The following is a 57,671-nucleotide window of genomic DNA, read 5'->3' on the forward strand; positions in this document are numbered from 1 at the left end:
TGGTCATTATTGTGTCCTTAATGTGTCAGGGTTGCCGTAGTGTCCGCGGTGTGTTTGGCCGGGGCGGCGACAGGGAGATAGTGAAGTTCGGCGCTTTTTGCCCATTGCTGATAGCGCTGATAAAGCTGTTCAAAACGCTGCGCCTGCTGAGCACGCGGCTGGAGGGTATTTTCGACAGCGCTCGCCATGTGCTGCTGCGCGGTCGGGATATCGGCATGAACGCCTGCCGCAACGGCCGCGAAGATCGCTGCCCCGAGGGCACAGCACTGATCGGAGGCGACAATCTGCAGCGGACGGTTCAGCACGTCACAACAGGCCTGCATGATTACCGGGTTTTTACGGGCGATGCCGCCCAGTGCCATCACGTTGTTGACGTCGATGCCCTGCTCGGTGAAGCACTCCATAATGGCGCGCGCCCCAAAGGCAGTTGCGGCAATCAGGCCGCCAAACAGCGCTGGCGCGTCGGTGGCGAGGTTAAGATCGGTGATCACCCCTTTCAGGCGCTGGTTGGCAAATGGCGTACGGCGACCGTTGAACCAGTCGAGCACTACCGGCAGGTGATCGAGAGAAGGATTCTTTGCCCACGCGGCGGTGAGCTGCGGCAAAAGCTGTTTTTTACTTTCGGCAATCTGGGTCTTCAGCTCAGGATGTGCCGCCGCCAGCTGATCCAGCGGCCAGCCCAGCACGCGGCCAAACCAGGCGTAGATATCGCCAAAGGCGGACTGACCCGCTTCCAGACCGATAAACTCCGGTACGACACTACCGTCAACCTGGCCGCAGATGCCTTTTACCGCCCGATCGCCTACGCTGGCTTTATCCGCGGTAAGAATGTCGCAGGTGGAGGTGCCGATTACCTTCACCAGCGTGTTTGGCTGGGCGCCAGCGCCCACCGCACCCATGTGGCAGTCAAACGCCCCGCCGGAGATGGCCACGTTTTGCGGCAGACCCAGGCGCGTCGCCCACTCTTCACAAAGCGTACCCACCGGAATATCGGCGGTGAAGGTGTCGGTAAACAGCGGGTATTGCAGACTCGTGTTGATGACGGGATCGAGTTCATCGAAGAACGCCGCCGGTGGCAGGCCACCCCAGCTTTCATGCCACAGGGATTTGTGTCCGGCGCTGCAGCGTCCGCGGCGGATATCCTGCGGACGCGTGGTACCGGAGAGCAGGGCTGGTACCCAGTCGCACAGTTCAATCCAGGATACCGCGGCCTGCGCAACGGATGCGTCCGCGCGGGTTACGTGGAGGATCTTGGCCCAGAACCATTCACTGGAGTAAATACCGCCGATGTAGCGCGAGTAGTCCGTTTTACCGGGCTGGTGACACAAGCGGGTAATGGCTTCGGCCTCTTCAACGGCGGTGTGATCTTTCCACAGCACGAACATGGCGTTCGGGTTATCAGCAAACTCCGGACGCAGCGCCAGAACATGGCCTTCGGCATCCACAGGGGCAGGCGTTGAGCCGGTACTGTCGACACCAATCCCGACGATTTCTGCCCGCTGGGCGTCGGTCAGTTCAGTCAGTACGGTTTTGATTGCCGCTTCCATCGACTCAATGTAGTCACGTGGATGGTGACGGAACTGGTTATTTGGCGCATCGCAGTAGCGCCCCTCTTGCCAGCGCGGGTACCACTCAACGCTGGTTGCTATTTCCTGGCCGCTTGTACAGTCCACTGCCAGAGCGCGAACCGAGTCGCTGCCAAAATCGAGGCCAATCGCAATTGCCATGGTGTTGCTCCATCAAAAAACAGGTATGAGAGAACATTAGAGACTGGAGGCGAAAATCGTCAGGCAGGATCCGCTAATCTTATGGACTAAATTGCTGTTGCAATAGAAAGTGTGACGCCGTGCAAATAATCAATGTGGACATTTCTGCCGCACTTATAGACACTTTTGTTACTGCTGATCTGCCCCCGTGGGCGGAAAAATCAGGGGGAAAGGCTGAAACATGGCGGACGTAAAAGAGGCGTGATGCTTTTTGGATCTTTTCGCGGGCCATTTTTATACTGCTTTTATCGATATGGACAATTGGTTTCCTTCAGGACCCTTGGGAGAACTGAATCTATGGCCGAAACGCAAAACGATCCCTTATTACCGGGCTACTCGTTTAATGCTCACCTGGTGGCGGGGCTGACCCCTATCGAGGCTGAGGGATATCTCGATTTTTACGTCGACCGACCGCTCGGGATGAAAGGATATATTCTGAACCTGACGGTGCGTGGGGAAGGGATTATCAAAAATAACGATCAGCAGTTTGTCTGCCGTCCGGGCGATATGCTGCTGTTTCCGCCGGGAGAGATCCACCACTACGGGCGTCACCCGGAGGCCAAAGAGTGGTATCACCAGTGGGTCTACTTCCGCCCGCGCGCCTACTGGCAGGAGTGGCTCTCGTGGCCGGCTATTTTTGCGCACACCGGTTTTTATCGCCCCGACGAGGTTCATCTGGCTCAGTTCCGCGAACTCTTTGCCCAAATTATTGAAGCGGGGCAGGCGGGTGGCCGGTATGCCGAACTGCTGGCGATTAACCTGCTTGAACAAGTGCTGTTGCGCCGGATGGAGGCGATAAACGCGTCACTTAATCCTCCGCTGGACAACCGCGTGCGCGACGCCTGCCAGTACATCAGCGACCATCTGGCCGACAGCCAGTTCGATATCGCCAGCGTCGCCCAGCATGTGTGTCTCTCACCGTCGCGGCTGTCACATCTGTTCCGTCAGCAGCTGGGCGTTAGCGTCCTGAGCTGGCGTGAGGACCAGCGTATCAGCCAGGCGAAGCTCCTGCTCAGCACCACCCGCATGCCCATTGCCACCGTGGGGCGCAATGTGGGCTTTGAAGACCAGCTCTATTTCTCCCGGGTATTTAAAAAATGCACCGGTGCCAGCCCCAGTGAATTCCGGGCAGGATGTGAATAAACGGTAAAAAAAGATAAACAAGCAGGTGAACTGTGGAAGCAACCTGTAAACTATTCAGACAATTGTTGTCTTGACGCGGTGCAGGGCGCTAAGCAGAATCCCTGATTCGTTTTCTGACCGGAATAGTTATGCAGGCATTGCTGGAACATTTTATCACCCAGTCCGTTATGTATTCGCTTATCGCCGTTGCGCTGGTGGCGTTTCTGGAATCGCTTGCACTTGTTGGGTTGATCCTCCCCGGCACGGTGATGATGGCGGGGCTGGGCGCGTTGATTGGCAGCGGTGAAGTGAATTTCTGGCAGGCGTGGATGGCGGGGATTATCGGCTGTTTGCTCGGCGACTGGATCTCCTTCTGGCTGGGCTGGCGCTTTAAGAAACCGCTGCACCGCTGGTCGTTCATGAAAAAGAACAAAGCCTTGCTGGATAAAACCGAACACGCGCTGCATCAGCACAGCATGTTCACGATCCTCGTGGGTCGCTTTGTTGGACCAACGCGTCCGCTGGTGCCGATGGTCGCGGGGATGCTGGATCTGCCTGTTGCGAAATTCGTGGTGCCGAACATCATCGGCTGTGTTTTCTGGCCGCCGTTCTACTTTCTGCCGGGGATCCTGGCAGGGGCCACCGTTGATATTCCTGACGGAATGCAAAGTGGCGAGTTTAAGTGGTTGTTGCTGGCTACGGCCCTGCTGTTGTGGATCGCTGCCTGGCTGTGCTGGCGACTGTGGCGCAGCGCGAAAGCGAATGTTGATCGCCTGACGCGTTATCTGCCACGCTCGCGCCTGTTGTGGCTCGCGCCGTTAATGCTGGGGGTTGCCGTGGTGGCGCTGGTCGCCCTGATTCGCCACCCGCTGATGCCGGTGTACGGTGAAATTCTCTTGAAGGTGGTGAGCCGTTAATCTGTTTCCCTCTCCCGTGGGAGAGGGTCAGCCCGCACTGATGCCCAACAATGAAGACGCCCCTGCGTGACCACTGAGCAGTTCCTCTGTGCCGCCATCCCAGGCAATTCTCCCTTCTGCAATGACCACCGATCGTGGCGCAATCCGCGCGGCATCCTCGATGCTGTGTGAAACCATCAGCATTGTCAGTTGCTGACGCTGGCACACGTCCTGCACCAGGATAAGCATCTCCTGGCGCAAGGCAGGATCGAGTGCAGAGAAGGGCTCATCCAGAAGCAGTATGGGCTGCTCGCGCACCAGGCAGCGCGCCAGCGCCACCCGCTGACGCTGCCCGCCGGAGAGGGCTTCGGGGAGGCGGTCAATAAACGCGGTAATGCCCATCTGAGCGGCAATCAGCTCCAGCTTCTGGCGCTGACCGTCGTTGAGTTTCAGGCCAGGATCCATACCCAGGGCGATGTTTTGCCGCACCGTCAGATGCATGAACAGATTATTTTCCTGGAACAGCATCGACACCGGACGTCGGGCGGGTGGCGTGCGCGTATGGTCGCTGTTTTCAATCACTATCGACCCGCTGGCCGGTTGCAGAAAACCGGCAATCAGATTGAGCAAAGTACTCTTTCCGGCCCCGCTCGGACCCAGAACCGCAATCATCTCTCCCTGACGAACCGAAAGGGAGAAGCGCATTGGCAGATGCTGGTAGAGCCAGGTTACATCAGTCAGTTTTAACATTACGCCCCGGAAGTTTTTCGATAACGGTAAATAAGGCAAAGCAGAGCACCAGTAACAGCAGCGCCGTGACGGCTCCCTCCTGGCTACGATAGGAGCCAATTTGCTGGTACAGCCAGTACGGGAGGGTGCGGAAATCTTCATTACCGAAGAGCGCCACGACACCAAAATCACCAATTGAGAGCACACAGGCGAAGGCCAGGGCCTGGGCCAGCGGGCGTTTCAGCGCACGCAGTTCGATAATCTTTAGCCGCTGCCAGCCCTGCAGACCGAGCGACTGGCACAGCAGCGCGTAGCGGCTGTTGATGTCTCGCATCGGATTTTCCAGCACCTTCAGCGCGTAGGGGATCGCCATCAGGGCATTGGTGAAAATCACGATGCCGTCGGCGTTTTCCGGCAGGCCAATAGTGCTGTTGAACAGTAAAAAGAACCCCGTCGCCAGTACAATGCCGGGCATCGCCAGGATCAGCATGCCTGTCAGCTCCAGGGCATGCCCGGCTTTACGGGCCTGACGCGCGTAAAGCTCGCGGCTGCTCCATAAAAGCATCATGGTCAGCATGACACACAGCAGCCCGGCGGCCAGCGCGATCCGTAACGAGGTCCACGTTGCCTGCCAGAGAACGGGCTGCTGCAACACGGTAACGAGATTCAGGTTCAGGCCATCGACGATGACGGCCATCAGTGGCGGAAGCAGAAGCAGCAGCGCCAGCGTGATAAGCAGCAGGTCAGCAATTCGGCTATGCATGCTGTCCTGCGGGTCGCGCCAGCCGGTTATCTGATTACTGCCCGGCGGGATGGCTTTGCTCAGACGCTGGCTCAGCAGCACAAGGCACAGGCAGCAAACCATCTGCACCATCGCCAGCAGCGCGGCGCGGCCGGGGTCATAGTCGTAACTGAGCGCCTGGTAAATTGCCAGTTCGATGGTGGTGGCCTGCGGGCCGCCGCCGAGTGAAAGCACGGTGGCAAAACTGGCGAAACAGAGCATAAAGATCAGAGCCGCAACCGGCGGGATCTGACGACGCAGCCACGGCCATTCGACCAGGCGGAAGAAGGATACGCCGCGCATGCCCAACTGGGCGGCAAGCTGGCGCTGTTCACCGGGGATGTTTTCCAGTGCCTGTAGAAAGAGTCTGGTCGCCATCGGCATATTGAAAAAGACGTGCGCCAGCAGAATGCCCTTCAGTCCGTAGGGCGAGAAGCGCCACTCCAGACCCAGCAGGCTGAAAAGTGAAGCCAGCCACCCCTGACGGCCATAGACGCTCAGGATGCCAAACACGGCCACCAGGACCGGCAGGATCAGCGTCATGGCGCACAGGCGCAGCAGGGCCTGCCTGCCGGGGAAACGGCGGCGATAAAGCGCGCGTGCCAGGAAAATGGCGGGGATAACCGACAGCAGCGCAGAGAGAAAGGCCTGCCAGAAAGAGAAACGGATAACGTGCCAGAGATAACTGTCGTGCCAGAGCGCGAACAGGTCGCTCTCTGGCGCGTTAAACCACAAGGCAAGGAATGCGCCCAGACTGACCGCCACCATCAATACGGCGGCGAGCAGCCCAGGAATTAACCAGCCGGGAATTAACGGCTGACGGCGCGTTGCCATTCACTTACCCATGCTGCTCGCTGCGCGGCAACCTGCTGAGGCGTAAACTCCAGCGAGGTTTGCGGTTTGGTCAGTTTCTCAAAGCCCGCTGGCAACGCCACGCTGGTCACGGGGTACATCCAGTTACCCGCTGGAATAGCGTTCTGGAATGCCGGGGAGACCATAAATTTCAGGAACTTCTCGGCCAGTTCGGGCTGTTTGCTGGATGCCGTGCGGGCTGCCACTTCGACCTGCAGATAGTGCCCTTCAGCAAAACTGGCGGCGGCGTAATTGTCTTTTTTCTCGGCGATGATGTGGTAAGCCGGGGAGGTGGTGTAGCTCAGAACCAGATCACTTTCCCCTTTCAGGAACAGACCGTAGGCTTCGCTCCAGCCTTTTGTCACGGTGACGGTTTTGGCGGCCAGCTTCTGCCACGCTTGCGGAGCGTCATCGCCGTAGACTTTCTGCATCCACAGCAGCAGCCCCAGGCCTGGCGTACTGGTGCGAGGATCTTCATAAATAACGCGCCATTTCTGCTCGCTTTCGACCAGTTCCTTCAGGCTTTTCGGCGGGTTTTTAAGCTTGTTTTTGTCGTAAACAAACGCGAAGTAACCGTAATCGAACGGCACAAAGGTGTCGTTCTGCCAGCCGCCCGGGACGCTGACGGCATCGGTGGCGACGCCGCTTTTGGCAAACAGTTTGGTTTTCGAGGCGGCCTCCAGCAGGTTGTTATCCAGCCCAAGCACCACATCGGCTTTACTGTTTTTGCCTTCCATGCGCAGGCGGTTAAGCAGAGAGACGCCATCTTCTAGCGCCACGAACTTCAGTTCGCACTGACAGTCAGCTTCAAAGGCTTTTTTCACCACCGGACCCGGACCCCAGTCGGCTGAGAAGGAGTCGTAGGTGTAGACCGTCAGGACGGGCTTCGCGACGGCAGGCAGCGCAAACAGCGCCAGAAGGGGGAGAACTTTTTTTAACACTTTGCACCTCAAGGTTGAGTGGCAAAGGATTTTGAGTGACAGCCTCAAATCCCTTCGCCGGCGTTATCCGGATCAGGTTCGACGGGTATTATCTCAGCGCACATCAGTGATGCAGCACCCCGTTGAGAACGGCGCTATTGTAATGATTTGGCAAATATTACGAAAGTGTTATGGCTCCGGCGGGGAAAACCAGGCGGATTTAAAATCAAACCAGCCCAGCGTATTCATTCTGACACCGCGCATACTACGCTGCCCCTGGATCATCAGCCAGTGATGGATCAACGGCACGATCGCTTGTTCAGCCAGCAACTGCTGGCACCATGAGGCCAGATTCATGTCGCCGGCGCGCCAGCGGGCCGCGTCCTGCTGCCAGTCCCGGTCTATGCAGTGCTGGATAAGCGGGACCTCATACAGGTGAGAGAAGAGCGAGAAATCAAGCGGCAGGGTAAAGTTGGCGCTGTTGAGCCAGATGTCGCTGACGATCTCCCCCTGATGCCATTCATCGTAATCCACCTCTTTGACATCCAGCCTCACCCCAACGGCGGCCAGCAGTCGGGTCATGATTCTGGCGATAAAGCGGTGTTCAACGTGCTCGCGATAGTAGGTCAGGGTGATGGACTCCAGCCCGGCGGGCTTGTCGCAGTATGTCGGGCGGGCGTGATGCCAGCGAGGAAGCAGACCATACGCCGGGAACCAGTAGGTCTGGTACTGCTCCTCCGCATGATAAATCAGGCTGGAGGGCGACAACACGTGGCTTATCCATTTGCGCACCTCATGGTTTGCCCCGCGATGGGTACGGCTGTCGAACAGCAGGTAGTAGCACCCTTCTTCGAGCCGGCTCTCCACGGCCTTTTCGCCCGTGGTGGGCCCTTCCAGCGTCAGCCCGGCGCTCAGCTCTTCGTTGAGATCCGGTAATACCCACACGTTCACTTCGTCGATCAGCGCCCGGTAGCCAAAATAGTCATCAAAAGCGCGGATTTTCAGCTGGTTGTTGTTATTGCGCGATACAGAGTAGGGGCCGGTGCCAATCGGCAGGCTGGCAAAATTATTCATCGACTCCCATTCACCGGGCAAAATCATCGACGGCACATAGCCCAGCAGCCACGGAAGCCATTTGTCCGGCTGAGACAGTTCAACATCCAGTGTCCATGCCGTAGGGGAGTGAACGCGTGAAATATGGGAATAGAGCGGTAGCGTGCAGGCGCGCTCTAAAGAGGCAATCACATCGACCATCTCCAGCTCGCGGCCGTGGTGGAAATGAATACCAGGACGTAGAAAAAAGCGCCAGTGAAGAGGAGAAAGTTGCTGCCAGTGGTGCGCAATATCCGCTTCCAGTTCCCCATTTTCCTCATTTATGCGCGTCAGGCCGCTGAATATTTGTCGGGCCATATGGGTTTCAGAGCGGCGTAACGCCGTGCCGGGTAACAGGTTTTTCATCGGTCGATAGTAGAGCACCCGCAGAATGTGGCGACCCTGACGAAAGCTGCGCCCGAGATGCGACACCAGCATCTGGCGTACTGCCGCTTTGTCCCCCACCAGCTGCACCAGCTGGTCGATGCGGTCCTGTTCCAGCAGGTCTTCCGCCCGCTGCTGCTGCAACGCCAGCCCGGTATACAGGAAGGTCAGGCGCGAGCGTTTTCCGCGACCCGCCTCGGCCTCCCAGTTGAGCCAGCCCTGCTGCTGCATGGTATTAAGCAGCGTGCGCATGTGCCGGCGCGAACAGCTGAGCAGGTCCGCCAGCTCGTTCAGCGTGGTCTCCTGCGATCGCCCCTCGCAGCATTGCCAGAGGCGGATAAATTGTTGTTGCAGACGACCAGAGGGCATAAAAGGGGAACTCCTGACAAAAAACCAGCAATTTATTAATCCCTATATTAGGCCAATAATTCTTCCCGATGAAGTGAGGAGGTAAATTATGAAGAGGTCTACCGCACGTCAGTTTTATCAGCGTTATTTTTCAGCGACGCAGGGAGCGTCCTGGCTGGCCCGCCAGTGTGCAGAGCAACGGTTGAAAATCCTGGAAGATCTGATGCAGTGGGACGTTACAAAACCGACCTCTTCTTGCTAACTCGCCTCGATCATGTGTGACTGAGTATTGGTGCTTATCACCCGCCAGCAAAATGTTTTTGCTGGCTTTTTTCGTTTACTATTCACCCACTTTCGATTCGCTTTCACAAGGACTTGCGCATGCTCTGGTTGATGACGATGGGGCGACGCCTGAACGGCGTGTATGCCGCTTTTATGCTGGTGGCCTTTATGATGGGCGTGGCGGGGGCATTGCAGGCTCCGACGCTGAGTCTGTTTCTCAGCCGTGAGGTGGGGGCGCAGCCGTTTTGGGTGGGGCTGTTTTATACCGTGAACGCCATCGCCGGGATCCTGGTCAGTCTGGCACTGGCAAAACGATCGGACAATCGGGGCGATCGTCGCAAACTGATCCTCTTTTGCTGCGCCATGGCCGTGGGTAACGCGCTGCTGTTTGCCTTCAATCGCCATTACCTGACGCTGATTACCTGCGGCGTGCTTCTGGCGTCGCTCGCCAATACCGCCATGCCGCAGCTGTTCGCGCTGGCCCGTGAATACGCGGATAACTCGGCGCGGGAAGTGGTGATGTTCAGCTCGGTCATGCGTGCGCAGCTCTCTCTGGCCTGGGTGATCGGCCCGCCGCTGGCGTTTATGCTGGCGCTGAACTATGGCTTTACCACCATGTTTTCCATCGCTGCCGGCATTTTTGTCATCAGCCTGATACTGATTGCCTTTGCGCTACCCTCAGTGGCGCGAGTGGAGCTGACGACGGATAAACCCATCACCCAGGTGAGCGGCTGGCAGGATAAAAACGTCCGCATGCTGTTTATCGCGTCCATGCTGATGTGGACCTGCAACACCATGTACATCATTGATATGCCGCTGTGGATCAGCAGCGATCTGGGGTTGCCGGACAAGCTTGCGGGGATCCTGATGGGGACGGCTGCCGGCCTGGAAATTCCGGCGATGATCCTGGCGGGTTATTACGTTAAGCGTTTTGGAAAGCGCCGCATGATGATCGTCGCCGTGGCGGCAGGAGTGCTTTTTTATCTGGGGCTGATCGTCTTCCATTCGCGCGAAGCACTGCTTGCACTGCAGCTGTTTAACGCCGTGTTTATTGGCATCGTGGCCGGGATTGGGATGCTCTGGTTCCAGGACTTAATGCCGGGACGGGCAGGCTCTGCCACTACGCTCTTTACCAACAGCATTTCAACGGGCGTTATTCTGGCAGGGGTGATTCAGGGGGCGTTGTCGCAAACCTACGGCCACGCGTCAGTGTACTGGATGATTGCGGCCATTTCCGTGGTGACGCTGGTGCTAACCTGCCGGGTAAAAGATGTGTGATTCTGAAAGGCGGCTTCACGCAATAAAACGATTTTCTGACAGGGTCTGAGAAGGCGCATAAAGTGCGTGGCGGGAGCCGAGGCTGTTTGCCTCAGGCTGACGCAAGAGGCAAACAGTGATGAGGCCCACATCAATTAACACTGATGGTGTACTGCACCATTTTGTTGGACGATGTTGATCTTCACCGGGATGGTACGCAGCCTACCCCATAAACGCAGGCTGTTTTTGCTCATAGGCGGAGATGGCATCTTCGTGCTGCAGCGTCAGGCCAATACTGTCCAGGCCATTCAGCATGCAGTGACGACGAAAGGCGTCAATGCTGAAGCTGTAGGATTTATCACCCGCTTTCACCACTTCCGCTTCCAGATCCACTTCAAACGAAATCCCAGGATTTGCCTTCACCAGGGTGAACAATTCGTCCACCTGCGCATCGCTCAGCGTCACCGGCAGCAGCTGGTTATTGAAGCTGTTGCCGTAGAAGATATCGGCAAAGCTTGGGGCGATAACCACTTTGAACCCGTAGTCGGTGAGCGCCCAGGGTGCATGTTCACGGGAAGAGCCGCAGCCAAAGTTTTCACGCGCCAGCAGAATCGATGCGCCTTTAAATTCCGGGAAGTTCAGCACGAACTCGGGATTGGGCACTTCGCCTTTGTCGTCCAGGAAGCGCCAGTCGTTAAACAGATGCGCGCCAAACCCGGTACGGGTCACCTTCTGCAAAAACTGCTTTGGAATGATGGCGTCAGTGTCGACGTTAGCGGCGTCCAGTGGGACAACCCGGCCCGTATGTTGGGTAAATTTCTCTGCCATGATTGTCTCCTTATTTCAGGCTGCGAATATCGGCGAAATGACCGGTCACTGCCGCAGCGGCGGCCATTGCCGGGCTGACCAGGTGAGTACGCCCACCGCGGCCCTGACGGCCTTCAAAGTTACGGTTACTGGTGGAGGCACAACGCTCGCCAGGATTCAGGCGGTCATTGTTCATGGCCAGGCACATGGAGCAGCCAGGCAGGCGCCATTCGAAGCCCGCTTCGATAAAGATCTTATCCAGGCCTTCGGCTTCCGCCTGGGCTTTCACCGGGCCGGAACCCGGCACGACCAGCGCCTGAACGCCCGGTGCCACTTTACGGCCTTTGGCAATCTCGGCCGCCGCGCGTAAATCTTCGATACGGGAGTTGGTGCAGGAGCCGATAAACACTTTATCAATGGTCACGTCAGTCAACGGAATGCCTGGCTTCAGACCCATATAGGCCAGCGCTTTTTCCGCACTGGCGCGCTCGACCGGATCGCTGAAAGAGGCCGGGTCAGGAATATTATCGTTAACGGAAATCACCTGGCCCGGGTTGGTTCCCCAGGTCACCTGTGGCGCAATGTCTTCCGCCTGCAGCGTAACCACGGTATCAAACGTCGCACCATCGTCGGTTTTCAGGGTTTTCCAGTACGCAACTGCCTCAATAAAATCCTGGTCTTTCGGCGCGTGCAGACGGCCCTTCACATAGCTGAAGGTTGTTTCGTCTGGCGCAACCAGGCCCGCTTTTGCCCCCATCTCAATGGCCATGTTGCAGAGCGTCATACGGCCCTCCATGCTCAGTGCCTGGATGGCTTCACCGCAGAATTCAACCACGTGACCGGTGCCGCCTGCGCTGCCGGTTTTACCGATGATGGCCAGCACGATGTCTTTGGCGGTAATGCCCGGGGCCGCTTTGCCTTTCACTTCAATCTTCATGGTTTTGGCGCGGCCCTGTTTCAGGGTCTGCGTCGCCAGAACATGTTCAACTTCAGAGGTACCAATACCGAACGCCAGGGCCCCAAACGCGCCGTGGGTGGCCGTGTGGGAGTCACCGCAGACGATGGTCATGCCTGGCAGGGTGATGCCCTGTTCTGGCCCCATCACGTGGACGATACCCTGATACGGGTGGTTCAGATCGTAGAGCTCGACGCCAAATTCATTGCAGTTTTTGATCAGCTCCTGCATCTGGATACGCGCCATTTCACCCGACGCATTGATATCTTTGGTTTGCGTGGAGACGTTGTGATCCATTGTCGCGAAGGTTTTACCTGGCTGGCGCACCGGGCGCTTATGCGCACGCAGTCCGTCGAATGCCTGAGGGGAGGTAACCTCGTGCACCAGATGGCGATCGATATACAACAGTGGGGTTTCGTTTGGTGCCTCGTAAACTACGTGCGCATCAAACAATTTTTCATATAACGTTTTCGCCATGATTACACCCCTTCAGCGACATAGCGGGCAATAATGTCGCCCATTTCATCGGTACTGACTGCCGCCGTGCCGCGTGCTAAATCACCGGTACGGACACCTTCTTCTAACGCACGGTTAATGGCGTTTTCAATTGCGGTTGCTGCATCACCGGCATCAAGGCTGTAGCGCAACAGCAAGGCCAGGGAGAGGATCTGCGCAATCGGGTTGGCAATGTTTTTGCCGGCGATATCGGGCGCGGAGCCGCCAGCAGGTTCGTACAGGCCAAATCCCTCTTCATTGAGGCTGGCTGATGGCAACATCCCCATAGAGCCTGTGATCATTGCGCACTCGTCCGAGAGAATATCGCCGAACAGGTTGGAACACAGCAGAACGTCAAACTGCGACGGATCTTTAATCAGCTGCATGGTCGCGTTGTCGATGTACATATGGGACAGTTCGACATCCGGATACTGTTTCGCGACTTCACTGACGATTTCACGCCACAAAATAGAAGACTGCAGAACGTTCGCTTTATCGATAGACGTCACTTTATGACGACGTTTGCGCGCCGACTCAAAGGCGATATGGGCGATACGTTCAATTTCAAAACGGTGATAGACCTCAGTATCAAAGGCTTTTTCATGCTGACCGCTGCCTTCGCGCCCTTTAGGCTGCCCGAAGTAGATCCCGCCGGTCAGTTCACGCACGCACAGGATGTCAAAGCCGTTAGCCGCGATATCTGCACGCAGCGGACAGAACGTTTCCAGCCCCTGGTACAGCTTCGCCGGACGCAGGTTGCTGAACAATTTAAAATGTTTACGCAGTGGCAGCAGCGCGCCGCGCTCAGGCTGCTCGGCGGGCGGCAGGTGTTCCCATTTAGGGCCACCCACGGAGCCAAACAGCACTGCATCCGCATTTTCACACCCTTCAACGGTCGCTTTTGGCAGCGGAGTACCGTGATTATCGATGGCGATACCGCCCACATCATAGTGGCTGGTGGAGATTTTCATCGCAAAACGCGAACGAACGGCTTCCAGTACTTTCAGCGCCTGTGCCATCACTTCCGGGCCAATACCGTCACCCGGTAACACAGCAATATGGTAATTCTTCGACATTACACGGTTTCCTTGTTGTTCTCTTTATTCTGAGCTTTGCGTTGCAACTCTTTTTCAACTTCAGCGGCGCGCCAGATATTGTTCAGCACGTGGACCATCGCCTTCGCGGAGGATTCAACAATATCCGTCGCCAGGCCCACACCGTGGAAACGACGGCCATTATGGGTGACCACGATATCAACCTGACCCAGGGCATTCTCACCGTGGCCCTTGGCCGTCAGGTCATATTTCACCAGCTCTACGTCGTATTCGGTGACGCGGTTAATTGCGCGGTAAATGGCATCAACCGGGCCATTGCCGTTTGCCGCTTCGGCCTTAATGTCTTCGCCACAGGCCAGTTTGACCGAGGCAGTCGCAATGTCGCTGGAGCCTGACTGCACGCTGAAGTAATCGAGGCGGAAGTGCTCAGGCTCTTCCTGCTGTTTATTGATGAAGGCCAGCGCTTCCAGGTCATAGTCGAATACCTGACCTTTTTTATCGGCCAGCTTCAGGAAGGCGTCGTACAGCTGATCCATGTTGTAATCGCTGTCCTTATAACCCATCTCTTCCATACGGTGTTTCACCGCCGCACGACCGGAACGGGAGGTCAGGTTCAACTGAACCTGGTTCAGGCCGATGGATTCCGGGGTCATGATTTCGTAGTTTTCACGGTTTTTCAGCACGCCATCCTGATGAATACCGGAGGAGTGCGCAAAGGCGCCGGTACCCACAATCGCCTTGTTAGCCGGGATGGGCATGTTGCAGATCTGGCTGACGGTCTGGCTGGTACGCCAGATTTCGTTGTGATTGATGCGGGTATGCACATTCATGATGTCTTTGCGCACTTTGATCGCCATGATCACTTCTTCCAGTGAACAGTTACCTGCACGTTCACCGATGCCGTTCATCGCGCCTTCTACCTGACGTGCACCGGCGTGCACCGCCGCGATGGCGTTGCCAACGGCCAGCCCCAGGTCGTCGTGGGTATGTACGGAGATAATCGCTTGATCAATGTTTGGTACGCGTTCATACAGACCGGTAATGATGTTGGAGAACTCAAACGGCATGGTGTAGCCGACAGTGTCCGGGATGTTGATGGTTTTAGCGCCCGCATTGATGGCAGCTTCCACCACGCGCGCCAAATCTTCAATCGGCGTACGGCCAGCATCTTCACAGGAGAATTCAACGTCATCCGTGTAGTTACGGGCACGTTTGACCATGTAGACCGCGCGCTCAATGACCTCATCCAGCGTGCTGCGCAGCTTGGTGGCAATGTGCATAGGAGAGGTTGCAATAAAGGTATGAATACGGAATGCTTCGGCAACCTTCAACGACTCGGCCGCAACATCGATATCTTTTTCCACACAGCGTGCCAGGCCACAGACGCGGCTGTTCTTAATGGTACGCGCAATGGTCTGCACGGATTCGAAGTCACCCGGAGAAGAGACAGGGAAACCGACCTCCATCACGTCGACACCCATACGTTCGAGAGCCAGCGCGATCTGCAGTTTCTCTTTCACACTCAGGCTTGCCTGTAATGCCTGTTCACCGTCACGTAAAGTTGTATCGAAAATAATGACTTGCTGGCTCATGGGTTAGGTCCTTGTCAGTCTTAGGGCGCCTTGCTACGAGCATAAAAAAACCCGCGCAGTGGCGCGGGTTTTTAGTCTTACTGGTGACGATTCAACGCTGAATTTCGCCCGCCAGTCTACCGCGCACAGTGGATGCGTTTAGTAGTAGTAGACCGGTGAAACGAATGGTGCGAATCATGAATCGTGCTCCGTTAAATTCAATATGCTTTTAGTGGTACTGGATACGACTGTGCATGTCAACCCCTGCAGGCAAAAACGCACCCGGCTGGCCTGGTTGACAGGATATGTGCTTTAGCTAATTGTGCTGGGTTTTGCTTTTCCGACCCTACAAATTGTCTAATTTTGGACTGAGAAAAAGGTTGCAGAAATAATTGAATATAATTGTGATGAATAAATTAAAAGTTCGCTACCCAATTGTATGGGACGCAAATGGGTTTGATATCATTAAGTTATAAATGCGGTGAATGTTTTTTATCACTTCGGATGTCTAATGGTTATTACAGATTGTTAACTTATTTAATCGGGGTTGCAATAACAGTTTAATAATACTTAAGACATCATTAACCCGCTGGCGATTGTATATTGGTCTAGTTTATGGTTTCATTCAAATCCTAAAGTGAAGCATATCATTTGCAGTGGTGTTTATTTTATCGTTTGTCAGTGGCGAAAAGTCATTTTCGCTAAACTGTTCTTTATATTTTCCGAATTTAAAATAATTCTCTTTCGCTGATCGTATATGCATGGTAAATCATATTCTTCGGAATTATTACAGTACGTTGGCAAAGGGAGTGTAGCGTGACAGTGGAGTCAGAAGTGCCAGAAATTAATATTAAACAACCTCAAACTACTGATGGGATTAAACCGCAGTTACGTACAGTGGACCTTAATCTGCTCACGGTATTTGATGCTGTCATGCAGGAGCAGAATATCACCCGGGCGGCCCATACGTTGGGGATGTCTCAGCCCGCGGTCAGTAATGCTGTCGCCAGACTTAAGGTTATGTTTAACGACGAGTTATTCGTTCGTTACGGGAGAGGAATACAGCCTACCGCACGGGCATTCCAGTTATTCGGCTCTATCCGTCAGGCGTTGCAGCTGGTTCAGAACGAGCTGCCAGGGTCAGGCTTTGAACCTTTAAGCAGTGAGCGTGTATTCAATCTTTGTGTTTGCAGTCCGTTAGATAATTATTTGACGTCGATTATTTATAATAAAGTTGAAGAGATCGCTCCCAATATCCATCTGGTTTTTAAATCATCCTTAAATCAAAACACAGAGCATCAGTTACGCTACCAGGAGACCGAGTTCGTTCTGGGATATGAAGAATTTCGACGTCCTGAATTTTCTTGCGTTCCGCTGTTTAAAGATGAAATGGTGTTGGTCGCCAGTAAAAAACACCCCCGACTCAATTCTCCGCTTCGGGAAAGTGACGTTTATAGCGAGCAGCATGCTGTTGTTGCGCTCGACAGATATGCTTCCTTTAGCCTGCCGTGGTATGACACGGCGGATAAACAGGCAAGCGTTGCTTATCAGGGAATGGCAATGGTCAGCGTATTAAACGTGGTCTCGCAGACACATCTGGTGGCTATTGCACCACGCTGGCTGGCTGAAGAGTTTTCCGGTCAACTACAACTGCAAATGTTGCCGTTGCCGCTCAAGCTGAATAGCCGTACCTGCTATCTCTCCTGGCATGAAGCCGCCGGTCGGGATAAAGGGCATCAGTGGATGGAAGAGTTGCTGATCAGTATTTGCCGTCGATAAGCGCATCAGGATAAATTGCATCTTCGCGTGTGATTTATCCTGGTTTTTTCTCTGTTATTGTTATTTTATTCTGTTGTGAATTTTTTCTTACTGCTCTCTGGCTCGCAAAAATAGATGATTTCCTGAATCGACGCGCTTTTCAGCGATGATTAATCATCTCATCCTCTAATACCAGATGAATTGACCATATCCTTCCTTAATACCTGTTTTTTCTGCTTTGCGAACCGTTTAGCTCACCCGGTCTGCTAATTGCCTGCCTCATAACGAGCGGTTAAGGTAACGATCACTCTGCAAAATATAAGATTGGTTTAACCCAGTCGTAAGACGGTGCGGAAATGAATTCTGCAGCTCGTCTATAACAAAATGCCTGGAGGCAAAGCATGGAGATGTTGTCTGGCGCGGAAATGGTCGTCCGATCGTTAATCGATCAGGGCGTGAAGCAAGTGTTCGGTTATCCCGGAGGCGCAGTCCTGGATATTTATGATGCGCTTCATACGGTAGGCGGCATTGACCATGTTTTAGTACGCCACGAGCAGGCGGCGGTGCATATGGCTGACGGGCTGGCCCGCGCGACAGGTGAAGTAGGCGTGGTATTAGTGACGTCCGGTCCCGGCGCGACAAACGCCATCACCGGCATTGCCACGGCGTATATGGACTCTATCCCGCTGGTTATTCTTTCCGGCCAGGTGGCGACGTCACTGATTGGCTACGACGCGTTTCAGGAGTGCGACATGGTGGGAATTTCGCGTCCCGTTGTGAAGCACAGCTTCCTGGTTAAGCAAACTGAAGACATCCCGGGGATATTGAAAAAAGCCTTCTGGCTGGCAGCAAGCGGGCGTCCCGGCCCGGTGGTGGTCGATCTGCCGAAAGATATCTTGAACCCGGCGAACAAGCTTCCTTATGTCTGGCCGGAGTCGGTGAGCATGCGCTCATACAACCCAACGACGCAGGGCCACAAGGGGCAGATCAAACGTGCCTTGCAAACGCTGCTGGCCGCCAAAAAACCGGTAGTCTATGTCGGTGGTGGGGCAATCAATTCTGCCTGTGAAGGGCAGCTTCGGGAGCTTATCGAGAAACTCAATCTTCCCGTTGCGTCGTCGCTGATGGGGCTGGGCGCTTTCCCGGCAACTCACCGTCAGGCTCTGGGGATGCTGGGTATGCACGGCACCTATGAAGCCAACATGACGATGCACCATTCCGATGTGATCTTTGCCGTCGGCGTGCGCTTTGACGATCGCACCACCAACAATCTGGCGAAATACTGCCCGAACGCCACCGTGCTTCATATTGATATCGATCCCACCTCTATTTCGAAAACGGTGTCTGCGGATGTGCCGATCGTCGGTGATGCCCGCCAGGTGCTGGAGCAAATGCTGGATCTGCTGGCACAGGAGCCGCCTTCCCAGCCGCTGGATGAGATCCGTGACTGGTGGCAGCAGATCGAACAATGGCGCGCGCGTCAGTGCCTGAAGTATGACACGCAAAGCGACAGCATTAAGCCGCAGGCGGTGATCGAAACTATCTGGCGGCTGACGAAAGGCGAGGCATACGTGACGTCTGACGTGGGTCAGCATCAGATGTTTGCCGCCCTTTATTATCCGTTTGATAAACCGCGCCACTGGATTAACTCCGGAGGGTTAGGAACGATGGGCTTTGGCTTGCCTGCCGCACTGGGCGTCAAGCTGGCTCTGCCTGACGAAACCGTCGTCTGCGTGACGGGAGACGGCAGTATTCAGATGAACATCCAGGAGCTGTCGACGGCCCTTCAGTATGAGCTGCCGGTACTGGTGCTGAACCTGAATAATGGTTATCTCGGGATGGTGAAGCAGTGGCAGGACATGATCTACTCTGGTCGTCACTCTCAGTCCTACATGACGTCACTGCCGGACTTTGTTCGTCTGGCTGAAGCCTACGGCCATATTGGGATGCGAGTGACCGATCCGGCAGAGCTGGAAACGAAGCTCGGTGAAGCGCTTGAGCACGTTAAAAATAACCGCCTCGTTTTTATGGATGTCATTGTTGATGGCACCGAGCACGTATACCCGATGCATATTCGCGGTGGTGGTATGGATGAAATGTGGTTAAGCAAAACGGAGAGAACCTGATATGCGCCGGATATTATCTGTTTTACTGGAAAACGAGTCTGGCGCACTGTCGCGCGTCATTGGCCTTTTTGCACAGCGCGGCTATAACATTGAAAGCCTGACCGTTGCGCCGACTGACGATCCGACGCTGTCGCGCATGACCATCCAGACCGTCGGCGATGCCAAAGTGCTTGAGCAGATCGAGAAACAGCTGCATAAGCTGGTCGATGTTCTGCGCGTCAGCGAGCTGGGGCAGGGTGCCTACGTTGAGCGAGAGGTCATGCTGGTGAAAATCCAGGCCAGCGGTTACGGGCGCGAGGAAGTGAAACGTAACACGGATATCTTCCGTGGGCAGATTATAGACGTCACGCCTTCTATATATACGGTTCAGCTGGCCGGAACGAGTGACAAGCTGGATGCCTTCCTGGCATCTGTACGGGATGTGGCAAAAATTGTTGAGGTTGCGAGATCGGGCGTTGTTGGCCTGTCACGCGGCGATAAGATCATGCGTTAGTTGTCTAAAAGGTTCGCCTCTTTCTGCCCGGTCACCAAAGCCGGGCTTTTTTTTGTGTAATCAGCCGACAACAGAGATAAAAGCGGTTGCCGCGAAGGCTATTCTGCGTTTAGATGTTAAAAGATTTAACCATAACCTTGCCAAGGCCATGGACTCTTTTCATTTTTTAAGGGGCAATTGTGAAACTGGATGAAATCGCCCGGCTAGCCGGCGTGTCACGAACAACGGCCAGCTATGTGATTAACGGTAAAGCAAAGCAGTACCGTGTCAGCGATAAGACCGTTGAAAAAGTTATGGCGGTGGTTCGTGAACATAACTACCATCCGAATGCTGTCGCAGCTGGCCTGCGTGCCGGACGCACCCGCTCTATTGGCCTGGTGATCCCGGATCTGGAAAACACCAGCTATACCCGTATCGCCAACTATCTTGAACGTCAGGCGCGCCAGCGTGGCTATCAGTTGCTGATTGCCTGCTCGGAAGACCAGCCCGACAACGAGATGCGCTGTATTGAGCATCTGCTCCAGCGTCAGGTCGATGCCATCATCGTCTCCACCTCTTTACCGCCTGAACACCCATTCTATCAACGCTGGGCGAACGACCCATTCCCGATTGTGGCGCTGGATCGTGCGCTCGACAGGGAGCATTTCACGAGCGTCGTCGGTGCCGATCAGGATGATGCCGAGATGCTGGCGGCAGAGCTGAGAACCTTCCCGGCTGAAACGGTGCTGTATCTGGGGGCGCTGCCTGAACTGTCAGTCAGCTTCCTGCGTGAACAGGGGTTCAGAACCGCCTGGAAAGACGATCCCCGTGAGGTGCACTACCTCTATGCCAACAGCTATGAACGTGAAGCGGCCGCACAGCTTTTCGAGAAATGGCTGGAAACGCACCCGATGCCGCAGGCGCTATTCACCACCTCATTTGCTCTGCTGCAGGGGGTGATGGATGTGACCTTACGCCGTGAGGGTAAACTGCCTTCCGACCTGGCCATCGCGACCTTCGGTGATAACGAGCTGCTCGACTTCCTCCAGTGCCCGGTTCTGGCGGTGGCTCAACGCCATCGTGATGTGGCTGAACGCGTGCTGGAAATTGTGCTGGCAAGTCTGGACGAGCCGCGTAAACCGAAGCCGGGTCTGACGCGTATTAAACGTAATCTTTACCATCGCGGAATTTTGAGCCGCCATAAATGAAATGACGGGGCGGAGAAATCTGCCCCCTTTTGACGAAATAATTCGCCGGGATAATTCCCGTAGAGAAATTAGGATAATTCTTGCGAATTTACCTTCTGCTATTTTTCTTAATTCATTTTGGCGTTTAATGGTTCCTTTAAAGGACGTTTAAACGATTTTAAATGCCTGTCTTTGTATTATTTTGTTACAAACCCTCTTCCGGCGATGAATATTCAGACGTTTTTCCTTCTCCTGTGCCAGCTTGCACGGCAACCGCCGCGTTTCGCGAGCCCTGGGGTGAATCTGGCGCTGTTATCCCCTGAGAATCTGTCATAAAATGCTGCCCGCGTCGCAAACTGACACTTTATATTTATCTGCGATGATATTGAGTGAGCCTTAACGCTAGTGTGCATATTCGGTTTTTTTCTTACAAATATTCATAACGTTAATTTTGCCTCGCCAGTTGTGCAGTTATTAACCAGGACTGTTTATCTCTGTAAATAGAGGCCTTTCGGGCCTGTATAGGGAGAGTCCTGGCTTGACAAGCTTTTCCCTCGCTCCGTAAACTCCTTTAGGTGGGAATTTGTGGGTTAAAGTGGTGAGGAGGGGTGAGACTGGCATGTTCCGTGGAGCTACGTTAGTCAATCTCGACAGCAAAGGGCGTTTATCGGTACCAACCCGATACCGCGACCAGCTGATTGAGAATGCTACGGGTCAAATGGTTTGCACCATTGACATCAACTCCCCCTGCCTGCTGCTTTACCCCTTACCTGAATGGGAAATTATTGAGCAAAAGCTGTCGCGACTGTCGAGCATGAACCCGCAGGAACGCCGCGTGCAGCGGTTGTTATTGGGACATGCCAGTGAATGTCAGATGGATAGCGCAGGCCGGTTACTGATTGCCCCTGTGTTACGGCAACATGCCGGTCTGACCAAAGAAGTGATGCTGGTCGGGCAGTTCAACAAGTTTGAACTGTGGGATGAAACGACCTGGTATCAACAGGTCAAGGAAGATATCGACGCTGAGCAGTCTGATTCCGCGACATTATCGGAACGGCTGCAGGACTTGTCTCTATAAATATGATGGAAAATTACAAACATAAAACGGTGCTGCTGGATGAGGCCGTTAACGGCCTGAATATTCGTCCGGACGGCATCTACATTGATGGCACTTTTGGTCGCGGTGGCCACTCGCGCTTAATCCTCTCCCAGCTTGGAGCGGAAGGGCGTCTGCTGGCAATCGATCGCGATCCGCAGGCGATTGCCGTTGCGCAAACCATCGATGACCCACGCTTTTCCATCGTGCATGGACCTTTCTCTGCGCTCGCTGATTATGTTGCCGAGCGTGGCCTGACGGGCAAGATCGACGGAATCCTTCTCGATCTTGGCGTCTCTTCACCCCAGCTTGATGATGCTGAACGGGGCTTCTCCTTTATGCGCGATGGTCCACTGGACATGCGCATGGATCCTACTCGCGGTCAGTCTGCCGCCGAGTGGTTACAGACCGCGGACGAAGCGGATATTGCTTGGGTGATCAAAACCTTCGGCGAGGAGCGTTTTGGCAAGCGTATCGCGCGCGCCATCGTTGAGCGTAACCGCATCGAGCCGATGACCCGCACGAAAGAGCTGGCCGAGGTGATCGCGGCGGCGACGCCGGTGAAGGATAAGCACAAACATCCCGCGACCCGTACCTTCCAGGCGGTTCGTATCTGGGTAAACAGTGAACTGGAGGAAATAGAGCTGGCGCTAAAAAGCTCGCTCGACGTGCTGGCCCCGGGTGGGCGGTTATCCATCATCAGCTTCCATTCGCTGGAAGACCGCATTGTGAAGCGCTTTATGCGTGAACAAAGCCGCGGTCCACAGGTTCCAGCGGGGCTGCCGATGACGGAAGAACAACTCAGGAAGCTGGGTGGCCGTCAGTTGCGAGCATTAGGCAAGTTGATGCCGGGCGAAGAAGAAGTGGCACAGAATCCACGCGCCCGTAGTTCAGTGCTGCGTGTTGCAGAGAGGACGAACGCATGATCGGCAGAGTGACAGAGACCCTAAGCAAAGTTAAGGATTCGTTAGGAAGCAACGAGCGCCATGCCTTGCCTGGCGTGATCGGCGACGATCTTTTGCGGTTTGGGAAACTGCCACTCTGTCTGTTCATTTGCATCATTGTCACGGCCGTCACGGTGGTCACGACTGCCCACCACACACGCTTATTAACTGCGCAACGCGAGCAGATGGTACTGGAACGCGATGCGCTGGATATTGAATGGCGAAACCTGATCCTTGAAGAAAACGCGCTCGGCGATCACAGCCGGGTTGAACGGATCGCAACGGAAAAGCTGCAATTGCAGCATGTTGATCCTTCTCAGGAAAATATTGTAGTACAAAAATAAGGGAAAACGCGACGCATGAGAGCAGCGGCAAAAACGCTTAAACCAAAACGTCAGGAAGAACAGGCCAACTTTATCAGTTGGCGTTTTGCGTTGCTTTGCGGCTGCATTTTACTGGCGCTGGGTTTCCTGCTGGGACGCGTGGCATGGTTGCAAATCATCGCCCCTGACATGCTGGTTCGACAGGGCGACATGCGTTCCCTTCGCGTTCAGGAAGTGTCGACGTCCCGCGGGATGATCACCGACCGCTCAGGCCGTCCACTGGCCGTGAGCGTACCGGTTAAAGCCATCTGGGCCGATCCGAAAGAGCTGCACGATGCGGGTGGTATTACGCTTGATAACCGCTGGAAGGCGCTCTCGGATGCCCTGAAAATGCCGCTGGATCAGCTCGCTTCCCGCGTCAACGCCAATCCAAAAGGGCGTTTTATCTATCTGGCGCGTCAGGTCAACCCTGACATGGCGGACTACATTCGTAAGCTGAAGCTGCCGGGTATTCACCTTCGTGAAGAATCCCGCCGCTACTATCCTTCCGGCGAAGTAACCGCTCACCTCATTGGCTTTACCAACGTTGATAGCCAGGGGATTGAGGGCGTTGAAAAAAGCTTCGATAAATGGCTCACCGGCCAGCCTGGCGAGCGAATTGTTCGTAAAGACCGCTACGGCCGCGTTATCGAAGATATCTCTTCCACGGACAGTCAGGCGGCACACAACCTGGCGCTGAGTATTGATGAGCGTCTGCAGGCATTGGTCTACCGCGAGCTGAACAACGCCGTCGCCTTCAACAAGGCGGAATCCGGCAGCGCCGTGCTGGTGGACGTCAGTACGGGCGAAGTGCTTGCGATGGCCAACAGCCCGTCCTATAACCCGAACAACTTTACCGGCACCGCAAAAGATGCGATGCGTAACCGGGCGATTACCGACGTGTTCGAACCGGGCTCCACGGTGAAACCGATGGTGGTCATGACGGCGCTTCAGCGTGGCATCGTCAATGAAAACACGGTTCTGAACACGATCCCTTACCGTATTAACGGCCACGAGATTAAAGACGTGGCGCGCTACAGCGAATTGACCCTGACCGGGGTTTTACAGAAGTCGAGTAACGTTGGCGTTTCAAAGCTGGCGTTAGCGATGCCGTCCTCAGCGTTAGTAGAGACTTACTCACGTTTTGGGCTTGGAAAGGCGACCAATTTGGGGTTGGTCGGAGAACGCAGTGGCTTATATCCTCAAAAACAACGGTGGTCTGACATAGAGAGGGCCACCTTCTCTTTCGGCTACGGGCTAATGGTAACGCCGTTACAGTTAGCGCGAGTCTACGCAACGATTGGCAGCTATGGCGTCTATCGTCCGCTGTCCATTACCAAAGTTGATCCACCGGTTCCAGGTGAGCGTATCTTCCCGGAATCCATCGTTCGTACCGTCGTTCATATGATGGAAAGCGTGGCGCTGCCTGGCGGCGGCGGCGTGAAGGCGGCGATCAAAGGCTATCGCATCGCCATCAAAACCGGTACCGCGAAAAAAGTGGGGCCAGACGGCCGTTACATCAACAAATACATTGCCTATACCGCAGGCGTTGCGCCTGCCAGTAATCCGCGTTTTGCGCTGGTGGTCGTCATTAACGATCCACAGGCGGGTAAATACTACGGCGGCGCCGTTTCCGCGCCTGTGTTCGGGGCCATCATGGGCGGCGTGTTGCGCACCATGAACATCGAACCGGATGCGCTGGCAACGGGCGAGAAAAGTGAATTTGTAATTAATCAAGGCGAGGGTACAGGTGGCAGATCGTAATTTGCGCGACCTTCTCGCTCCGTGGGTGCCTAATGCACCGGAGCGAGCACTGCGAGAGATGGTACTGGACAGCCGTGCGGCTGCTTCTGGCGATCTTTTTGTGGCGGTGGTCGGTCATCAGGCGGACGGGCGTCGTTATATCCCGCAGGCGATTGCGCAAGGTGTTGCTGCCATTATTGCTGAGGCTAAAGATGAGGCAACTGACGGTGAAATCCGTGAAATGCACGGGGTGCCGGTCATCTATCTCAGCCAGTTAAACGAGCGTCTTTCTGCGCTGGCCGGACGTTTCTATCACGAACCGTCCGATCGGCTGCGTCTGGTGGGCGTGACAGGTACAAACGGCAAAACCACGACCACGCAGCTCATGGCGCAGTGGGCGCAGCTGCTGGGTGAAACCGGTGCGGTCATGGGAACTGTCGGTAACGGTCTGTTGGGCAAAGTGAGCCCGACCGAAAACACCACCGGCTCCGCAGTTGACGTACAGCACGTGCTGGCCGGCCTGGCAGGGCAGGGGGCAACCTTTGCCGCGATGGAAGTCTCTTCCCACGGTCTGGTGCAGCACCGCGTGGCGGCGCTGAAGTTTGCCGCCTCAGTATTCACTAACCTGAGCCGTGATCACCTTGATTATCATGGTGATATGGAGCATTACGAAGCGGCGAAATGGCTGCTCTACTCCACCCACCATAGCGGACAGGCCATCATCAACGCTGACGACGAAGTCGGTCGCCGCTGGCTGGCGAAGCTGCCGGATGCGGTTGCGGTGTCGATGGAAGACCATATCAACCCGAACTGCCACGGCCGCTGGCTGAAGGCGGTTGCGGTGGATTATCACGACAGTGGCGCCACCATTCGTTTTACCTCCTCATGGGGTGACGGTGAAATTGAAAGCCGCCTGATGGGCGCGTTTAACGTCAGCAACCTGCTGCTGGCGCTGGCGACGCTGCTGGCGCTGGGTTATCCGATGAACGCGCTGCTGGAAACGGCTGAGCGTCTGCAGCCGGTATGTGGCCGTATGGAAGTGTTCAGCGCGCCGGGCAAACCGACCGTGGTGGTCGATTATGCCCACACGCCGGACGCACTGGAAAAAGCACTGGAAGCGGCGCGTCTGCACTGCACCGGTAAGCTCTGGTGTGTGTTTGGCTGCGGTGGCGACCGTGATAAGGGCAAACGTCCACTGATGGGTGCCATTGCTGAACAGTTCGCGGATATTCCGGTTGTGACCGATGACAACCCGCGTACTGAAGAGCCGCGCGCCATTATTAACGACATTCTGTCGGGCATGCTGGACGCAGGCCGCGCCCGCGTGGTGGAAGGCCGTGCGGAAGCCGTGACCAACGCCATCATGCAGGCTCAGGAAAACGACGTTGTGCTGCTGGCCGGGAAAGGCCATGAGGATTATCAGATTGTTGGCAACCGTCGTCTCGATTATTCGGACCGCGTCACGGCCGCGCGTCTGCTGGGAGTCGTGGCATGATTAGCATCACCTTAAGTCAGGCCGCTGCGGTACTGCAGGGCGAGCTGCTGGGTCACGATCTGACCATCGAGGCCGTGACGACCGATACCCGCAAAGTGACCCCGGGTTGTCTGTTTGTGGCGCTGAAGGGCGAACGTTTTGACGCGCATGATTTTGCACAACAGGCCAGGGAGAATGGTGCAGGGGCGCTGCTGGTCAGCCGTAAACTCGCTGTCGATCTGCCGCAGATCGTGGTGAAAGATACCCGTCTGGCATTCGGCGAGCTGGCGGCCTGGGTTCGTCAGCAGGTACCGACGCGCGTCGTCGCGCTGACCGGTTCATCAGGCAAAACCTCTGTGAAAGAGATGACTGCGGCCATCCTGAGCCAGTGCGGAAATACGCTTTATACGGCAGGCAACCTTAACAATGATATCGGCGTGCCGATGACATTACTTCGCCTGACCAAAGAGCATGAATTTGCCGTGATCGAGTTAGGGGCAAACCACCAGGGCGAAATCGCCTGGACCGTGAGCCTGACGCGCCCGGAAGCAGCGCTGGTGAATAACCTGGCCGCTGCACATCTGGAAGGTTTTGGTTCGCTGGAAGGCGTGGCGAAAGCTAAAGGCGAGATCTATACCGGCCTGCCGGAAGACGGTATCGCCATTATGAATGCCGACAACAATGACTGGCTGAACTGGCAACAGATCATTGGTTCCCGCAAGACCTGGCGCTTCTCGCCGAACGCGGCCAACAGTGATTTTACCGCGACCAATATTCATGTGACTTCACATGGCACGAAATTCACCCTTAATACCCCAACCGGGGGCATTGAGGTGCTTCTGCCATTGCCGGGTCGTCATAATATCGCCAATGCGCTCGCGGCAGCGGCGCTGTCGATGGCGGTTGGTGCGTCGCATCAGGCGATTAAAACCGGTCTGGCAAATTTAAAAGCCGTGCCGGGGCGTCTGTTCCCGATCCAGCTTGCGGAAAACAAACTGCTTCTGGATGACTCCTATAACGCGAACGTCGGCTCAATGACCGCGGCGGTGCAGGTGTTGTCTGAGATGCCAGGTTATCGCGTGCTGGTGGTGGGCGATATGGCTGAGCTGGGTGATGAAAGCGAAGCGTGTCATGTCCAGGTGGGGGACGCGGCGAAAGCGGCAGGTATTGATTGCGTGCTGAGCGCTGGAAAACTGAGCCAGGCGATTAGCCATGCCAGCGGTGTTGGCGAGCACTTTGCCGATAAAGCCGCGCTGATTGAACGCCTTAAGGCATTGATGACAGAAAAACAAATTGTGACTGTGTTAGTGAAAGGTTCACGTAGTGCCGCCATGGAAGAGGTTGTGCACGCATTACAGGAGAACGGGACATGTTAGTTTGGCTGGCCGAACATTTGGTCAAATATTATTCAGGCTTTAACGTCTTTTCCTATCTGACGTTTCGCGCCATTGTCAGCCTGCTGACTGCGCTGTTCATCTCTTTGTGGATGGGCCCGCGCATGATTGCCCGTCTGCAAAAACTCTCCTTCGGTCAGGTTGTGCGTAACGACGGTCCGGAGTCGCACTTCAGCAAGCGAGGTACGCCGACCATGGGCGGGATCATGATCCTGACCGCGATCGTTGTTTCCGTACTGCTGTGGGCTTATCCCTCTAACCCGTACGTCTGGTGCGTACTTACCGTGCTGGTGGGCTACGGCATCATTGGGTTTGTTGATGATTACCGCAAGGTCGTGCGTAAAGACACCAAGGGCCTGATCGCCCGCTGGAAATACTTCTGGATGTCGGTGATTGCGCTGGGCGTGGCCTTCGCGCTGTATCTGGCAGGAAAAGACACCCCCGCCACCGAGCTGGTGGTGCCGTTCTTTAAAGATGTGATGCCGCAACTGGGGCTGTTCTACATTCTGCTGGCCTACTTCGTCATCGTGGGCACCGGTAACGCCGTAAACCTGACCGACGGTCTGGATGGCCTGGCGATTATGCCAACCGTCTTCGTCGCCGCCGGTTTTGCGCTGGTGGCGTGGGCCACCGGTAATATGAACTTTGCTAACTATCTGCACATTCCATACCTGCGACACGCAGGCGAACTGGTTATCGTCTGTACGGCGATTGTCGGGGCGGGACTGGGCTTCCTGTGGTTCAACACCTACCCGGCGCAGGTCTTTATGGGTGACGTCGGTTCACTGGCTCTGGGCGGCGCGCTGGGCATTATTGCCGTACTGCTGCGCCAGGAGTTCCTGTTGGTGATTATGGGTGGGGTATTTGTGGTTGAAACCCTTTCAGTGATTTTGCAGGTCGGGTCCTTCAAGCTGCGCGGTCAGCGCATCTTCCGTATGGCACCGATTCACCATCACTATGAACTGAAAGGCTGGCCGGAACCGCGCGTGATTGTGCGCTTCTGGATTATTTCGCTGATGCTGGTGCTGATTGGCCTGGCAACGCTGAAGGTACGTTAATCATGGCAGATTACCAGGGCAAAAAAGTCGTTATCATCGGGTTGGGGCTGACAGGCCTCTCCTGCGTGGACTTTTTCCTCGCGCGCGGCGTGACGCCTCGCGTAATGGATACGCGTGTTTCTCCGCCGGGTCTGGATAAACTGCCGGAACAGGTTGAACGCCACCTTGGTGGTCTGAATGATGACTGGCTGCTGGCAGCCGATCTGATTGTCGCCAGCCCCGGTATGGCGCTGGCACATCCTTCACTCAGCGCCGCGGCCGATGCGGGCGTTGAGATTGTCGGTGATATTGAGTTGTTCTGCCGTGAAGCGCAGGCACCCGTTATCGCGATTACCGGCTCTAACGGTAAAAGCACCGTCACCACCCTTGTGGGTGAGATGGCGAAAGCGGCGGGCATGAACGTGGGCGTGGGAGGCAATATTGGCCTGCCAGCGCTAATGCTGCTGGATAAAGGCTGTGAATTGTACGTCCTCGAGCTTTCCAGCTTCCAGCTGGAAACGACCTCCAGCCTTCGTGCGGCCGCGGCGACTATCCTTAACGTTACTGAAGATCATATGGATCGCTATCCGTTTGGTCTACAGCAGTACCGCGCCGCCAAACTGCGCATTTATGAAAATGCGAAGGTCTGCGTCGTCAACGCGGATGACGCCCTGACCATGCCGGTGCGCGGGGCGGACGATCGCTGTATTAGCTTTGGCATTACCATGGGTGACTATCATCTTAACCGTCAACTGGGCGAAACCTGGCTGCGCGTGAAGGGTGAGAAAGTGCTGAACGTGAAAGAGATGAAGCTTACCGGCCAGCATAACTACACCAATGCTCTGGCGGCGCTGGCGCTGGCGGATGCCGTAGGGCTGCCGCGTTCGTCCAGCCTGCAAGCATTGACCACCTTTAACGGCCTGGCGCACCGTTTCCAACTGGCGCTGGAGCACAACGGTGTGCGCTGGATTAATGACTCAAAAGCCACCAACGTCGGCAGTACCGAGGCCGCCCTGAACGGCCTGCACGTTGAAGGGACCCTGCATTTACTGCTGGGCGGCGACGGTAAATCGGCGGATTTCTCCACGCTGAAACCGTATCTCGCCGGGAATAATATCCGCTTGTACTGCTTTGGTCGCGACGGCAGTGAGCTGGCTGAGCTGCGTCCTGACATTGCCGAGCAAACCGAGACCATGGAGCAGGCGATGCGGCTGATTGCCCCTCGCGTGAAGCCGGGTGATATGGTGCTGCTCTCTCCGGCCTGCGCCAGCCTCGATCAATTCAAGAATTTCGAACAGCGTGGCGATCTCTTTACCCGTCTGGCGAAGGAGTTAGGCTGATGCGTTTATCTCTCCCTCGCCTGAAAATGCCGCGCCTGCCAGGATTTGGCGTTCTGGCGTGGGTGTTTGCGGCACTCAAAGGCTGGGTGATGGGCTCTCGTCAAAAAGATAACGACAGCCTGGTCATGTACGACCGTACGCTCTTCTGGCTCACGCTGGGGCTGGCGGCGGTTGGTTTTATCATGGTGACCTCGGCGTCAATGCCTGTCGGGCAGCGACTGGCGAACGATCCGTTCCTGTTTGCGAAACGTGATGGCCTGTACATCATCCTGGCGTTCTGTCTGGCGCTGGTGACATTACGTCTGCCGATGGAGTTCTGGCAGCGGCACAGTACCGCGATGCTGATCGCCTCCATCATTATGCTGCTGATCGTGCTGGTGGTGGGGAGCTCCGTAAACGGGGCATCGCGCTGGATTGCCTTTGGCCCACTGCGTATTCAGCCCGCGGAATTTACCAAACTCTCCCTGTTCTGCTACCTGGCTAACTACCTGGTACGTAAAGTGGATGAAGTGCGTAATAACCTGCGCGGCTTCTTAAAACCCATGGGCGTTATTCTGGTGCTGGCGGTCTTACTGCTGGCGCAGCCTGACCTTGGTACCGTGGTCGTGCTGTTTGTCACCACGCTGGCAATGCTGTTCCTGGCCGGGGCGAAGCTGTGGCAGTTCATCGCCATCATCGGAATGGGTATCTCAGCGGTTGTGCTGCTGATCCTCGCCGAGCCTTACCGTATCCGCCGTGTGACCTCATTCTGGAACCCGTGGGAAGACCCGTTTGGCAGCGGTTATCAGCTGACGCAGTCGCTGATGGCTTTTGGTCGCGGTGAAGTCTGGGGTCAGGGCCTGGGCAACTCGGTACAAAAACTGGAGTATTTACCCGAAGCGCACACTGACTTCATCTTCTCCATTATTGGGGAAGAACTGGGTTATATCGGTGTGGTATTAGCGCTATTAATGGTATTCTTCGTCGCTTTCCGCGCCATGTCGATTGGGCGGAAAGCGCTGGAGATCGATCACCGCTTTTCAGGTTTCTTAGCCTGCTCAATAGGTATCTGGTTTAGTTTCCAGGCATTGGTTAACGTCGGGGCCGCAGCGGGTATGCTGCCGACCAAAGGCCTGACGTTGCCGTTGATCAGTTATGGTGGTTCCAGTCTGCTGATTATGTCGACGGCCATCATGATGTTGTTACGCATAGATTATGAAACGCGTCTGGAAAAAGCCCAGGCGTTTACACGAGGTTCACGATGAATCAACCGAAGCGGTTAATGGTGATGGCAGGCGGTACCGGTGGACATGTGTTCCCGGGGCTCGCAGTTGCGCACCATTTAATGGATCAGGGCTGGCAGGTACGCTGGCTGGGAACCGCGGACCGCATGGAAGCCGACCTAGTACCGAAGCACGGTATCGAGATCGACTTTATTCGCATTTCCGGCTTACGCGGAAAAGGCATTAAGGCCCAGCTTCTGGCACCGGTGCGTATTTTCAACGCCTGGCGTCAGGCGCGCGCCATCATGAAGCGTTTTAAGCCTGATGTGGTGCTGGGGATGGGCGGCTATGTTTCTGGCCCGGGTGGGCTGGCGGCCTGGTCATTGGGCATCCCCGTGGTGCTGCATGAGCAGAACGGCATTGCCGGTCTGACCAATAAATGGCTGGCGAAAATTGCCACCAAAGTGATGCAGGCTTTCCCGGGAGCCTTCCCGAAGGCGGACGTGGTGGGTAACCCGGTGCGCGTAGACGTGCTGGCGCTGCCATTACCGGATGCGCGCCTGCCTGGTCGTGAAGGGCCGGTCCGTGTGCTGGTCGTTGGCGGTTCTCAGGGCGCACGCATTTTAAACCAGACGATGCCGCAGGTTGCAGCAAAGCTGGGGGATGCGGTGACAATCTGGCACCAAAGCGGAAAAGGTGCTCAGCAGATGGTTGAGCAGGCTTACGCCGATGAAGGCCAGCCGCAGCATAAAGTGACGGAATTTATCGACGACATGGCCGCAGCGTATGCCTGGGCCGATGTCGTGGTCTGCCGCTCTGGCGCATTGACGGTGAGCGAAATTGCCGCCGCCGGGTTGCCGGCTCTGTTTGTGCCGTTCCAGCACAAAGACAGACAGCAGTACTGGAATGCGTTGCCGCTTGAGAAAGCCGGCGCCGCGAAAATATTTGAACAGCCACAATTTACCGCCGATGCGGTCGCCACCACCCTGGCGGGCTGGAACAGAGAGGCATTACTGGAGATGGCGCAACGCGCACGCGCGACCGCTATTCCTGATGCAACGGAACGGGTGGCAAAAGAAGTGAGCCTGGCAGCCCAGGCTTAACCCTCGCAGCGCGTGTTGCGCTGCACGAATTTTTTAAGTAGTCGATGGCGTTTAGAGAATGAATACACAACAACTGGCAAAACTGCGTTCTATCGTGCCCGAGATGCGTCGCGTCCGGCACATTCACTTTGTTGGCATCGGTGGTGCTGGCATGGGCGGTATTGCCGAAGTGTTAGCTAACGAAGGCTATCAGATCAGCGGGTCTGACCTGGCGCCAAACCCTGTTACGCAGCAGCTGGCGTCGCTTGGGGCGACTATCTATTTCAATCATCGCCCGGAAAACGTGCGCGATGCGAGTGTGGTGGTCGTGTCGAGCGCCATCTCCTCTGATAACCCGGAAATCGTGGCCGCGCACGAAGCGCGTATCCCGGTGATCCGCCGTGCGGAAATGCTGGCGGAGTTGATGCGTTTTCGTCATGGCATTGCGATTGCCGGAACCCACGGCAAAACCACCACCACGGCGATGGTCTCCAGCATTTATGCGGAAGCGGGCCTCGACCCGACGTTCGTCAATGGTGGTCTGGTAAAAGCGGCAGGCGTGCATGCGCGTCTCGGACACAGCCGTTATTTAATTGCCGAAGCGGATGAGAGCGATGCGTCGTTCCTGCATCTGCAGCCGATGGTCGCCATCGTCACCAATATCGAAGCCGACCATATGGATACTTACCAGGGCGACTTCGAGAACTTAAAGCAGACCTTTATTAATTTCCTGCACAACCTGCCGTTCTATGGACGCGCGGTAATGTGTGTAGACGATCCGGTGATTCGCGAGCTGTTGCCGCGCGTCGGACGTCAAATCACGACTTATGGCTTCAGCGAAGACGCTGATGTCCGCGTGGAAGATTACAAACAGCTGGGTGCGCAGGGGCATTTCACCCTGGCGCGTCAGGACAAAGAACTGCTGCATGTCACCCTGAATGCACCAGGGCGTCACAACGCCCTGAATGCCGCAGCGGCAGTGGCCGTGGCGACAGAAGAAGGCATTGATGACGAAGCCATTCTTCGTGCACTGGAAAGCTTCCAGGGAACCGGGCGTCGCTTCGACTTCCTCGGTGAATACCCGCTGGAGGCGGTGAACGGTAAACCCGGTACTGCCATGCTGGTTGATGACTACGGTCACCACCCGACGGAAGTGGACGCGACGATCAAAGCCGCGCGTGCAGGCTGGCCAGAAAAAAATCTGGTCATGATCTTCCAGCCGCACCGTTTCACGCGCACCCGTGACCTGTATGACGATTTCGCCAGCGTCCTGTCACAGGTGGATACGCTCCTGATGCTGGATGTTTATGCAGCGGGCGAAACTCCTATTCCTGGTGCAGACAGCCGTTCTTTATGTCGTACCATCCGCGGACGCGGTAAAGTAGACCCTATTTTGGTTTCCGATCCTGCCCAGGTGGCTGAAATTCTGGCCCCGGTGCTGACCGGCAACGATTTAATTCTGATTCAGGGCGCGGGAAATATCGGCAAAATCGCCCGTACCTTAGCTGAAATCAAACTGAAGCCGCAAACTCAGGAGGATGAGCATCATGGCTGATAAGATTGCTGTCCTGTCTGGCGGCACATCCGCCGAGCGCGAGGTTTCCCTGAATTCAGGTGCCGCTGTACTGGCGGGCCTGCGTGAAGGGGGTGTGGATGCGCACCTGGTCGATCCGAAAGAGACTAACGTAACCCAGTTAAAGGCGATGGGCTTCGATAAAGTCTTTATCGCGTTACATGGCCGTGGTGGCGAAGACGGCACCCTTCAGGGGCTGCTGGAACTCACCGGCATGCCGTACACCGGCAGCGGTGTGATGGCCTCCGCCATTTCTATGGATAAACTGCGCAGCAAACTGCTGTGGCAGGGCGCGGGTTTACCCGTTGCCCCCTGGGTTGCCCTGACGCGTCGCGAATTTGAAATGGGCCTCTCCGATAGCGTTAATGCACGCATTGCTGAGCTGGGCTTACCGGTTATTGTAAAGCCCAGCCGCGAAGGGTCGAGCGTTGGCATGTCCAAAGTTGAGAAAGCTGAGGATTTATCTTCCGCTTTAGCCCTGGCATTTCAACATGATGAAGAAGTTCTGATTGAAAAATGGCTCAGCGGGCCGGAATTTACCGTCGCGATGCTTGGCGAAGAAATTTTACCGTCAATTCGTATCCAACCGGCCGGAACCTTCTATGATTATGAGGCGAAGTATCTCTCTGATGAGACGCAATATTTCTGCCCAAGTGGTCTTGAAGCTGAGCGTGAAACCGATTTACAGTCCCTGGTGGTTAAAGCCTGGCATGTTCTGGGTTGCCGTGGATGGGGCCGCATCGACGTGATGCTCGACAGTGATGGACAATTTTATCTGCTGGAAGCAAATACTTCTCCGGGAATGACCAGCCACAGCCTTGTGCCGATGGCAGCGCGTCAGGCGGGGATGAGCTTCTCGCAATTAGTCGTACGTATTCTGGACCAGGCGGGCTGATATGTCTCAGGCTGCATTGAACACGCGCAACCGCGATGACGAAGAAGAATACTCTTCTTCACGCCGGAGTAATGGAACGCGTCTTGCAGGTATTATTTTCCTGCTCGGGGTGCTGTGCACCGTGTTTATCAGCGGCTGGATGGTTCTGGGCTGGATGGAAGATGCGCAACGGTTGCCGCTTTCGAAGCTGGTGGTCACCGGTGAGCGTCATTACACCCGTAACGATGACATTCGCCAGACAATTCTGGCGCTGGGATCGCCTGGCACCTTTATGACGCAGGACGTCAATATTATCCAGAGTCAGATTGAACGTCTGCCATGGATAAAACAGGCGAGTGTCAGAAAGCAATGGCCTGATGAATTGAAGATTCATCTGGTTGAATATGTGCCCATTGCGCGTTGGAATGATCAGCACATGGTTGACGTAGACGGAAATTCCTTCAGCGTCCCGGCCGATCGTGTCAACAAGCAAAATTTACCGATGTTGTATGGCCCGGAAGGTAGCGAAAATGAAGTGTTACAAGGTTTTCGTGAAATGGGGCAGGTGCTGGCGAAGGACAGGTTTACGCTAAAAGATGCTGCAATGACGGCGCGCCGCTCCTGGCAACTGACGTTAACGAATGGCATTAAGCTCAACCTGGGTCGCGGGGACACAATGAAACGTCTGGCGCGATTTGTAGAACTTTACCCGGTTTTACAGCAGCAGGCACAGACTGACGGCAAACGGATAAGCTACGTTGATTTGCGCTATGACTCAGGCGCAGCAGTCGGTTGGGAACCGGCTCCGGTCGAGGAACCTAATCAGCAACAGAATCAGGCACAGGTACAGGCAGAACAACAATGATCAAGGCGACGGACAGAAAACTGGTAGTTGGACTGGAGATTGGCACCGCGAAGGTTGCCGCTTTAGTAGGGGAAGTTCTGCCCGACGGTATGGTCAATATCATTGGCGTGGGCAGTTGCCCGTCCCGTGGTATGGATAAAGGTGGGGTTAACGATCTTGAGTCGGTGGTGAAGTGCGTACAGCGCGCCATCGATCAGGCTGAATTGATGGCAGATTGCCAGATTTCCTCTGTTTATCTGGCGCTTTCGGGTAAGCACATTAGCTGCCAGAACGAAATCGGCATGGTGCCGATTTCCGAAGAAGAAGTGACGCAGGAAGACGTTGAAAACGTTGTGCATACGGCGAAATCCGTGCGCGTTCGCGATGAGCATCGCGTGCTGCACGTGATCCCGCAGGAGTATGCGATTGACTACCAGGAAGGGATCAAAAACCCGGTCGGTCTTTCCGGCGTACGTATGCAGGCAAAAGTGCACTTGATCACATGTCACAACGATATGGCGAAGAACATTGTAAAAGCCGTTGAACGTTGTGGCCTGAAAGTTGACCAACTCATTTTCGCCGGTCTTGCAGCGAGCTATTCCGTGCTGACCGAAGATGAACGTGAACTGGGTGTCTGTGTGGTCGATATTGGTGGTGGTACAATGGACATGGCCGTGTATACCGGCGGTGCGCTGCGCCACACCAAAGTGATCCCGTATGCCGGGAACGTTGTGACCAGCGATATTGCTTACGCTTTTGGTACGCCACCGAGTGATGCAGAAGCGATTAAAGTACGCCACGGCTGTGCGCTGGGGTCTATCGTTGGCAAAGATGAGAGCGTTGAAGTGCCGAGTGTGGGCGGACGTCCACCGCGCAGCCTGCAGCGCCAGACGTTGGCAGAGGTCATTGAGCCGCGTTATACCGAGCTGCTTAACCTGGTCAACGAAGAGATTTTGCAGTTACAGGAACAGCTTCGCCAGCAGGGCGTGAAACATCATCTTGCAGCGGGGATTGTATTAACCGGCGGGGCAGCGCAAATTGAAGGTCTTGCGGCCTGCGCTCAGCGCGTGTTCCATACGCAAGTGCGTATCGGTGCTCCGCTGAATATCACCGGTTTAACGGATTATGCTCAGGAGCCGTACTATTCAACGGCCGTGGGCCTGCTCCACTACGGGAAAGAATCTCATCTCAGTGGTGAAGCAGAAGTGGAAAAACGCGTCTCAGTTGGGTCGTGGGTCAAACGACTGAACAACTGGTTGCGAAAAGAGTTTTAATTTTTTTAAGAGACCGGAGAGAATTAGCGGTCTCGGGCGACAGGCACAACGGAGAGAGAAATTATGTTTGAACCTATGGAACTGACCAACGACGCGGTGATTAAAGTCATCGGCGTCGGTGGCGGCGGCGGTAACGCCGTAGAGCATATGGTGCGTGAACGCATTGAAGGTGTTGAGTTCTTTGCAGTTAACACCGATGCACAGGCACTGCGTAAGACGGCTGTAGGCCAGACTATCCAGATCGGCGGTGGCATCACCAAAGGGCTGGGCGCTGGGGCTAACCCGGAAGTCGGTCGTAATGCGGCTGAAGAAGATCGTGAGGCCCTGCGCGCTGCACTGGAAGGTGCGGACATGGTCTTTATCGCAGCGGGTATGGGTGGCGGTACGGGTACCGGCGCAGCACCTGTTGTGGCTGAAGTAGCGAAAGATTTAGGTATCCTGACCGTTGCTGTCGTGACCAAGCCTTTCAACTTTGAAGGCAAGAAGCGTATGGCTTTCGCGGAGCAGGGTATCACTGAACTGTCCAAGCACGTGGACTCGTTGATTACCATCCCGAACGACAAACTGTTGAAAGTTCTGGGTCGCGGTATCTCTCTGCTGGACGCTTTTGGCGCAGCCAACGACGTGCTGAAAGGCGCGGTGCAGGGTATCGCTGAACTGATTACTCGTCCTGGTCTGATGAACGTTGACTTTGCAGACGTTCGTACCGTGATGTCCGAAATGGGCTACGCGATGATGGGCTCTGGCGTGGCAAGCGGTGAAGACCGTGCAGAAGAAGCGGCTGAAATGGCTATCTCTTCTCCACTGCTGGAAGATATCGACCTGTCTGGTGCGCGCGGCGTGCTGGTCAACATTACCGCTGGCTTCGACCTGCGTCTGGATGAGTTTGAAACCGTGGGTAACACTATCCGTGCGTTCGCCTCTGACAACGCTACCGTGGTAATCGGTACTTCCCTTGACCCGGAAATGAACGACGAGCTGCGTGTTACTGTTGTTGCTACCGGTATCGGTATGGACAAGCGTCCTGAGATCACCCTGGTGACCAACAAACAGACTCAGCAGCCGGTTATGGATCGTTACCAGCAGCACGGTATGTCTCCTCTGACTCAGGAGCAGAAACCGGCCGCGAAAGTGGTTAACGACCCCACTCCGCAAACGGCGAAAGAGCCAGATTATCTGGATATCCCGGCGTTCCTGCGCAAGCAAGCTGACTAAGAATTGGCTGGAATTTGGGGATTTTCGCTCTTTGTGCTAAACTGGCCCACCGTCAGTGATATACACTTTCGGTTGGATAGTTAATTTGGCGAGATTATACGATGATCAAACAAAGGACACTTAAACGTATCGTTCAGGCGACTGGTGTCGGTTTACATACCGGCAAGAAAGTCACACTGACGTTACGCCCTGCGCCGGCCAATACCGGGGTCATCTATCGTCGCACCGACTTGAATCCACCGGTAGACTTTCCGGCCGATGCCAAATCTGTGCGTGATACTATGCTCTGTACTTGTCTGGTGAACGAGCATGACGTGCGGATTTCTACCGTAGAGCACCTGAACGCCGCCCTGGCGGGTCTGGGTATCGACAACATTATGGTTGAAGTCGATGCGCCAGAAATCCCGATCATGGATGGTAGTGCTGCTCCGTTCGTCTATCTGTTGCTGGATGCCGGCATCGAAGAACTGAACTGCGCGAAAAAATTTGTTCGTATCAAAGAGACCGTTCGCGTCGAAGATGGCGACAAATGGGCTGAATTCAAACCGTACAATGGTTTCTCGTTGGACTTTACCATCGATTTTAACCATCCGGCGATTGATGCCAGCACCCAACGCTATGCGATGAACTTCTCTGCTGATGCGTTTATGCGCCAGATCAGCCGTGCCCGTACGTTTGGCTTCATGCGTGATATCGAATATCTGCAGTCCCGCGGCCTGTGCCTGGGCGGCAGCTTCGATTGTGCCATCGTTGTTGACGATTATCGCGTACTGAACGAAGACGGTCTGCGTTTTGAAGATGAATTCGTTCGTCACAAAATGCTGGATGCTATCGGCGACCTGTTTATGTGTGGTCACAACATCATTGGTGCATTTACCGCGTTTAAATCCGGTCATGCACTGAACAACAAACTGTTGCAGGCAGTCCTGGCAAAACAGGAAGCTTGGGAATATGTGACCTTTGAAGACGAAGCTGAGCTGCCGCTGGCCTTCAAAGCACCAAACACGGTACTGGCGTAACGGTTAAAGCCGTTTCGTAAAAAATCGACTGGTTAACCTGGTACTCTCTCCGACCAGGGAGACCAGTCGTTTTTATTTTTACCCCTCTTCATTTATTTGCCCCAGCGTCACTTCTCGTTTGCCCGGTGCAGAAAATCTGTGCGTTAGCTGCATTCTTGACCGTTTTTCCCCGCAGCAATACGTCATTCCTGCTGCTGTGTATTGGCTTTAGTGGTAATATCTGGGCGCTTAAAAGAATAATTGAATTCAGCCTGTTGAAGGCTGGCTTAATGTGGTGGAGCAATTGAGCGGAATACTGACGCGCTGGCGACAATTTGGCAGACGTTACTTCTGGCCGCATCTCTTATTAGGGATGGTCGCGGCGAGTTTCGGCTTGCCTGCGCTCAGCAACAGTGCGGAAGCGGCGACGCCGACGAAGACCTCCACAACCAAACACGATCTCAACACGCGGGTTAATTTTACTAACCTGGCGTGGCTTGAAGCCAATCGCCGCCCGAATTTCTCGGTGGATTACTGGCACCAGCATGCGATCCGTACCGTTATTCGCCATCTGTCATTTGCGATGGCTCCGCAGGCACTGCCTGTTGCTGAAGAGACGCTGCCGGTACAGGCGCAGCATCTTGCTCTGCTGGACACGCTTAACGCGCTGCTTACGCAGGACAGTCAGCCACCCGTCATGGTGCGTCAGACCACACAAATCGCGCACGTTCCTCCTGCGACCTTCTCCGTTTCGACATGGATTAGCCAGGTTCACGGCATCCGCGCCGGGCCTCAACGCCTCAGCTAAATTAACCTTTTTTCAATACCTTAATTTATCTGCCCAACCTGGGGCGTTTGAGAATTTATTATGCTAATCAAATTGTTAACAAAAGTTTTTGGTAGTCGTAACGATCGTACCCTGCGCCGTATGCGCAAAGCTGTTACCGTCATCAATGGCATGGAGCCGGCGATGGAGAAGCTCTCTGATGACGAGCTGAAAGCGAAAACCGTAGAATTCCGCGCGCGTCTTGAAAAAGGCGAAACGCTGGAAAGCCTGATCCCGGAAGCCTTCGCCGTTGTGCGTGAGGCCAGTAAACGTGTGTTTGGCATGCGTCACTTCGACGTTCAGCTGCTGGGTGGTATGGTGCTTAACGAGCGCTGCATCGCGGAAATGCGTACCGGTGAAGGTAAAACCCTGACCGCAACGTTGCCCGCCTACCTGAACGCACTGACCGGTAAAGGCGTTCACGTCGTTACCGTCAACGACTATCTGGCACAGCGTGATGCCGAAAACAACCGTCCCCTGTTTGAATTCCTGGGCATGACCGTTGGCATCAACATGTCCGGTCTGCCGGCACCCGCCAAACGTGAAGCCTATAACGCGGATATCACCTACGGTACCAACAACGAATACGGCTTCGACTACCTGCGTGACAACATGGCGTTTAGCCCTGAAGAGCGCGTGCAGCGTAAATTGCACTATGCGCTGGTGGATGAGGTGGACTCCATCCTGATCGATGAAGCGCGTACCCCGCTGATCATCTCCGGCCCGGCCGAAGACAGCTCCGAGATGTACCGTAAAGTCGATAAAATCATTCCGCACCTGCTGCGTCAGGAGAAAGAAGATTCCGACACCTTCCAGGGTGAAGGTCACTTCTCTGTCGATGAAAAAGCGCGGCAGGTGAACCTGACCGAACGCGGTCTGGTGAAAATTGAAGAGCTGCTGGTGGCTGAAGGCATCATGGAAGAGGGCGAGTCTCTGTACTCTCCGACGAACATTATGCTGATGCACCACGTCACTGCCGCGTTGCGTGCCCACGCGCTGTTCACCCGCGATGTCGACTACATCGTGAAAGACGGTGAAGTTATCATCGTTGATGAGCACACCGGCCGTACCATGCAGGGTCGTCGCTGGTCTGACGGTCTGCACCAGGCCGTTGAGGCCAAAGAAGGCGTTGATATTCAAAATGAAAACCAGACGCTGGCCTCTATTACCTTCCAGAACTACTTCCGTTTGTACGAGAAGCTGGCGGGGATGACCGGTACTGCAGATACCGAAGCATTTGAATTCAGCTCCATCTACAAACTGGATACCGTGGTCGTTCCAACCAACCGTCCAATGATCCGTAAGGATATGCCGGACCTGGTGTACATGACCGAAGCGGAAAAAATTCAGGCGATCATTGAAGATATTCGCGATCGTACCGCTAATGGCCAGCCGGTGCTGGTGGGGACAATCTCCATCGAGAAATCCGAAGTGGTTTCCAATGAGCTGACCAAAGCGGGCATCAAACACAACGTACTGAACGCCAAATTCCACGCCAAAGAGGCGGATATCGTTGCGCAGGCGGGTTACCCGGCAGCGGTAACAATCGCCACCAACATGGCGGGTCGTGGTACCGACATTATGCTGGGTGGTAGCTGGCAGGCAGAGATTGCCGAGCTGGAAAACCCAACGCCGGAGCAGATTGCTCAGATTAAAGCGGACTGGCAGGTACGCCATGACGCGGTGCTGGCATCCGGTGGTTTGCATATCATTGGTACCGAACGTCATGAATCTCGTCGTATCGATAACCAGCTGCGCGGCCGTGCGGGTCGTCAGGGCGATGCCGGTTCTTCCCGCTTCTACCTGTCTATGGAAGATGCGCTGATGCGTATTTTCGCCTCTGACCGTGTTTCCGGCATGATGCGTAAACTGGGTATGAAACCTGGCGAAGCCATTGAACACCCGTGGGTCACTAAAGCGATTGCTAACGCCCAGCGTAAAGTAGAAAGCCGCAACTTCGATATTCGTAAGCAGCTGCTGGAATATGATGATGTGGCCAACGACCAGCGTCGTGCCATCTATACCCAGCGTAACGAGCTGCTGGACGTGTCCGACGTGAGCGACACCATCAACAGCATTCGCGAAGACGTATTCAAAGCGACTATCGACGCGCATATTCCACCGCAGTCTCTGGAAGAAATGTGGGATATCGAAGGTCTGCAGGAACGCCTGAAAAACGACTTCGACCTCGAACTGCCAATCAAAGAGTGGCTGGACAAAGAGCCTGAGCTGCACGAAGAGACCCTGCGTGAACGTATTTTCGAAACCGCGCTGGACGTATACAAGCGTAAGGAAGAAGTCGTTGGCGCTGAGATGATGCGTCACTTCGAAAAAGGCGTGATGCTGCAAACGCTGGACTCCCTGTGGAAAGAGCACCTGGCGGCGATGGACTACCTGCGTCAGGGTATTCACCTGCGTGGTTACGCGCAGAAAGATCCGAAGCAGGAGTACAAGCGTGAATCCTTCGCCATGTTTGCGTCCATGCTGGAGTCACTGAAGTATGAAGTGATCAGCACCCTGAGCAAAGTTCAGGTACGCATGCCGGAAGAAGTGGAAGCAATGGAGCAACAGCGCCGTGAAGAAGCTGAGCGTCTGGCACAGATGCAGCAGCTGAGCCACCAGACTGACGAGAGCGAAGCTGCGGCAGCGATCGCGGCCCAGACCGGCGATCGTAAAGTTGGCCGCAACGATCCGTGCCCGTGTGGTTCCGGTAAAAAATACAAGGCGTGCCACGGTCGTCTGAGCTAAATTCATAACAAAACAAAAAGGCGCAGAAATCTGCGCCTTTTTTATGGAAGTGACAATATGAAAATACTGCAAATTGCCGTCGGGATTATTCGCAACCCGCAAAACCAGTTCTTTATCACCCAGCGCGCCGCCGACGCCCATATGGCGAACAAATGGGAGTTTCCGGGCGGGAAAATCGAGTCAGGCGAAACGCCGGAACAGGCGCTGATCCGTGAGCTTCAGGAAGAAGTGGGGATCACCCCGCTTGGCGCAACGCTGTTTGACAAGCTCGAATACCAGTTTCCCGATCGTCACATTACGCTTTGGTTCTGGCTGGTGGAAAACTGGGAGGGGGATCCTTGGGGCAAAGAGGGGCAACCGGGTAACTGGGTTGAACTGCAGGCAAGCGATGCCGACAAATTCCCGCCGGCAAATGAGCCTGTGATTACCCGGTTAGTGCAGGGCGTTTAATTTACTGCTGTTCTTCACTCCAGTCATCGCTGTCCGAAAGAGTGCCTTCACTCGGAATGCGTTTCTCTTCCGCCGCCCATTCGCCCAGGTCAATTAACTGACAGCGTTTACAGCAGAATGGGCGGTATGGGCTCACTTCGCCCCAGACAACACTTTTGCCACAGGTTGGGCAGTTTACGATGGTTACGTCAGACATTGGCACTCCTTAACAACAGGCCAGTTCAAAATCGAGGCGTTCCGGCACGGTGCCATTTTCACTGTCCAGCGGCATAAAGCGAATCGCAAAACGGCTCTTATGCCCGGAAATTTGCGGGTAAAGCTGCACGTCGAGCGAAAGGTTCAGTCGCAGCAGATCGGCATCGTCCCCGTTATCCTGGTAAAAACCGTTCAGGCTGGTCTGCTTGCGGAACGGCGCAGAGTTACGGATAAGATCGAGGATCAGCGATAACGTCCGGTGCATCGGCTCCAGGCTTTCCAGCCAGATATTCACCTGCGCATCACGCTGCGTTTGCGGCATGTGCAGCCACATATGAAGCGTCGGCAGGTCAAAGCTGCAGCATCCACCGGGAATACTCAGACGCTGGCGTACCAGGGCAATCAAGCGATCTTCACGCAAAAACTGGCCAACGCGAGGGGCAGCCATTAACGTGCTGCTACTGCTTTTTAACTGCTGACGCAGGGAATCGATACGGCTTTGATCAACACCCGGGACTTCCGCCCATGCCTGCAGTTTACGCTGCTGACGCTCAAGTTCTTTCAGTAATTCGGTGCGAACATCTCCACGCTCAATCACATCCAGCAGGTCGCCCACATTGCGGAAGAAGTGCAACGCAGTGGCGTGATCGTTGACAGGCAGGTGTTGCGAGAGTTGTTGAATAAGAAATTCGATACGCAGCCAGGTACGCATTTTTTCGTTAAGTGGATGCTCAAAAAGGATGTGAGTCGACATTATGGTTTTTCCTGTGCAACGGCCTGCGCGGCGAAGGTCAAATACTGCGCGTGCAGACGGGCAACATCCGATGCAATGGCATCTGGTGCGCCGTTATTATCAATAACATCATCCGCAACGGCCAGGCGCTGATCGCGCGTGGCCTGAGCGGCAAGAATTTGTTCGGCATGTTCGCGCGAGACGCGATCGCGCGTCATGGTTCGCTGGATTTGCGTTTCGGGAAGGACATCAATGACCAGAACCCGATCGGCTTTCTTCTGCAGCTGATTTTCTACCAGCAACGGAACTACCCACAGCACATACGGTGAGCGGGCGGCGGCAATCTGACGCTGAGTTTCCTGGTGGATAATGGGGTGGAGCAGGGCATTAAGCCAGACCTTTTCCGCAGAATCGGAAAAAATGCATTCGCGAAGCTGCCGGCGATTTAGCGTGCCGTCTGCATTGATGATGGCCGGACCAAAATGTTCTTCAATGGCCTTTAACGCGGGTGTATTCGGTTCTACCACCTGACGGGCAATGATATCGGCATCGATAATCGCGATACCCAGGCGAGCGAAAGCGTCCGCAACGGTACTTTTGCCACTACCGATGCCGCCGGTTAATGCGACGGTATACCCCATTAAATCAAATCCTGGGAATTATTCATTATTAAAATCAGTTGGTTGAAATTCAAACGTATGCCAGCCAATGTTTAGCTCTCTTTACCGGCTTTTTACCAGGTAAATTTATAGGATTGTAGCGTAAAAAAAGAGAATTTCGCAGTCTTGCGGAGCAGGTATTAGTGCGTATGATAACGTCACTGGAGTTGTGCTTTTAACATATTTGCCTCTAACCCCAGGAATCCGCACATGCGTATCGAAGAAGATCTGAAGTTAGGTTTCAAAGACGTTCTTATCCGCCCTAAACGCTCTACACTGAAAAGTCGCTCAGACGTTGAACTCGAACGTCAATTCACCTTTAAACATTCCGGTCAGACCTGGTCTGGCGTGCCGATCATCGCTGCCAATATGGATACCGTAGGAACCTTCGAGATGGCAACCGCGCTGGCACAGTTCGACATCCTCACGGCAGTTCACAAACACTACAGCCCTGAAGAGTGGAACGCCTTTGTGGCATCCGCTTCTGCTGAGGTCGTGAAGCATGTGATGGTCTCTACCGGAACCTCAGATACCGATTTCGAAAAGACCAAACAAATCCTCAAGAGTAACCCCGCGCTGAACTTCGTCTGTATTGATGTAGCGAATGGTTATTCCGAACACTTCGTGCAGTTCGTGAGCAAGGCGCGTGAAGCCTGGCCGAACAAAACCATCATTGCGGGTAACGTAGTGACCGGCGAGATGTGTGAGGAGCTGATCCTCTCTGGCGCAGATATCGTCAAAGTGGGCATTGGCCCGGGTTCCGTGTGCACCACGCGTGTGAAAACCGGTGTCGGTTATCCGCAGCTTTCTGCGGTTATTGAATGTGCCGATGCCGCGCACGGCCTGGGCGGCCAGATCATCAGTGACGGCGGTTGTACTACCCCGGGTGATGTCGCGAAAGCTTTCGGCGGCGGCGCAGACTTCGTGATGCTTGGCGGTATGCTGGCAGGTCACGAAGAGAGTGGCGGTACCGTGGTGGAAGAGAACGGTGAGAAATTTATGCTGTTCTACGGTATGAGCTCTGAATCGGCGATGACCCGTCACGTGGGTGGCGTTGCAAAATACCGTGCGGCAGAAGGCAAAACCGTGAAGCTGCCGCTGCGCGGCCCGGTTGAGAATACCGCACGTGACATTCTTGGTGGCCTGCGTTCGGCCTGCACCTATGTGGGGGCATCCCGCCTGAAAGAGTTGACGAAACGCACGACCTTTATCCGCGTTCAGGAACAGGAAAACCGCGTTTTCAACAGCCTGTAATCGCGTAAGCTGGCGCACATCCGTGTGCCAGCGTTATCCCGCACTCATCGCATCCCCGAGATGGAAGATAGGCAGATACATTGCCACCACCAGCGTGCCGATAATCACACCCGTCACGATCAGCAGTACAGGCTCCAGCACGGCAGCCAGGTTATCTGCTGACTGAAAGGTTTGCTCTGTGTGGTGACGCGCCAGGTTTACCAGCATGATATCGAGCGCACCTGACGTTTCGCCGGTTCGCAATAGCTGAATACACAGCGGAGTAAAAACTGCCGCCTTTTGAAAGGATGCCCAAAGGGGATAACCCTTTTCAATGTCTTCCCGGATGGCGCGGAGTATCCCCTGCCAGTACCTGCTCTCAACCGTCTCTTCTGCACTCTCCAGACCCTTTAAAAAAGCGATGCCCGCCTGCTGCGTGAGCGACAGTACGGTAAAAATTTGCCCCAGCTTTTGTCCTTTAGCCAGCGCGCCCATGACGGGGATATGCAGCAGTACGTGTTGCCAGCGCGGATCCTGCCGCAAACCCCAGGCGATGAGCACGGGAAGGAGTAGCCCCGCGAACAGCGCGAGGGCATAGGACTGTATAAACGTTGCCATTCCCATGACTATTTGTGTCAGCATCGGGAGCGGGGTATTAAACGTTTTGTAGATGGCGGCGAATTCTGGCAAGACCAGAGTGACCATGGCCAGCACCACGAATACTGCCAGAGCCAGAATTACCATCGGGTAACGCAGTGCCTTTTTCACCTTCGCACTGAGTTGCTGCTGCGATTTTTGTTGCTGGGCAAGCTCACGGCAGCACGTTTCCAGTTTTCCGGTTAGCTCGCCGGTCTTCACCATCGACACATACAGTGGGCTAAATACCGCGGGCCAGCGCTTCAGCGCCTCAGAAAAAGGGCATCCTTCACTCAGCTCATCGGCAAGGCTTTGCAGGAGTGCCTGCCAGGGTGTTATCGGATGCTGGTCCGCCAGCATCTGCAGGCTGTCAGACAATGTCAGGCCCGCCTGCAAAAGCGTGGCGAGCTGGTGAAATACCTCGTAGCGGTGATGTGGTCGCCAGCGATACCTCTGCGTGCAGCGGGTGATTGTCAGAGGATGCAGCGCTTTGCGCATCAGCCTGTCTAAAGCCGCATTGCGGTCAGTTGCCCACAGAGCCCCGCTTCGGGGCTCTCCTTCAACGGATAGCGCACGCCAGCGCCAGAGGTGATTAGCAGCCATCGGGCATTCCCAGGATACGCAGCAACTCTTCGAGCGTGGTCAGTCCCTGTTCAACAGCCATACAGCCATGTTCGAAAAGGGATGTCATTCCTGCTTGACGGGCGCTGGCCTCAATCACCTCAGACCCCGCTCCGCTGGCAATGGCCTGCCGGAGTGTCTGGTCAATGACGAGCACTTCAAAAATGGCGACGCGACCATAAAAACCGTGATAACAGCGCTCACAGCCGGTGGGTTGCCAGCGCGGTAGCGGCCGGGGCCAAACGGAGCGAGGCAGTTCTGCCCGCTTGTCGGTTTCCTGACGGCAATGGGGGCATAAACGGCGCACCAGCCGCTGGGCGATGACCAGCGAGAGGGCGGAAGAGATCATCCATCGCGCCACCCCCATCTGCTGCAGGCGGATCAGGGTTTCCGCCGTCGAGTTGGTGTGTAGCGTCGACAACACCAGATGCCCGGTTTGTGCGGCATTAATGGCAATCCCTGCCGTTTCGCCATCACGAATTTCGCCGACCATAATGATGTCAGGATCCTGACGTAGCAGCGCTCTCAGCACCGTCTGGAAGGTAAGGCCCGCACGCGGGTTTATCTGCGTCTGGTTTAATCCTGCAAGCGGGATCTCTATCGGGTCTTCCACGCTACAGATGTTCACATCCGGCGTGTTTCGAGCCTGCAGCGCGCTGTACAGCGTCACGGTTTTACCGCTGCCGGTGGGGCCGGTAACCAGAATCAGCCCCTGCGGCTGGTGGAGCACTTCGCTAAAGCCGGCCAGCTGTTTAGCATTCATCCCCAACGTTTCCGGCTCAAGAGATTGCTGAACCTGATGCAGCAGGCGCAGTACAATTTTTTCACCGCCGCTGCAGGGAAGCGTGGCGATGCGAAATGAGACCGGCTCGTTTGCCAGCTCAATCGTAAACTGACCGTCCTGCGGTAAGCGGCGCTCCGCAATATCGAGGTTACCCAGCACTTTTAACCGGGCGCTGAGCATGGTGGCCAGCGCGGCTGAAAGTGGGGGCTGCGGGCAAAGCACGCCGTCGATGCGCAGGCGAATCTGGCAAGTCTGCTCCATCGGTTCAATATGAATATCAGAAGCGCGTTGGTTTATCGCCTGCTGCAGCGTGTGGTTAAGAATATCCACCGCTGAGTGTGTCGGCGTAACGACGGGCAGATGCGTTTGTGTGGTTAACTGCCGGTGCTTTTCCATGCGCTCGGCGCTCCAGCACTCGATATCAATCCGTTTCTGGGTAGCGAAACGCAGGGCTTCCATCAGTTCAGGGCCGGGGTTTCCCACGACGGCAATGCTAATCATGTCGCTATCGCTACTCAGCAGAAGGGCGTGGTGACGCAGACAAAGTGCGACAAGCTGATCGGTATTCATCATCCGCTCCTCAGTGGGTGTCGAAGCGGAAAACGTCTTCACAGGCCTGCTTGAGCGCGCTGTCGGTACCGATGTTGCAGTCACGCGTCCACCCCGTCATGCCGTTGCCGTCACTCCATTGTGGCGTCATGACCACCTCCAGCCCGTTAAGGCTCTCCTGGCCGGTTAAGGTCACGACGCCTTTCGCCACGTTCATGCCTGAAACGTAGCGGGTAGTGGTGGGGGACGGGATGCCATTACTGCCTCCGTCACAGCTCTCCACGCCGCCGTGATCCAGGGCGCAAAGCTCAATGGCGGTACGGTAGGGAATGAAGGTTTGCAGCATATCGGTCAACGCTGCTTTTCGCAGGTAGTTCTGGTACGCGGGAACGCCGATGGCGCTCAGAATGGCAATAATGCCGATCACCACCATCAGCTCAATGAGTGTGAATCCTTGTTGTCTGTCCATGTCTGCTCCTTACGTTAAGTAGGGCTACTCTGGCAGTGAGACAGCGCAGAAACGAGGGGCAAAAAAAGGAACGTGAAGGGGCTTTCAGGGAATTCGTGGCGTGTTGCAGGGTAGGGCAATGGTTTTGCGAGCGGGAGTGAATTTCCCCTCTCCGCAACGAGAGGGGAGGATCATTATTTGAAGCGCATCGAGAGGTCGAGGGCGCGAACGTGCTTGGTCAGCGCCCCAACGGAGATGAAATCAACGCCGGTCTCGGCGAATTCACGGATCGTATCAAACGTCACGTTGCCGGATACTTCAAGCTGGGCTTTGCCGTTAGTCAGTTTTACCGCCTCGCGCATCTGCCCGGTTTCGAAGTTATCAAGCATGATGATATCGGCGCCGGCCTTGATAGCCTGCTCCAGCTCCTCCAGGTTTTCGACTTCCACTTCGACGGGCACATCCGGATGCAGCCAGAAGGCTTTTTCGACCGCCTGACGCACGGATCCTGAGGCAATGATATGGTTCTCTTTAATCAGGAACGCGTCAGACAACCCCAGACGATGGTTTGCACCGCCGCCACAGAGCACCGCGTATTTCAACGCAGTGCGCAGACCCGGTAGCGTTTTGCGGGTATCCAGCAACTGCGTGCGGGTACCCGCCAGCAGGTCAACGTAGCGACGCACTTCGCTTGCCACGCCGGACAACGTCTGCACAAAGTTCAGCGCAGTTCGTTCGCCGGTCAGCAGTACGCGGGAAGGTCCATCAAGTTCGAACAGCGGCTGATTTGCCGTAATCGCATCACCGTCGTCGACATGCCAGGTGATCTGCACCTCATCGCCTGCCAGTTGGGTAAAGACCTCTTCAACCCAACGCTTACCGCAAAAAATACCCTCTTCGCGCGTAATAATGACCGCATGTGAGCGAGTCTCTTTTGGCAATAATTGTGCGGTAATATCCCTGTCGGCGCTGACGTCACCACCCAGATCTTCTTTCAGGGCATGGGCAACGCTTGCCGGAATATCCATATTAATACGTTCCAGAAGCGCTTCACGTCGGTTGTCGGGGTTGTAACGGCGAGGCGGCATGATAAAACTCCAAATTGGTAACGAATCATAATATTGAAACATGCTACTCTGAACCGAGTAACAGCACCATACATAAGGAGTTCCAGCATGTTGTTAGAAAACGGATGGCTGGTGGATGCGCGGCATGTGCCCTCGCCGCACCACGACTGCCGCCCGGAGGATGAAAAGCCCACACTGCTGGTTGTTCATAATATCAGTCTCCCGCCGGGTGAGTTTGGCGGCCCGTGGATCGACGCATTATTCACGGGGACCCTGGATCCTGATGCCCATCCTTTCTTTGCTGAGATTGCGCATCTGCGCGTGTCGGCTCACTGTCTGATCCGTCGCGACGGCGAAGTGGTTCAGTACGTCCCTTTTGATAAGCGTGCCTGGCATGCCGGCGTGTCCCTGTACCAGGGACGCGAACGCTGCAATGATTTTTCCATCGGGATTGAGCTGGAAGGCACTGACACCACCCCCTACACCGATTCACAGTATCAACAGTTGGTGGCTGTAACCCAAACGCTGATTGGGCTCTATCCCGCGATAGCCGGGAATATTACGGGACACAGCGATATTGCTCCGGCGAGAAAAACCGATCCCGGCCCGGCTTTTGACTGGCCCCGGTTTCGCGCCATGCTTACCGCGTCGTCAGAATAAGGAGATAACATGACGTTGTTTACCATGCTGCTGGTTATCATCGCTGAACGCCTGTTCAAACTCGGTGAGCACTGGCATCTGGATCACCGGCTGGAGGTGCTTTTCCGCCGGATTAAACATTTTTCCATGCTGCGCACGCTGCTGATGACCGCTGGCGTGATGGTTATAACGTTTTTACTGCTGCGTTCGCTTTACGGCCTCTTTTTCAACGTGCCGCTGCTGGTGGTGTGGATCCTGCTTGGCGTGCTCTGTATTGGCGCGGGCAAAGTGCGTATGCACTACCACGCCTATCTGAAAGCCGCATCCCGTGACGATGCCCATGCGCGGGGCGCCATGGCGAGCGAGCTGACGATGATCCACGGCGTGCCGCCGGATTGCGATGAGCGTGAATTTTTGCGCGAACTGCAAAATGCGCTGCTGTGGATCAACTTCCGTTACTACCTGGCACCGCTGTTCTGGTTTGTGGTGGGTGGTCCGTGGGGACCGGTACTGCTGATGGGCTATGCGTTTCTGCGCGCCTGGCAGACCTGGCTTGCCCGTTACCTTACCCCGCATGAACGTTTATTGTCGGGAATCGATGCCATTCTGCATGTGCTGGACTGGCTCCCGGTACGTCTGGTGGGCGTCGTTTATGCGTTAATTGGCCACGGTGAAAAAGCGCTGCCAGCATGGTTTGCTTCGCTTGCTGACCGCCACACGTCTCAGTATCAGGTGTTAACACGTCTGGCGCAGTTCTCGCTGGCGCGTGAGCCGCATACCGACAAGATTGAAACGCCGAAAGCGGCCGTCTCCATGGCGAAGAAAACGTCGTTTGTGGTGGTCGTGGTCGTGGCGTTGCTGACCATTTACGGCACGCTGGTCTAAGCCAGCGCGCCGTACCGGTCAGAGCGTATCAGCAGGCGGGATGCCAAAGTCAGGCATCCCGTTTTCGTCCCAGCGCACGTGTTTCAGACGCGTGTGACGATTCGGGTCATAGAGCGGGTCGCCTTCAATCTCGGTGTAGTTTCGCGCGTGGTAGACCAGCACGTCCTCTCCCTCCGGCGTTTGCGTAAAGCTGTTATGCCCGGGCCCAAACTGACGATTCTCGACGCTGGTTCGGAAAACCGGACGCGACGCTTTATGCCAGTTCGCCGGATTTTGCGGATCGGCATTCATGTCTATCCACAGTAACCCCATGCAATAGTTCTCATCCGTAGCGCTGGCGGAGTAGCTGATAAACAGCTTATCTTCGTGAAACAGCACTGCCGGACCTTCGTTGACCCAAAATCCGCGGCACTCCCAGTCATACTCCGGTTTACTGAGCATCACCGGCTCGCCTTTGAGCGTCCACGGATTCGCCATTTCGCACAGATAGAGGTTGGAGTTTCCGGCGATATCCGGGGCTTTTTGTGCCCACAAATACCAGCGTTTTCCCTGATGAACGAACGTGGTGGCGTCCAGTGCGAAGGTATCGAACGGGGTGGTAATCTGGCCTTTCTCGATCCACGTCCCGGTGAGGGGATCGTGGTCCGCACACTCCAGCGCAAACATACGGTGCTGGAACATACCGAGGCTGTCCAGCGCCTGGGTATGGGTGGCGGCAAAATAGATATACCACTTACCGTCAATGTGGTGCAGTTCCGGTGCCCAGATCAACTGGCTCATCGGCCCGGTCTCCGGTTTACGCCAGACCACGACCTCTTCGGCATCGCGTAGTCCTTCCAGGGAGTCGGCGCGGCGGATCTCGAGCCTGTCGTACTGCGGCACGGAGGCGATAAAGTAGTACAGCCCCTCGTGGTGCAGAATGTAGGGGTCGGCACGTTGTTCAATAAACGGGTTTGGCCAGGTGTGCATTCGGCTTTCCTTATTTCGTCTCAGCGGCTTTGAGTTCCTGATAATTATTCAGCTCGCGATAATTGTTGCGGCGCTTCTCGAGGTCTTCCTGGATCTGCTTCATCGTTTCGCGGTCAACCTTCAGCAGACGTACCACGCCTGCGGTAATGAGATACCCGACGCCCGGAATCACGGTAAACAGCAATACAATGCCGTTGATGGCATCCGGACTTTGCGCTTTCGCCCCCGCGTCATAACCGTACCAGGAGAGCAGGAAACCAACCATCGCACCGGCAATCGCTAGCCCCAGTTTGAGGAAGAAGATGTTACCGGAGAAGCTGATCCCGGTGATGCGCTTACCGGTTTTCCACTCACCGTAGTCATCGACGTCGGCCATCAGCGACCAGTGCAGCGGAGACGGGATCTGGTGCAGGATGTTCAGCAGGAAGTAGAGCACCACAATGGTGACCGTGGCTTTCGGATCGAAGAAATAGAAGGCGCAGGAGAAAATCGCCAGCACGATGTTGGTCCAGAAGAAGACTTTCAGCTTACACCAGCGGTCGGTGAGGACTTTCGCCAGCATACTGCCGAGCATCATGCCAACCACGCCCAGGCTGATAAACAGCGTGGCGAAATGGGTACTCTGGCCCATAACCCAGGTCACGTAGTACATCGTGGCCGCCATGCGGATAAAGCCCGGGCACACGTTGCACAGGGTCAGCAGCAGAATGCGCACCCACTGGTCGTTCTTCCACACGTCTTTCAGGTCGTTTTTCAGCTCGTCATGAGTCTGTACCGCCGGGCGTACACGCTCGCGAACGGTATAGAAGCAGAACAGAAACATACCGGTACCAATCAGCGCCAGCACGGTCATTGCCATCTGGTAGCCTTTGGCTTTGTTGTCGCCACCAAACCAGTCGGCCATCGGTAACAGCGTCAGCGACAGCAGCAGCGTGGCGATACCTACCAGCACAAAGCGATAGGACTGGCAGGCAACACGTTCCTGCGGATCGTTGGTAATCACGCCGCCTAACGAGCAGTAAGGAATGTTGATTGCCGTATAGGTTAAAGAGAGCAGGAAATAGGTGACGAAGGCATAGATAACTTTGCTGTTGTAGCTCCACTCTGGTGTGGTGAACATCAGGATGCTGAACAGCGCATAGGGAAAGGCAATCCACAGCAGCCATGGACGAAACCGGCCATATTTACTGCGGGTACGGTCGGCGATGGCCCCCATAATCGGATCCGTTACGGCATCAATTACGCGGACAGACAGCAGCAGTACGCCGACCAGTGCAGGCGCCAGACCAAAAATATCGGTATAAAAATAATTAACAAACAACATGATGGCGCCAAAGATGATGTTGCAACCTGCATCGCCCATCCCATAGCCGATCTTTTCTTTTACTGACAGTTTAGCGTTATCCATAGACTGCTCTCCGGGTTACGGTATGGAGAGAATTATTTGCTGGCAAACGAATATATGCGTTGCAGTATCAGGGCGGTGATATGGATAAATGCGCTGTTGGCGTGAAACTGTGAGGGAGGTAACAACACGCGGTACCTGCAAAACGCAGATACCGCGGGGGAGACTTAGTGAGCTTTCAGGGCGTTGCGGCTTTTCTGGCTAAACAGATAGCCGATACCAAGAACGGCAACCCAGACTGGGATCAGGTACACCGAGATTGCCATACCCGGGGTCAGCAGCATGATGACCAGCACTCCCGCCATAAACAGCAGGCAGATCCAGTTGCCCAGCGGATAGAGCAGGGCAGGGAAGCGAGTCTTCACGCCCTGCTGATGCTTGGCACGGCGGAACTTGATGTGTGCCAGGCTGATCATCGCCCAGTTGATAACCAGGGCAGAGACCACCAGCGCCATCAGCAGGCCAAACGCCGATTCCGGTGCCAGATAGTTAATCAGGACACACAGCGCCGTTACGATCGCCGAAACGATGATGGTGTTCACCGGAACGCCACGCTTATCGACGTTGAGCAGCATCTTCGGCGCGTTACCCTGCTGGGCCAGGCCGAACAGCATACGGCTGTTGCAGTATACGCAGCTGTTATAGACCGACAGCGCCGCCGTCAGCACCACGATGTTGAGCGCATTCGCCACGACGGTATCGCCCAGCTCGTGGAAAATCAGGACAAACGGGCTGGTGTCTGCAGTAACGCGCGTCCACGGCAGCAGAGAGAGCAGAACGGCCAGTGAGCCCACATAGAAAATCAGAATACGGTAGATAACCTGGTTGGTCGCTTTCGGGATGCTCTGTTCCGGGTTGTCAGCTTCAGCTGCGGTGATGCCGACCAGCTCCAGACCACCAAAGGAGAACATAATGATTGCCATCATCATCACGAGGCCCGTCATGCCGTGAGGCAGGAAGCCGCCCTGTTCCCAGAGGTTGCGTACCGTGGCCTGCGGGCCACCGTTGCCGCTAAATAGCAGCCAGCCGCCAAAGATGATCATCGCCACGACGGCAACCACTTTGATGATGGCAAACCAGAACTCCATCTCACCGAAGACTTTAACGTTGGTGAGGTTGATGGCGTTAATAATGACGAAGAAGGCCGCAGCAGAAGCCCAGGTGGGGATCTCCGGGTACCAGAACTGAATGTATTTCCCGACGGCGGTCAGTTCAGCCATGGCAACCAGAACGTACAACACCCAGTAGTTCCAGCCTGACGCGAAACCGGCGAAACTGCCCCAGTACTTATAGGCAAAGTGGCTGAAAGAGCCCGCAACCGGCTCTTCAACGACCATTTCACCTAACTGGCGCATAATCAGAAAAGCGATAAAACCGGCAATGGCGTAACCCAAAATAATGCCGGGACCGGCAGACTGGATAACGGATGCACTTCCCAGAAACAGTCCAGTGCCAATAGCACCGCCCAGTGCGATTAGCTGTATATGGCGGTTCTTCAGACCGCGCTTTAGCTGATCGCCGTGCTGTTGAGCTTCCATTTGAAACCTCGTGTGTGGTTGTTATGTTCACGCGACGCGTGTGTAATTATGAATATCCGTTTTCTGTATTTATTTCTTTACAGTCAATGAGACCGAAAAAAGCGGAGATGTCTTCCGTAAGCGCCAGAATAGTGGTAAGCGCCAGCGATTGCACCTGCTTTATGACGGGGCGATGACGAGTTGAATAAAAAGAAAGCATTTGTAAATCACCCCGCTAACCCTTCTTACCCCAACCTATAGAATAGAAATGCTCCGTAAGTGGGCAAAATTTCATATTTTGCGTTGTTGAATCGCTTCAGACTGCAAAAACCCTCGTTTCATTAAGGTTAAAACTCCCACTAAGGGAGTAACTAACTCATTTGTGCGAAGTTACATTTCTGAAACGTTATTTCTGTAAGGTTGTTAAAATGTGCAGGGTTTACTGATTTCAATCAAAACCAATATGGACAGAAGGTGAATACTTTGTTACTTTAGCGATACGAACTTGAAATTGGTAAGACCAATTGACTCCGGGCAAAAAGGCGTAAGACAGGGAATATGGCCTACAGCAAAATTCGCCAACCAAAACTATCTGATGTGATTGAGCAGCAGCTGGAGTTTTTAATCCTCGAAGGGACACTGCGCCCGGGTGAGAAACTTCCGCCAGAACGCGAGCTGGCAAAACAGTTCGACGTTTCACGTCCCTCTCTGCGTGAGGCGATTCAACGTCTCGAAGCAAAGGGCTTGCTGCTTCGTCGCCAGGGCGGCGGAACCTTTGTGCAAAACAGCCTGTGGCAGAGCTTCAGCGATCCGCTGGTAGAACTTCTCTCTGACCACCCAGAATCCCAGTTTGATCTGCTTGAGACCCGTCACGCGCTAGAAGGTATCGCGGCCTATTACGCCGCACTTCGTAGCACTGATGAAGATCGCGTGCGTATCCGCGAACTTCATCAGGCCATTGAACGGGCACAGCAATCCGGCGATTTAGACGCCGAGTCCAATGCCGTTGTCCAGTATCAAATCGCCGTCACCGAAGCTGCACACAATGTTGTGCTCCTCCATCTGCTACGCTGCATGGAGCCGATGCTGGCCCAGAACGTTCGTCAGAATTTTGAATTGTTGTATGCCCGTCGGGACATGCTCCCATTGGTAAGCAACCATCGCACCCGAGTATTCGAGGCGATAATGGCCGGGGAACCGGAGCAGGCGCGCGAAGCGTCGCACCGACATCTGGCTTTCATTGAGGAAATCTTGCTGGACCGCAGCCGTGAACAATCGCGTCGCGAACGTTCATTACGCCGCATACAGCAACGAAAGGATTAAGCGCCAGGGTTTTTTAGAGCGCGGCAACTAAACGCAGAACCTGTCTTATTGTGTTCTTGCCCAAGAGCACAATGGGACAGGTTCCAGACAAATCAACGTATTAGATAGATAAGGAATACCCCCATGTCAGAACGTCTCCAAAATGACGTGGATCCGATCGAAACTCGCGACTGGCTACAGGCGATCGAATCGGTCATCCGTGAAGAAGGTGTTGAGCGTGCTCAGTATCTGATTGATCAGCTGCTTTCTGAAGCCCGCAAAGGCGGTGTGAAGGTTGCTTCAGGTGCAGGGGCTAGCAACTACGTAAACACGATTGCCGTTGAAGACGAACCGGAATACCCGGGCAATCTGGATCTGGAACGCCGTATCCGTTCTGCAATCCGCTGGAACGCCATCATGACCGTTCTGCGCGCGTCCAAGAAAGACCTGGAGCTGGGTGGCCACATGGCGTCCTTCCAGTCTTCTGCGACCGTTTACGAAGTGTGTTTCAACCACTTCTTCCGTGCAGCTAACGAGAAAGACGGCGGCGATCTGGTGTACTTCCAGGGCCACATCTCTCCGGGCATCTATGCACGTGCATTCCTGGAAGGTCGTCTGACTGAAGAGCAGATGAACAACTTCCGTCAGGAAGTTCACGGTAAAGGTCTGTCTTCTTACCCACACCCTAAACTGATGCC

General features: G+C 55.0%; 53 protein-coding genes and 1 riboswitch (2 of these 54 only partly in view). Of the genes, 32 read left to right on the forward strand and 21 right to left on the reverse strand.

What is annotated here, in order from left to right; translation table 11 throughout:
* Together araA and araB are read right to left on the reverse strand one after the other, a co-directional pair.
* Window positions 1-7: the 5' end (the start) of an L-arabinose isomerase gene (gene araA / locus L462_RS00935; protein WP_014168604.1), read on the reverse strand. It extends 1,496 nt beyond the left edge of the window; the window shows 7 of its 1,503 coding nt (coding positions 1-7); its start codon is at window positions 5-7; its stop codon lies off the left edge, out of view.
* Window positions 8-17: 10 nt separating this feature from the next.
* A complete protein-coding gene (gene araB, locus L462_RS00930; RefSeq protein WP_025205438.1) occupies window positions 18-1,727 on the reverse strand; it encodes a ribulokinase in 1,710 nt (569 codons plus the stop codon).
* Between the two features lie 336 nt (window positions 1,728-2,063).
* On the opposite strand from araB, the gene araC reads away from it, so the two are divergent.
* Together araC and L462_RS00920 are read left to right on the forward strand one after the other, a co-directional pair.
* Entirely contained in the window at window positions 2,064-2,909 is an 846-nt protein-coding gene (gene araC, locus L462_RS00925) for an arabinose operon transcriptional regulator AraC (RefSeq protein ID WP_025205437.1), read from the forward strand.
* A gap of 128 nt (window positions 2,910-3,037) precedes the next feature.
* Entirely contained in the window at window positions 3,038-3,805 is a 768-nt protein-coding gene (locus L462_RS00920) for a DedA family protein (RefSeq protein ID WP_014168607.1), read from the forward strand.
* A gap of 27 nt (window positions 3,806-3,832) precedes the next feature.
* Here the strand turns inward: L462_RS00920 and thiQ are convergent, their stop codons facing one another.
* From thiQ to sgrR, 4 genes are all read right to left on the reverse strand, one after another.
* Window positions 3,833-4,534: a thiamine ABC transporter ATP-binding protein ThiQ gene (gene thiQ / locus L462_RS00915; protein ID WP_032679616.1), complete on the reverse strand. Its 702-nt coding sequence runs from the start codon at window positions 4,532-4,534 to the stop codon at window positions 3,833-3,835.
* Window positions 4,518-6,128: a thiamine/thiamine pyrophosphate ABC transporter permease ThiP gene (gene thiP, locus L462_RS00910; protein WP_032679617.1), complete on the reverse strand. Its 1,611-nt coding sequence runs from the start codon at window positions 6,126-6,128 to the stop codon at window positions 4,518-4,520. The genes thiQ and thiP overlap by 17 nt, the downstream gene beginning before the upstream one ends.
* On the reverse strand, window positions 6,104-7,087 hold the full coding sequence (gene thiB, locus L462_RS00905; protein ID WP_032679618.1) for a thiamine ABC transporter substrate binding subunit: 984 nt from the start codon (window positions 7,085-7,087) through the stop codon (window positions 6,104-6,106). The genes thiP and thiB overlap by 25 nt, the downstream gene beginning before the upstream one ends.
* 31 nt (window positions 7,088-7,118) lie before the next feature.
* Window positions 7,119-7,219, reverse strand: a riboswitch (TPP riboswitch).
* Between the two features lie 36 nt (window positions 7,220-7,255).
* On the reverse strand, window positions 7,256-8,911 hold the full coding sequence (gene sgrR / locus L462_RS00900; protein WP_014168611.1) for an HTH-type transcriptional regulator SgrR: 1,656 nt from the start codon (window positions 8,909-8,911) through the stop codon (window positions 7,256-7,258).
* Window positions 8,912-8,999: 88 nt separating this feature from the next.
* On the opposite strand from sgrR, the gene sgrT reads away from it, so the two are divergent.
* Together sgrT and L462_RS00890 are read left to right on the forward strand one after the other, a co-directional pair.
* On the forward strand, window positions 9,000-9,152 hold the full coding sequence (gene sgrT / locus L462_RS00895; RefSeq protein WP_014168612.1) for a glucose uptake inhibitor SgrT: 153 nt from the start codon (window positions 9,000-9,002) through the stop codon (window positions 9,150-9,152).
* Between the two features lie 119 nt (window positions 9,153-9,271).
* Window positions 9,272-10,450, forward strand: a complete 1,179-nt coding sequence (locus tag L462_RS00890) for a sugar efflux transporter (RefSeq protein WP_032679619.1) — start codon at window positions 9,272-9,274, stop codon at window positions 10,448-10,450.
* A gap of 201 nt (window positions 10,451-10,651) precedes the next feature.
* Here the strand turns inward: L462_RS00890 and leuD are convergent, their stop codons facing one another.
* From leuD to leuL, 5 genes are all read right to left on the reverse strand, one after another.
* Window positions 10,652-11,257, reverse strand: coding sequence for a 3-isopropylmalate dehydratase small subunit (leuD, locus tag L462_RS00885; protein ID WP_032679620.1), 606 nt, complete (start codon window positions 11,255-11,257; stop codon window positions 10,652-10,654).
* Window positions 11,258-11,267: 10 nt separating this feature from the next.
* A complete protein-coding gene (gene leuC / locus L462_RS00880) occupies window positions 11,268-12,668 on the reverse strand; it encodes a 3-isopropylmalate dehydratase large subunit (protein ID WP_020882571.1) in 1,401 nt (466 codons plus the stop codon).
* Between the two features lie 2 nt (window positions 12,669-12,670).
* Window positions 12,671-13,762 carry a 3-isopropylmalate dehydrogenase gene (leuB, locus tag L462_RS00875; protein ID WP_032679621.1) on the reverse strand — a complete coding sequence of 364 codons (1,092 nt, stop codon included), beginning with the start codon at window positions 13,760-13,762 and terminating at the stop codon, window positions 12,671-12,673.
* Window positions 13,762-15,333 carry a 2-isopropylmalate synthase gene (leuA, locus tag L462_RS00870; protein WP_014168617.1) on the reverse strand — a complete coding sequence of 524 codons (1,572 nt, stop codon included), beginning with the start codon at window positions 15,331-15,333 and terminating at the stop codon, window positions 13,762-13,764. Before leuA ends, leuB begins: the two co-directional genes overlap by 1 nt.
* 91 nt (window positions 15,334-15,424) lie before the next feature.
* Window positions 15,425-15,511 (reverse strand): leu operon leader peptide, encoded by an 87-nt coding sequence (gene leuL / locus L462_RS25820; protein ID WP_071530973.1) that lies wholly within the window; start codon window positions 15,509-15,511, stop codon window positions 15,425-15,427.
* A 635-nt stretch (window positions 15,512-16,146) separates the two neighbouring features.
* Here leuL and leuO point away from each other — a divergent pair.
* The 23 genes from leuO to mutT all read left to right on the forward strand — a co-directional run bounded on the left by leuO (window position 16,147) and on the right by mutT (window position 43,331).
* Entirely contained in the window at window positions 16,147-17,091 is a 945-nt protein-coding gene (gene leuO, locus L462_RS00865; protein ID WP_032669418.1) for a transcriptional regulator LeuO, read from the forward strand.
* Between the two features lie 380 nt (window positions 17,092-17,471).
* Entirely contained in the window at window positions 17,472-19,196 is a 1,725-nt protein-coding gene (ilvI, locus tag L462_RS00860) for an acetolactate synthase 3 large subunit (protein ID WP_014168620.1), read from the forward strand.
* 1 nt (window position 19,197) lies between these two features.
* The gene (gene ilvN, locus L462_RS00855) at window positions 19,198-19,689 is read left to right on the forward strand and encodes an acetolactate synthase small subunit (RefSeq protein ID WP_003856371.1); all 492 of its coding nucleotides are present in this window, start codon (window positions 19,198-19,200) and stop codon (window positions 19,687-19,689) included.
* A 179-nt stretch (window positions 19,690-19,868) separates the two neighbouring features.
* Window positions 19,869-20,876, forward strand: coding sequence for a catabolite repressor/activator (gene cra, locus L462_RS00850; RefSeq protein ID WP_014168621.1), 1,008 nt, complete (start codon window positions 19,869-19,871; stop codon window positions 20,874-20,876).
* A 598-nt stretch (window positions 20,877-21,474) separates the two neighbouring features.
* Window positions 21,475-21,933: a division/cell wall cluster transcriptional repressor MraZ gene (gene mraZ / locus L462_RS00845; RefSeq protein WP_025205427.1), complete on the forward strand. Its 459-nt coding sequence runs from the start codon at window positions 21,475-21,477 to the stop codon at window positions 21,931-21,933.
* Between the two features lie 2 nt (window positions 21,934-21,935).
* A complete protein-coding gene (gene rsmH / locus L462_RS00840) occupies window positions 21,936-22,877 on the forward strand; it encodes a 16S rRNA (cytosine(1402)-N(4))-methyltransferase RsmH (RefSeq protein ID WP_014168623.1) in 942 nt (313 codons plus the stop codon).
* Complete coding sequence (ftsL, locus tag L462_RS00835; RefSeq protein WP_008501989.1) at window positions 22,874-23,239, forward strand: cell division protein FtsL; 366 nt, start codon at window positions 22,874-22,876, stop codon at window positions 23,237-23,239. The genes rsmH and ftsL overlap by 4 nt, the downstream gene beginning before the upstream one ends.
* A 15-nt stretch (window positions 23,240-23,254) precedes the next feature.
* The gene (locus L462_RS00830; protein WP_014168624.1) at window positions 23,255-25,021 is read left to right on the forward strand and encodes a peptidoglycan glycosyltransferase FtsI; all 1,767 of its coding nucleotides are present in this window, start codon (window positions 23,255-23,257) and stop codon (window positions 25,019-25,021) included.
* Window positions 25,008-26,495: a UDP-N-acetylmuramoyl-L-alanyl-D-glutamate--2,6-diaminopimelate ligase gene (gene murE, locus L462_RS00825; RefSeq protein ID WP_032679622.1), complete on the forward strand. Its 1,488-nt coding sequence runs from the start codon at window positions 25,008-25,010 to the stop codon at window positions 26,493-26,495. The genes L462_RS00830 and murE overlap by 14 nt, the downstream gene beginning before the upstream one ends.
* Window positions 26,492-27,850 (forward strand): UDP-N-acetylmuramoyl-tripeptide--D-alanyl-D-alanine ligase, encoded by a 1,359-nt coding sequence (gene murF, locus L462_RS00820; protein ID WP_032679623.1) that lies wholly within the window; start codon window positions 26,492-26,494, stop codon window positions 27,848-27,850. Before murE ends, murF begins: the two co-directional genes overlap by 4 nt.
* The gene (gene mraY / locus L462_RS00815; protein WP_008501985.1) at window positions 27,844-28,926 is read left to right on the forward strand and encodes a phospho-N-acetylmuramoyl-pentapeptide-transferase; all 1,083 of its coding nucleotides are present in this window, start codon (window positions 27,844-27,846) and stop codon (window positions 28,924-28,926) included. The genes murF and mraY overlap by 7 nt, the downstream gene beginning before the upstream one ends.
* 2 nt (window positions 28,927-28,928) lie before the next feature.
* Window positions 28,929-30,245, forward strand: coding sequence for a UDP-N-acetylmuramoyl-L-alanine--D-glutamate ligase (murD, locus tag L462_RS00810; protein WP_020882576.1), 1,317 nt, complete (start codon window positions 28,929-28,931; stop codon window positions 30,243-30,245).
* Complete coding sequence (gene ftsW / locus L462_RS00805) at window positions 30,245-31,489, forward strand: cell division protein FtsW (RefSeq protein ID WP_014168628.1); 1,245 nt, start codon at window positions 30,245-30,247, stop codon at window positions 31,487-31,489. Before murD ends, ftsW begins: the two co-directional genes overlap by 1 nt.
* Window positions 31,486-32,550, forward strand: coding sequence for an undecaprenyldiphospho-muramoylpentapeptide beta-N-acetylglucosaminyltransferase (gene murG, locus L462_RS00800; RefSeq protein WP_020882577.1), 1,065 nt, complete (start codon window positions 31,486-31,488; stop codon window positions 32,548-32,550). Before ftsW ends, murG begins: the two co-directional genes overlap by 4 nt.
* A 58-nt stretch (window positions 32,551-32,608) precedes the next feature.
* Window positions 32,609-34,084 (forward strand): UDP-N-acetylmuramate--L-alanine ligase, encoded by a 1,476-nt coding sequence (gene murC, locus L462_RS00795; RefSeq protein ID WP_014168630.1) that lies wholly within the window; start codon window positions 32,609-32,611, stop codon window positions 34,082-34,084.
* Window positions 34,077-34,997, forward strand: coding sequence for a D-alanine--D-alanine ligase (locus tag L462_RS00790; RefSeq protein ID WP_032679624.1), 921 nt, complete (start codon window positions 34,077-34,079; stop codon window positions 34,995-34,997). The genes murC and L462_RS00790 overlap by 8 nt, the downstream gene beginning before the upstream one ends.
* 1 nt (window position 34,998) lies before the next feature.
* Entirely contained in the window at window positions 34,999-35,841 is an 843-nt protein-coding gene (ftsQ, locus tag L462_RS00785) for a cell division protein FtsQ (protein WP_014168632.1), read from the forward strand.
* On the forward strand, window positions 35,838-37,094 hold the full coding sequence (ftsA, locus tag L462_RS00780; RefSeq protein ID WP_006173845.1) for a cell division protein FtsA: 1,257 nt from the start codon (window positions 35,838-35,840) through the stop codon (window positions 37,092-37,094). The genes ftsQ and ftsA overlap by 4 nt, the downstream gene beginning before the upstream one ends.
* Window positions 37,095-37,157: 63 nt before the next feature.
* The gene (ftsZ, locus tag L462_RS00775) at window positions 37,158-38,309 is read left to right on the forward strand and encodes a cell division protein FtsZ (RefSeq protein ID WP_008501978.1); all 1,152 of its coding nucleotides are present in this window, start codon (window positions 37,158-37,160) and stop codon (window positions 38,307-38,309) included.
* A gap of 101 nt (window positions 38,310-38,410) precedes the next feature.
* Window positions 38,411-39,328 (forward strand): UDP-3-O-acyl-N-acetylglucosamine deacetylase, encoded by a 918-nt coding sequence (lpxC, locus tag L462_RS00770; protein ID WP_014168633.1) that lies wholly within the window; start codon window positions 38,411-38,413, stop codon window positions 39,326-39,328.
* 283 nt (window positions 39,329-39,611) lie between these two features.
* A complete protein-coding gene (gene secM, locus L462_RS00765; RefSeq protein WP_072255744.1) occupies window positions 39,612-40,115 on the forward strand; it encodes a secA translation cis-regulator SecM in 504 nt (167 codons plus the stop codon).
* A 60-nt stretch (window positions 40,116-40,175) separates the two neighbouring features.
* Window positions 40,176-42,881 (forward strand): preprotein translocase subunit SecA, encoded by a 2,706-nt coding sequence (gene secA, locus L462_RS00760; protein ID WP_014168636.1) that lies wholly within the window; start codon window positions 40,176-40,178, stop codon window positions 42,879-42,881.
* A gap of 57 nt (window positions 42,882-42,938) precedes the next feature.
* Window positions 42,939-43,331 (forward strand): 8-oxo-dGTP diphosphatase MutT, encoded by a 393-nt coding sequence (mutT, locus tag L462_RS00755; RefSeq protein ID WP_014168637.1) that lies wholly within the window; start codon window positions 42,939-42,941, stop codon window positions 43,329-43,331.
* A 1-nt stretch (window position 43,332) separates the two neighbouring features.
* Here the strand turns inward: mutT and yacG are convergent, their stop codons facing one another.
* From yacG to coaE, 3 genes are read right to left on the reverse strand one after another with little or no spacing between them, the layout of a single operon-like run.
* On the reverse strand, window positions 43,333-43,527 hold the full coding sequence (gene yacG / locus L462_RS00750) for a DNA gyrase inhibitor YacG (RefSeq protein ID WP_020882580.1): 195 nt from the start codon (window positions 43,525-43,527) through the stop codon (window positions 43,333-43,335).
* Window positions 43,528-43,536: 9 nt separating this feature from the next.
* Window positions 43,537-44,280, reverse strand: a complete 744-nt coding sequence (zapD, locus tag L462_RS00745) for a cell division protein ZapD (RefSeq protein ID WP_014168639.1) — start codon at window positions 44,278-44,280, stop codon at window positions 43,537-43,539.
* Window positions 44,280-44,900: a dephospho-CoA kinase gene (gene coaE, locus L462_RS00740; RefSeq protein WP_014168640.1), complete on the reverse strand. Its 621-nt coding sequence runs from the start codon at window positions 44,898-44,900 to the stop codon at window positions 44,280-44,282. Before coaE ends, zapD begins: the two co-directional genes overlap by 1 nt.
* A 228-nt stretch (window positions 44,901-45,128) precedes the next feature.
* On the opposite strand from coaE, the gene L462_RS00735 reads away from it, so the two are divergent.
* A complete protein-coding gene (locus L462_RS00735; protein ID WP_032679625.1) occupies window positions 45,129-46,172 on the forward strand; it encodes a GMP reductase in 1,044 nt (347 codons plus the stop codon).
* A gap of 33 nt (window positions 46,173-46,205) precedes the next feature.
* Here the strand turns inward: L462_RS00735 and hofC are convergent, their stop codons facing one another.
* The 4 genes from hofC to nadC all read right to left on the reverse strand — a co-directional run bounded on the left by hofC (window position 46,206) and on the right by nadC (window position 50,277).
* Entirely contained in the window at window positions 46,206-47,390 is a 1,185-nt protein-coding gene (gene hofC / locus L462_RS00730) for a protein transport protein HofC (protein ID WP_032679626.1), read from the reverse strand.
* Window positions 47,380-48,762 (reverse strand): type II secretion system protein GspE, encoded by a 1,383-nt coding sequence (gene gspE / locus L462_RS00725; protein ID WP_032679627.1) that lies wholly within the window; start codon window positions 48,760-48,762, stop codon window positions 47,380-47,382. Before gspE ends, hofC begins: the two co-directional genes overlap by 11 nt.
* A 10-nt stretch (window positions 48,763-48,772) precedes the next feature.
* On the reverse strand, window positions 48,773-49,210 hold the full coding sequence (ppdD, locus tag L462_RS00720; protein WP_014168644.1) for a prepilin peptidase-dependent pilin: 438 nt from the start codon (window positions 49,208-49,210) through the stop codon (window positions 48,773-48,775).
* Window positions 49,211-49,383: 173 nt separating this feature from the next.
* Window positions 49,384-50,277 carry a carboxylating nicotinate-nucleotide diphosphorylase gene (gene nadC, locus L462_RS00715; protein WP_032679628.1) on the reverse strand — a complete coding sequence of 298 codons (894 nt, stop codon included), beginning with the start codon at window positions 50,275-50,277 and terminating at the stop codon, window positions 49,384-49,386.
* Between the two features lie 87 nt (window positions 50,278-50,364).
* On the opposite strand from nadC, the gene ampD reads away from it, so the two are divergent.
* Both ampD and ampE read left to right on the forward strand, forming a co-directional pair.
* Window positions 50,365-50,916, forward strand: coding sequence for a 1,6-anhydro-N-acetylmuramyl-L-alanine amidase AmpD (ampD, locus tag L462_RS00710; protein WP_032679629.1), 552 nt, complete (start codon window positions 50,365-50,367; stop codon window positions 50,914-50,916).
* Between the two features lie 9 nt (window positions 50,917-50,925).
* Window positions 50,926-51,780: a beta-lactamase regulator AmpE gene (ampE, locus tag L462_RS00705; protein WP_025205391.1), complete on the forward strand. Its 855-nt coding sequence runs from the start codon at window positions 50,926-50,928 to the stop codon at window positions 51,778-51,780.
* A gap of 18 nt (window positions 51,781-51,798) precedes the next feature.
* On the opposite strand, the gene L462_RS00700 is transcribed toward ampE, so the two are convergent.
* From L462_RS00700 to aroP, 3 genes are all read right to left on the reverse strand, one after another.
* Window positions 51,799-52,749 (reverse strand): glycoside hydrolase family 43 protein, encoded by a 951-nt coding sequence (locus tag L462_RS00700; protein WP_014168648.1) that lies wholly within the window; start codon window positions 52,747-52,749, stop codon window positions 51,799-51,801.
* A 10-nt stretch (window positions 52,750-52,759) separates the two neighbouring features.
* Window positions 52,760-54,157 (reverse strand): glycoside-pentoside-hexuronide (GPH):cation symporter, encoded by a 1,398-nt coding sequence (locus L462_RS00695; protein ID WP_014168649.1) that lies wholly within the window; start codon window positions 54,155-54,157, stop codon window positions 52,760-52,762.
* A 164-nt stretch (window positions 54,158-54,321) separates the two neighbouring features.
* On the reverse strand, window positions 54,322-55,692 hold the full coding sequence (gene aroP / locus L462_RS00690) for an aromatic amino acid transporter AroP (RefSeq protein WP_014168651.1): 1,371 nt from the start codon (window positions 55,690-55,692) through the stop codon (window positions 54,322-54,324).
* A 537-nt stretch (window positions 55,693-56,229) separates the two neighbouring features.
* On the opposite strand from aroP, the gene pdhR reads away from it, so the two are divergent.
* The gene (gene pdhR, locus L462_RS00685) at window positions 56,230-56,994 is read left to right on the forward strand and encodes a pyruvate dehydrogenase complex transcriptional repressor PdhR (RefSeq protein WP_013095596.1); all 765 of its coding nucleotides are present in this window, start codon (window positions 56,230-56,232) and stop codon (window positions 56,992-56,994) included.
* A 123-nt stretch (window positions 56,995-57,117) separates the two neighbouring features.
* Window positions 57,118-57,671, forward strand: partial view of a pyruvate dehydrogenase (acetyl-transferring), homodimeric type gene (aceE, locus tag L462_RS00680; RefSeq protein ID WP_014168653.1) — the 5' portion only. 2,110 nt of this gene lie beyond the right edge of the window; 554 of the gene's 2,664 nt are visible here — the first part of the coding sequence; it begins with the start codon at window positions 57,118-57,120; its stop codon lies off the right edge, out of view.

It is taken from the genome of Enterobacter sp. BIDMC 26 (genome assembly GCF_000534435.1).
GTDB classification, from domain to species: Bacteria; Pseudomonadota; Gammaproteobacteria; order Enterobacterales; family Enterobacteriaceae; genus Enterobacter; species Enterobacter ludwigii.

Bases quoted from the DNA above. Each gene is read 5' to 3' on its own strand.
- araB (WP_025205438.1), bottom strand. From the start codon at position 1,727: ATGGCAATTGCGATTGGCCTCGATTTTGGCAGCGACTCGGTTCGCGCT.
- araC (WP_025205437.1), top strand. From the start codon at position 2,064: ATGGCCGAAACGCAAAACGATCCCTTATTACCGGGCTACTCGTTTAAT.
- L462_RS00920 (WP_014168607.1), top strand. From the start codon at position 3,038: ATGCAGGCATTGCTGGAACATTTTATCACCCAGTCCGTTATGTATTCG.
- thiQ (WP_032679616.1), bottom strand. From the start codon at position 4,534: ATGTTAAAACTGACTGATGTAACCTGGCTCTACCAGCATCTGCCAATG.
- thiP (WP_032679617.1), bottom strand. From the start codon at position 6,128: ATGGCAACGCGCCGTCAGCCGTTAATTCCCGGCTGGTTAATTCCTGGG.
- sgrR (WP_014168611.1), bottom strand. From the start codon at position 8,911: ATGCCCTCTGGTCGTCTGCAACAACAATTTATCCGCCTCTGGCAATGC.
- sgrT (WP_014168612.1), top strand. From the start codon at position 9,000: ATGAAGAGGTCTACCGCACGTCAGTTTTATCAGCGTTATTTTTCAGCG.
- L462_RS00890 (WP_032679619.1), top strand. From the start codon at position 9,272: ATGCTCTGGTTGATGACGATGGGGCGACGCCTGAACGGCGTGTATGCC.
- leuD (WP_032679620.1), bottom strand. From the start codon at position 11,257: ATGGCAGAGAAATTTACCCAACATACGGGCCGGGTTGTCCCACTGGAC.
- leuC (WP_020882571.1), bottom strand. From the start codon at position 12,668: ATGGCGAAAACGTTATATGAAAAATTGTTTGATGCGCACGTAGTTTAC.
- leuB (WP_032679621.1), bottom strand. From the start codon at position 13,762: ATGTCGAAGAATTACCATATTGCTGTGTTACCGGGTGACGGTATTGGC.
- leuA (WP_014168617.1), bottom strand. From the start codon at position 15,333: ATGAGCCAGCAAGTCATTATTTTCGATACAACTTTACGTGACGGTGAA.
- leuL (WP_071530973.1), bottom strand. From the start codon at position 15,511: ATGATTCGCACCATTCGTTTCACCGGTCTACTACTACTAAACGCATCC.
- ilvI (WP_014168620.1), top strand. From the start codon at position 17,472: ATGGAGATGTTGTCTGGCGCGGAAATGGTCGTCCGATCGTTAATCGAT.
- ilvN (WP_003856371.1), top strand. From the start codon at position 19,198: ATGCGCCGGATATTATCTGTTTTACTGGAAAACGAGTCTGGCGCACTG.
- mraZ (WP_025205427.1), top strand. From the start codon at position 21,475: ATGTTCCGTGGAGCTACGTTAGTCAATCTCGACAGCAAAGGGCGTTTA.
- rsmH (WP_014168623.1), top strand. From the start codon at position 21,936: ATGATGGAAAATTACAAACATAAAACGGTGCTGCTGGATGAGGCCGTT.
- ftsL (WP_008501989.1), top strand. From the start codon at position 22,874: ATGATCGGCAGAGTGACAGAGACCCTAAGCAAAGTTAAGGATTCGTTA.
- L462_RS00830 (WP_014168624.1), top strand. From the start codon at position 23,255: ATGAGAGCAGCGGCAAAAACGCTTAAACCAAAACGTCAGGAAGAACAG.
- murF (WP_032679623.1), top strand. From the start codon at position 26,492: ATGATTAGCATCACCTTAAGTCAGGCCGCTGCGGTACTGCAGGGCGAG.
- mraY (WP_008501985.1), top strand. From the start codon at position 27,844: ATGTTAGTTTGGCTGGCCGAACATTTGGTCAAATATTATTCAGGCTTT.
- murD (WP_020882576.1), top strand. From the start codon at position 28,929: ATGGCAGATTACCAGGGCAAAAAAGTCGTTATCATCGGGTTGGGGCTG.
- ftsW (WP_014168628.1), top strand. From the start codon at position 30,245: ATGCGTTTATCTCTCCCTCGCCTGAAAATGCCGCGCCTGCCAGGATTT.
- murG (WP_020882577.1), top strand. From the start codon at position 31,486: ATGAATCAACCGAAGCGGTTAATGGTGATGGCAGGCGGTACCGGTGGA.
- murC (WP_014168630.1), top strand. From the start codon at position 32,609: ATGAATACACAACAACTGGCAAAACTGCGTTCTATCGTGCCCGAGATG.
- L462_RS00790 (WP_032679624.1), top strand. From the start codon at position 34,077: ATGGCTGATAAGATTGCTGTCCTGTCTGGCGGCACATCCGCCGAGCGC.
- ftsQ (WP_014168632.1), top strand. From the start codon at position 34,999: ATGTCTCAGGCTGCATTGAACACGCGCAACCGCGATGACGAAGAAGAA.
- ftsA (WP_006173845.1), top strand. From the start codon at position 35,838: ATGATCAAGGCGACGGACAGAAAACTGGTAGTTGGACTGGAGATTGGC.
- ftsZ (WP_008501978.1), top strand. From the start codon at position 37,158: ATGTTTGAACCTATGGAACTGACCAACGACGCGGTGATTAAAGTCATC.
- lpxC (WP_014168633.1), top strand. From the start codon at position 38,411: ATGATCAAACAAAGGACACTTAAACGTATCGTTCAGGCGACTGGTGTC.
- secA (WP_014168636.1), top strand. From the start codon at position 40,176: ATGCTAATCAAATTGTTAACAAAAGTTTTTGGTAGTCGTAACGATCGT.
- mutT (WP_014168637.1), top strand. From the start codon at position 42,939: ATGAAAATACTGCAAATTGCCGTCGGGATTATTCGCAACCCGCAAAAC.
- yacG (WP_020882580.1), bottom strand. From the start codon at position 43,527: ATGTCTGACGTAACCATCGTAAACTGCCCAACCTGTGGCAAAAGTGTT.
- zapD (WP_014168639.1), bottom strand. From the start codon at position 44,280: ATGTCGACTCACATCCTTTTTGAGCATCCACTTAACGAAAAAATGCGT.
- coaE (WP_014168640.1), bottom strand. From the start codon at position 44,900: ATGGGGTATACCGTCGCATTAACCGGCGGCATCGGTAGTGGCAAAAGT.
- L462_RS00735 (WP_032679625.1), top strand. From the start codon at position 45,129: ATGCGTATCGAAGAAGATCTGAAGTTAGGTTTCAAAGACGTTCTTATC.
- hofC (WP_032679626.1), bottom strand. From the start codon at position 47,390: ATGGCTGCTAATCACCTCTGGCGCTGGCGTGCGCTATCCGTTGAAGGA.
- gspE (WP_032679627.1), bottom strand. From the start codon at position 48,762: ATGAATACCGATCAGCTTGTCGCACTTTGTCTGCGTCACCACGCCCTT.
- ppdD (WP_014168644.1), bottom strand. From the start codon at position 49,210: ATGGACAGACAACAAGGATTCACACTCATTGAGCTGATGGTGGTGATC.
- nadC (WP_032679628.1), bottom strand. From the start codon at position 50,277: ATGCCGCCTCGCCGTTACAACCCCGACAACCGACGTGAAGCGCTTCTG.
- ampD (WP_032679629.1), top strand. From the start codon at position 50,365: ATGTTGTTAGAAAACGGATGGCTGGTGGATGCGCGGCATGTGCCCTCG.
- ampE (WP_025205391.1), top strand. From the start codon at position 50,926: ATGACGTTGTTTACCATGCTGCTGGTTATCATCGCTGAACGCCTGTTC.
- L462_RS00700 (WP_014168648.1), bottom strand. From the start codon at position 52,749: ATGCACACCTGGCCAAACCCGTTTATTGAACAACGTGCCGACCCCTAC.
- L462_RS00695 (WP_014168649.1), bottom strand. From the start codon at position 54,157: ATGGATAACGCTAAACTGTCAGTAAAAGAAAAGATCGGCTATGGGATG.
- aroP (WP_014168651.1), bottom strand. From the start codon at position 55,692: ATGGAAGCTCAACAGCACGGCGATCAGCTAAAGCGCGGTCTGAAGAAC.
- pdhR (WP_013095596.1), top strand. From the start codon at position 56,230: ATGGCCTACAGCAAAATTCGCCAACCAAAACTATCTGATGTGATTGAG.